Here is a 45,716-nt window from a genome sequence, read left to right as displayed (position 1 = left end):
GAGTTCACCCAGGAGGGGGTCTATGACGCCGACGAGCACGCGCACCTGTCGTTTATCCAGGGCGGGGGCCACGGCGGATCCCACCCGCACCTGGCCCACGAGTTTGTGGACTCGATTGCCAACGACCGCGAGCCCTACCCGAACGCGCGGCAGTCGGCCAACTGGACCTGCGTGGGCCTGCTGGCCCACGAGTCGGCGATGGCTGGCGGAGAGATCAAAAAACTCCCAGAGTTTACGCTGTCAAGTAGACGGGCATGATTACAAATGTAATAGACTGAATGAGTTATATTTCCCTAAGCAGCCCAGCCGTTAAGCCATTGAAATGGCTTAACGGCTCTTTTTGGGATTGGTTTTTCGATTTTTTTAATCGTTAGAAAGGGTGTTGCTAACCCGGATTATTCACGAATATATGTGAAATAATTGGTTAAGCAATTAGCTAATAGTACAGCTCGATTTGTTTATCTGTAAGCTCAATTTTGGTAATGAAAGCTGAAAATTTGATCGTGGTCTGCTTGACCCACCAATAATACTTACTACTGCTTCGCCTTGCTCACCACCAAAATTTCCTGGTGAATAATCAGGATTAAGGTTGCCTGAATTAAATGAAAAACGAATATTGAAATTAGGAATTACACACGATGCCTTTTATTCCATATGAAAACTGCATAAATCGTATGCATGCTCAAATAAAAAGAGGAGAAACCTATTATTGGTGCCGGGGCGGGTACCGGTATTTCAGCTAAATTTGCCGAACGGGGCGGTGTGGATATCATTATTATTTATAATTCCGGGCGTTATCGGATGGCGGGCCGTGGAAGCCTGGCAGGATTAATGCCCTATGGTGATGCCAACGAAATTGTGGTGGATATGGCCGGAGAAGTGTTGCCGGTGGTAGAAGATACACCGGTGCTGGCCGGTGTTTGTGGTACGGATCCATTTCGACTAATGCCGGCGTTCTTGAAAAGATTAAAGGAAATGGGCTTTGATGGCATTCAAAATTTTCCCACGGTCGGGGTTATTGATGGAAACTTCAGGCAGGCCCTTGAAGAAACGGGTATGGGTTTTGAAAAGGAAGTTGAGATGGTGCGGCTCGCTCACCAGATGGATATGCTGACATGTCCCTATGTATTTGACGAGGAGCAATCTGTTATAATGACTGAAGCGGGTGCAGACGTCATTGTTGCTCATATGAATACAACGGTCAAAGGTTCGATAGGAGTAAGTTCAGAACTGGCGTTGTCATTGGAAGACGCCGCTGATCGGGTACAAAAAATTCATGATGCTGCCGTGGAAGTCAGGGACGATGTGATTGTCCTTTGTCATGGCGGGCCCATTGCCGAGCCGGAGGATGCCCAGTATATCTTTAATCATACCGAGGGCGTCGCCGGTTTTTTTGGTGCGTCAAGTATTGAGCGACTGGCGACGGAACCGGCGATAGAAAAGCAGGCACGAACGTTTAAAGAGCTGACTATATAGTTCCGGAAAGAGTGGGATATGTTTCCCTATGGTTATTTAGAAGGATATTAATGAGACTCTTCACACTTTCAATTATTTCGGTTCTTTTCCTTTTTCAGGCTGGTTTTTGCCAGTCAAAACAGGAAACTATTGAATGGATCAACACCAGTGGTATCGAGTATTTAAAAGAGATCGCCGGCAATTCATCCCTCCATTGGGATCTGGATGAGTATGGCTCGTTCAGAATTACAGATTATAATCCAAAATACAACAACGGAAGTGAGAAAGAAATTGCCAGGAGGTATACCTATCTGAATCTATATGAATTAGATCCGAAAGAGACTGCAATAAAACAAGATTCCAGCGATGTAAATACCTACAGGTTACTTTTGCGATGCAGGGAAAAACGCGGGTTTTGTATTAAAACCAGGAATGATTTTGAGGATTCCAGTCTTAAAACTAGTGAATCCGCCGATTTTCCTATTATGCTTAAAAATGATTTTGATCAAGCAAAAGGGACGAAGCTCTCCGAGGTTCTCAGTCATGCTGTCAGGCTATTCAACGGGAAATCTACGAGTGTAGAATAGGATCAGTTAAAAGTAAAAGCCCTCTAGATAATAAAAGTTGTAACGGGAAATTTGCTATTTCGGGCGTTAATTTCTGGTTCATTTATTAAGCCCCAAAAGACTGATGAATGAGTCTCTTTCAGCCATTGGACAGTAGACGCTGAAACTCGTTTCAGATCAGTACATTCACTTTGCCCCTCAATACAGTAACAGGGCCATTCCCGTTACGATGCAGCCAAACCCGGTGGCGGTGATAAATTTCGTGGGAAAATGTTTCCAGTGGCTGCCCTCGTAATGTTTTATACCGCTGATCATGAGGGTTCCGATGCCAAATCCGATTAAAAAATAAGCCATAGTGTGTTGTTAAAGGGTTCTGACCTTCACTGAAAATGCTGTTGCCGGATTTTTGTGAGTGACCTGGTTAATCTCTTCCTGTGTGAAACCGGCTGCTTTCAGCACAGGGATAAAGGTATTTGAAAGCACATCCAGTGGACGTTTCGCGACTCCCTCAGGCGGGTAGGTCGATCCGTCGTGAGAGAGCAACACCCGGTTGAGCAGTCCTTCGCTCTTAAAAGCGTTCATCAGTTCCAGGTGATGCATAACCGTGCTGGAGCTGTCTCCAAATCCGTTGAGGTAATTTGGGGTACGCAGCCCGTCCAGGGAGATCCAGGCACCTCGTTCGGCCGCTTCCAGCAGTTTGTTCGTATTATCCATATTGTGTGCGTGTACCCAAACCCACGCCGACGGGGCCACGCCCTCCTCTTTTAAAATTTGTAGTTGCTGGTTTGCCGCATCGGGATTGTCGGAAGTGTGAATCTGCAGCAAAAGTCCGGTTTCCAGGTGGGTGAGAGCGGCCGCCCGTACCAGTTTTGCGTCGATATCCGAGAGGGGACCCGGGTCGACCCCGATTTTGACAAATCCGGGCTTTACATCTGTTCCCTGGATACCGTTCTGAAACTCGTCGATCCACCGAAGCGCGAGCTGCTGGGGCGTTTCCTTATGGGCATAACCGGGAATATAATCGTCGCCCGCAGCCCCGTAAATACCGGTATTGGTTAAAACGTGGAGTCCCGTTTGCTCAGAGATGGCCTCAAGCAGCGCAACGTTTCGGCCAAAATAGGCAGCCGTGCAGTCAACAACGGTTTGGCATCCGAGAGATTTAATATAGTCCAGATAGGGCACCACCTCCCGGAGAACCTGCACGCGATCGTATCTACCCGGTTCTTCAGGCGGTGGACCAAAACGGGAGAGAATATGTTCGTGTACCAGCGTCATCCCCATTTCCCGGGCGGGAACAGCGCCGGTGACGGTCATTACTGATTCAGCCGGATGCGCACTGGTGGCTGATCCCAAAACAGGTCCAACTCCTGTTGAAAAAAGAAATGCGGAGGCAGAAGTTGATTTAATAAACTCTTTTCGATCCATGAAGGTAGTTGATTTTAATGGAATAACTAAAGAGGATTTTGAAAAACCCAGGTTTGTAAAACTTTCGCAATAAATTAACAGAGATATCCGGAAATTCCATCCCGGAATTAAAGTGAATAGTTGTTTTGAATATGTAAGCTTGTTACAATAGTTGACATAGCGTTACGTATAAAGTTAAAGAGGACTTTATAAAACCGTTGTTTTGCCCAATTACGGCATTTGCGCGTATTCAACATCCTCATTTATGAGGTATAAACTGCGGTTTCGAATGTGTTCAGGCTTTGGCCTTGGACAAAACCCCCGGTTTTCAAAGCCCTCTTAAGGGATCTAAAAAGGGAGAAGCATGAGAAAGTATACGACGGTATTGATTGTTATTTTCATGGGTGCACTCTCGTTTGACGGGATGGCACAGCGGGTAATGGATCAGCATTTAAGACATGATTATGTGCCATTTGGGCTGATTCAGAAAGATTCGCTGGCTTTATTGCCTAAAATCGTATATCCTGATACGATTGAACTGCAAAAGCCTTGTATAAGATTGAACATGCGCTATTTCAAACCCGAAAAGGAGCTTGTCGATAACATGCCGAATATGGAACCTGGGGAAAACATTCATTTCAATATGCCAATCGTGGGGCAGGATTCCAGCTGTTGGAAAGCAACAAAACCGGGAAAATAGTCTTCAAAAAAAGAGGTGTCGCCTTGTGGATAAAGCGACACCTAAAAGGATGGGAAAATATGTAAAGTCTAAACGCTCACAAGTTCTTTGAGAGTAACGCCGATTTCAGCGGGACTGTCAACGACAGTGACACCGGCATCACGAAGCGCTTTTTTCTTGTCTTCCGCCGTGCCCTGTCCACCGGAAATGATAGCACCAGCATGTCCCATTCGCCGGCCGGGAGGAGCCGTACTTCCCGCGATAAATGCTACAACCGGCTTGTTTACATTATCCCGGATGTAAGCGGCGGCTTCTTCTTCGGCGCTTCCCCCGATCTCCCCGATCAGCACAATCGCCTCGGTGTCGGTGTCGGCCTGGAAAAGCCTGACTGCATCGGTGTGGGTGGTGCCGATAACCGGGTCTCCGCCAATACCGATCGCCGTACTTTGTCCGAGGTCGGCTTTTGTAAGCTGGTCGACCGCCTCGTAGGTGAGCGTACCGGAGCGCGAGATGAGTCCCACATTGCCGGGCATAAAGATGTCGCCGGGCATAATGCCCACTTTTGCTTCTCCGGGAGTGATAACTCCGGGGCAATTGGGTCCGATGAGCGTAGCTCCGTGACTGGTAACAATCTGCTTGGCCGTAATCATATCCTTGACCGGAATGCCTTCGGTAATACAAATAATAACCTCAATACCGGCAAAAGCGGCTTCCGAGATGGCATCGCCGGCGAAGGGGGGAGGGACAAAAATAACAGAAGTGTTTGCCCCCTCTTTTTCCACAGCATCGGCAACGGTATTAAAAACAGGTCGATCCAAATGTTTTTGACCGCCTTTGCCGGGCGTTACTCCGGCGACGACGTTGGTTCCGTATTCTATCATCTGCTCGGCATGAAAGCTGCCTTCGCTTCCGGTGATGCCCTGTACAACCAGTCGTGTATCATTTCCTACTAGTACGCTCATGAATCAAAATTTGTGGGTTGGATTATTGTTTGATTTAATCGGTGTGAATATACCGACTAACGGGTGATTTGCCAAAAGTGGCGGTGACCCGTCTTGTCGAAAGACAGAATTGTGAAAAGGCAGGCAGAAGCACGATAAAAACTACTTTTGGACTCTCCGAATTGTAACATATTGTTGATTCCTGAGAAGACACGCCTCCACCCCCAGGGCTTAAAAGTGGAACGGGTGGCTCCACTTCATTTCAGCGGCAGTACCCGGAGCTGTTATTCTTCGTTTCCCTGGATCTCGGCAAGCTTGTTCATCGCGCGCTCCTGCAGGTTGTCAAACAGCTCCTTGCCGATATCACCGACAGTATACTTCAGGTGGAGCCACACGATGTAGGTCGCCATGACATCCTCGTAGCAGTAGTGCTCAATCTGGTCCATCTCATCGCGGTTAAACATTTCGAGCACTTCATTGCCTTCCCCTGTCTGCTTGAAGGGAATGCCGATAAGATAACCGAGGTGCTTGAGCTTGGGCCAGGAGCTGGCACCGTAGTTGCTGAATTCATCCAGCAGATCCACATTCGAGTTGCTGTAGCGGTATTTAATATCGCGGTGATTTAACCTGAGCGGCATCTGCAGGCCATGTTTCATGGCACGATAGGTTAGCAGGGGAAGGTCAAAACCGCGGCCGTTGTGGTGAATCAGACCAAAATCTTTATATGTGGAAAGCGAATTGAACAGGGATTTGAGTCCCTCCACCTCGTCGGTGCCACTCCAGGATACCTTCTGCTTGGGAACGCCGTTGTTTTCAATCCATAACCCTACCCAGGCGATCATCTTGTGATACATGGGCGGCAGGAAACCGGACTGATTTCGCGCAAGTTCTTCCCCTGCTTGTATAAGCAGGGCGTCCCGGTCTTCTTCGGGCTCTTCCAGCACCGAACGCACAAATTCAAAATCTGGAATTGTTTCGACATCAAATACAAAAAACATAACTGTTGACCTATAATTTGAATACCCAAAATCGTTGTTTGTTGATGGTCTTTCCCACGGCACCAAGGGGACAGCGATTTTATACAGAGATTTTAACCCCACCTTCTCAGGAGATGGATCTTTAATTTGACACAATATGATATTATGGCGCCAATGATCCAAAATAAAACCTGCCGATTGATTGCCATTGCAATGTCCCTTCCGCCTGTATTAGCAGTACTCGTTTCATACAAACAACCAGCTGTGTTGGGACCTTTGCAGAACCTGCTATTTTGTTGGGAGTTAGTTGTACTACCAACCTTGGTGACTTTTAACGGGAGTACCACTCCCTCAGAACGAGGAATTGAGGGAGTTGCAAAGCCCTCTATGATATAATCTTACGTACTGAAAGAATACCAGCAAGAGCTGGAAAAATAAGCTTTCACAGTTGAAGTTGTGATGGTTTAAAACAGCATTTATTTAAACATCTACCCCGTTTACTGTAAGATTTTGAATAATTTTTTGGGTTCATTCCGTTTTTTGTATTACTTGTCAAAAACCACATATCTGGCGGAAGTCAGAACGTTGCAAAACAGAGAGTTCAGTACGTATCGGGAATGTGTGAACGCTCCGGCTGCCGCCGAATATATAGCCTGTCAAAAAAAGGAGGTAGCTATGAATGTGTACCAGCCATCACGAATTCGCAATGTCGTATTACTGGGGCATTCGGGATCGGGAAAGACCACGCTAGCCGAGACGATGCTGTACGAATCGGGAACTACCCGCCGCCGGGGGACCATTGAGGATAAAAATACGGTTTCCGACTACCATGAAATTGAACATGAGAAAGGAAAATCTGTCTTTTCTTCTTTTCTGAATCTGGACTGGCGGGGCAGCAAGATCAACTTGATTGACACGCCGGGCACCTCCGATTATGTGGGAGAAGTGGTTGGTGCGCTGCGCGTGGCAGACACCGCCATATTCACATTGAACGCCGAGTATGGCGTTGAAGTTGGCACGGAGTCGCTTTGGCGGTACACCCAAAATTATCGCATCCCGTCACTCTTTATCGTCAACAAGCCGGATTCCGAACAGTCCGATTTCCAGAAGACGGTGGACATGGCGAAGGAACGATTTGGCCGGGGGATAGTGGTGGTACAGTATCCGTTCAGCGAGGGCGATGATTTTCACGCCATCATTGACGTGCTCAAGATGACGATGTATGAATTTCCCAAAAAGGGAGGAAAGCCCGATAAACTGCCGATCCCCGATTCTCAAAAGTCGCAGGCGGAACTGCTGCATAATGAGCTGGTTGAAGCGGTGGCAGAAAATGATGAGACGTTGATGGATCTCTATTTTGAGCAGGGGGAGCTGACCGAAAGCCAGATGCGGGAGGGCCTGCAAAAATCGCTGCTGAATCAGGACCTGTACCCGTTGTTTTGCTGTTGTGCCACCCGCAACATGGGTACCGGGCGCGTTATGGGATTCCTGGGCAACGTGGCACCGAATCCGCTTGAGGCCAATCCGCCTGCAACAACTGACGGGGATCTGCTCCAGCTCAATCCTGAAGGTCCGCCGATTATGTTCACGTTTAAAGACAGTGCCGCCTCTCATGTCGGCGACCTGATCTATTTTAAAGTGTATGGCGGATCTGTGACTTCCGGGCTTGATCTGGTCAGCAGTCGTACCGGCAATTCGGTGCGCCTCTCGAACCTGTATCTGACGAACGGGGAAAAGCGGGTGGATATCCCTGAAGTTAAAACAGGAGATATTGCCGCGGCCGTCCGGCTGAAGGATATCGGTGTGAATGAGACCCTCCATAAAAAAGGACAAGAGATAACCATTGAACCGATCGAATTTCCGAAGACGACGATCCGCACGGCGATCAAACTCAACCGGCAGGGAGAGGAGGATAAACTCGGTACGGCACTGCATCAGCTGCAGCATGAGGATCCCTCGATGGAGGTAGAGCATAGCCAGGAACTCAATCAGGTGATACTGCACGGGCAGGGCGAAGAACACCTGAACGTAATTAAATATGAGCTGAAAAACCGGTTTAACCTCGATTTTGAGTTTGTCCAGCCGCGTATTCCATACCGCGAGACGATTACCAGTAGCGTCAGAACGCATTATAAGCATAAAAAACAGTCGGGTGGTGCGGGCCAGTATGCCGAGGTTTACATGCTGATGGAACCTCTTAAAGAGAGTATGCCGGAGCATGACGACCTGAAAGTGCGCGATGTGCAGGAAATTGACCTGGAGTGGGGCGGAAAGCTGGTTTTCAGGAACTGCATTGTGGGTGGGGTAATCGACAACCGGTTCATGCCGGCGATCCTGAAAGGGATCATGGAAAAAATGGAAAATGGGCCGATGAGCGGGTGCAGGGTACGGGATCTTCGGATTTCGGTTTACGACGGTTCGATGCATTCGGTGGACTCAAATGAAGCGGCATTCAAGACGGCGGCCCTGATGGCGTTCCGGGATGGCTTTATGAAGGCAGATCCACAGTTGCTGGAGCCGATTTATGAGTTAGAGATTACCGTTCCCGCCCAGTATATGGGAGATGTGATGAGTGACCTCAGTACCCGGCGCGGCCAGATCCAGGGGATGGATGCCGAGGGCTCCATTCAAAAGATAAAAGCACAGGTTCCACTTGAGGAGCTGGACCACTACGCCACCCGCCTCAAGTCGATGACCCAGGGCAGTGCCAGCTATACGCGGGCTTTTTCACACTATGCGAAGGTGCCCTATGAGAAGCAGGAACAGATAATCGAGGAAAATATGAAGCTGGAAGAGGTGAATTGATGATTTACATAGCCTGAATATGGGAATCCCGGTTTCCTTTACTCAGGCATGTGAGCCTGCCGATACCGGGCCGGCAGTTCAAATGGCGGGTCTTCCGGGATCGGGGGGAGCCGCCGTTTCATCGGTTCACGGGGACGTTGGGGACGCAGTTCGGGGGTCCAGGTAAACCCGTCGAGGCGGCGTTCGGCCGTTTTTTGACTTTCCGGCAGGTACATGCCGTCTACCGGTCCCAGTGCCTTCATAGAGTCGAGGGCTCCCGCCTCAAACAGGAGCGTGATCGAGGGGGCTGTCATTTCAACAGCTCCGTCCGGTTCATCATTTTCGTTTTTGGTGAAGCGTAACAACTGTCCATTCGGTGCGACATGAATTCTCGATATTTCTCCCTGGATAAAATTTACCCGCAGCGTGTCTCCCGTGATCTGATTCAGCCGGTCAATGGCGGTATCCTGTTGCACGACAAACGGGACGGGGAAAGAGACCAGCTGGTCGATCTCTCCATTTTCCAGACGCACGCGTATATATGGACCGGTCAGCTGGACTTGCTTATGCCAGGCAGTGGGATTGGACCGCAAAACGAAATTTTCGGTTTGATCATCGTAGCGGGCCGTATCCGCAACAGCAGAAAATTTCGGGGACCATATACGCACATTTTGATAGGCGTTGATGACCGAAATGGTATCCGTATCGGTAGTTTCCTGGATGGAGTAGATGGTCCGGGCCCTGATGTGGGTTGTGTCGGAAGCGGCGGTGTCGGGCGGTGCGGAAGCGGGCGTTCCTGAGGTGGTAATGCTGTCGGAGGGGGCGATCCGGGCTCTCTTTTGTCGGACATAAGGCGATAATGAATCGTCCCGGATGCTGTCTGGCGTGGTGGATGAGTCCGCGGGCCCGGGGTTGATCCCGGAAGAACGGTCGGTTAATGAAGGGTCGCTGGACCCTGCAGAGGTATCCGGTTCAGCTCCGAATTTTTTTAGCCATGCATCTCCTTCCAGCTTGCGGTGTCCCACGGTGTCTGCTTTCAGGGAGTCGCCTTTGAGCATGACGTTATTTTCGCGGTCGTCAACAAAGATGTTGCCATACAGGCGGTAGGTTTCTTTCTGCCGGTTGATAAAAAGGCTGTCTCCCTCTACATACTGCAGGCTGTCGGCAATCTGCACATCACCCCGGAACACGGCACTGTCGGGCTCCCGGTAGTAGAAGCCGCTGTTGGCTGTCAAGACGCCCTCCTGGTCTTCCAGGCGAACGTACTCCAGGAAGTGACCGACCTTGGTTGAAAACCGGTAGTCTACTGCCTGGCTGAACAGGGTGGCGCTGTCTGCTTCAATAATAACACGGCCGCGAAGCTGACTGAAATCCACATCCGTAAAGTAGACGAGGGTGTCTGCGTAGATCTGCTCTTCCGGGGTATCAATTTCGATGTTGCCAAATGCGCGCACCTCATTTTTTTCGAGATACTGGTAGGCGCTGTCGCAATACATCACCATATCGTCGGTTCGGAGGCTTACTTCGCCGATGAGTTTGCGTACCCGCTCTCCCTGTACCGTGGCCCCGATTACCTCCTCAGCCTGGTTGATTGTCACCTGGTTTTGAGCCTCCACCGGTTTCGGGATGGTGAGGGCGACAATGCAGAGTGCGGAGAGCAGTATTTTTTGCGGTCTCCGGATCGCCCAAAGGGCCTGCAGTTTTTGAAAAACAGCTGAAGAATTTGCCATGTCAGTTGATCGTAAACTGGCCGGTGACCTCTCGGATAGTGTATTCCGAAAGGTCGGTTGTGCCTTCGAAACCGTTGCCGGCGATGCTGTCCGAGGGCGTTGTGATGATCACAAATTTTGGGGTTGAAACCTCGTTCGATCCCGAATCCCATTTCAGAAATTCCGATCGCAACCGGCGTTCGGTGTTCGTTCGGACGCGCACATCCCCGTGGAGGTTGAATATCGATTCATTGGGCTGATACACCGCCCGGTTGGCCGTAACCCGGGTTTCCACGGTGCCGGTCGAATCGTAAACTTCTACATGTACCGGTCCTGCAATGCGCGTTTCATTGACCTCTTCCATTGAGTAGGAGGCGGCATAGGTACCCCTGATGCGTACTTTTTTCTGGCCTTCCTTGATCAGCTCCATATCCACCCCCCAGGATTCCGTGCTCGAAAGAAGAGTGTCATTCAGTGCTTCCCTGACACGCTGGGACTGGGAGTCGGATAGCTCACCGCAGGAAGAGAGGGCGAGCCCCGGCACGGTTAACAGCGAAATCACAAAAGCGAGATATGTACTATTGAGTTCCAAAATAGCGGTCACCTGCATCACCTAGGCCGGGAACGATAAATGCGTCATCGTTCAGCCGTTCATCGATTGCTGCTGTAATAAGATGTATATCCGGATGTTCCTGTTGGAGGAATTCGATGCCCTCCGGTGCCGATATTAACGAAACAAAGCGGATTTGTTGTGCTCCTTTGTTTTTAAGATAGGTGAGGGCGTCGTTAGCGCTTCCGCCGGTGGCCAGCATGGGATCCACGAGTAAAACAAACGCCTCATCAAGGCCGTCGGGTAAATTTGAATAATAGTCCACCGGCTCGTGGGTCTCCTCATCGCGATACATGCCCAGATGACCCACTTTGGCATCGGGGATAAATTCAATGATTCCATTCACCAGGCCAAGGCCGGCACGCAAGATCGGTACAACGATCACCTCTGCATCAATATCGTATCCTTCTGTCTGCGTAATGGGAGTATCCACCGTTTTCGGGCGCAGTGGCAGCTCCCGCAGGGCATGATAGGCCAGGATGGTAGCCACTCGTTTGAGAGCAGCCCTGAAGTCGGTAATGCTCGAAGTGCGGCTGCGCAGAATGGTGAGATCACGGGAAATTACCGGGTGCCGGATCAGGGTGACATTTTTTTTGTTTTCCATATAACGAGACAGTATACAAGTTACGGATTTACGTCTGACCGGTCGTTGCTCAAACGTTTATTGCCTGTTACAGAGGTATTTGGGGCTGAATTCCATAAAGTGTTGTATCGTATCCTCCCCATATGTACAGCCCAAACAGCTGACTTTGCAGCGCATGCAGACATGTACGTCAAACCTCCGTATTCTCAAAATATTTCTTTGTGATTCTGTAGGCGACTCCGGAAAGTGCAAACAGGGCAATGATATTAAAGAAAGCCATAAGTCCGAGCATGACATCTCCAAAATTCCAGATGGTAGTGAGGGTGACGACGGCCCCGAAGAAATGCATGCCCACGAACATGACGCGGTACCAGAAGATCGACTTGAACCCAAACAGGTACTGGGCGGCACGGTCTCCGTAATAACTCCAGCTGATGGAGGTCGAGATGGCAAAGAGAAGAACGGCAAATGTTACAAGATAGCCCCCTCCCGGGAATATGGGAGCCAAGCCTTTTTCAAAAGCGGCGGAGGTTAGCGGGGCCCCGTTTTGGACCACGCCGCCGTACAGACTTGTCAGCTGATCGCCATTGTCGGTATAGACAGAAACTCCGCTTTCGTTTAGTTCAATTCTCCCGTTGAAAGGTGCGGTGTAGGCCGGGTCGGTGAACATGGTGTCGACTGGCACGTCGTAGTAGTTCATGGTTCCGTTTTCGGGGAGACCACCAGAAAAGTATAGCACGTTGGTCCCGTTATCACTTTGCGCGTTTTGGGTGTTCAACTCATATGTTACCACCTCGTCAGCCGGATCAACGGCGGACTTGTGGCGCATGTCCCATGCCCCGGTGGAAACGATGACGAGCCCCGTCATGGTGCAGATGACCAGCGTATCGATGAACGGTTCCAGCAGGGCAACAACTCCCTCCCGAACCGGCTGATCGGTTTTGGCTGCAGAATGGGCAATCGGGGCGGAACCCTGGCCCGCTTCATTAGAAAATAATCCGCGCTGCACGCCGTAGCTAAGGGTAAATATCAGGGCTCCGGAACCGACTCCCAGGGCTCCGGCCTGTGGATTAAAAGCATTGCTGAAGATAAGGCCAAGAGCTGGGACAACATCCTGGTAGTTTATGAAGAGAATGACAAGGGCGCCCAGCACGTAAAGGATACCCATAAAAGGCACCAGGCGGGAGGTCACTCGTCCAATACGCTTGATGCCGCCCAAAATCACCGCAGCTACCAAGCTTGCGGTAATGAACCCTGTGACGCCAACCGGTATCATAAAATCTGTTTTCATAACGTCAGCCACGGTGTTTGCCTGTACGGCATTACCCGTTAAAAAGGCGCAGATGGCAGCCGAAATGGCAAACGCCACGGCCAGCCATTTCCAGTTGGATCCCAGTCCCCGTTCAATATAGTACATGGGGCCGCCGGAAACAGTGCCGTCCGGGTTGGTGCTCCGGTATTCCTGGGCCAGCGTCACCTCGGTGAATTTTATCGCCATGCCCAGCAGTGCGGTAATCCACATCCAAAATAGGGCGCCGGGCCCGCCGTAGTGGATGGCCAGCGCCACACCGGCAATATTCCCGATCCCCACAGTGGCCGAAAGCGCGGTAGTCAACGCCTGGAAATGGTTGATGTCTCCTTCATCCTCCGGGTCGTCATAAAAGCCGGTAACCACTTTTAACCCGTGTTTGAACCGCGTGAATTGGACAAATCCCAACCGTATCGTAATATATATTCCGAACGCAAGCAGAATAACCACCATTGCTGGAAACGATTCCGGTGTATTCCAAATAAGGTCTACTAACCAGCTAATGATGAAGTCAAATGTTTCCATGCGTATTTGCTACCGTTTAAAATTTCGGTTTAATTTAAGCAAATGTGAAAGTATAAAAGATTTAGCACTTTTTTAGGTGAAAATAAGTGTATGGAATTCAATGCATCTTAAAAAAGTTAAGATGGTCGGTAATGTGCAAACATTCCGCTTTTTTGAGTTGAAACTCACAGTGATTTAACAAAAAGAACAATTATTCAGGGTGACCAATTATGACTAAAGCTGATATAGTTGATGTAATTTCATCTTCAACCGGATTAACCAAAGTGGAAACCGAAGCGGTGGTTAACGGATTTATGGAGACGGTCATAGACGCTATGAAACGGGGAGAAAATATTGAACTCAGGGGGTTTGGCAGTTTCAAGGTCGTCAAGCGCGCCGAGCGCGTGGCCAGGAATCCCAAAACTAATGAAGAGGTGATTGTGCCGGAACAGTATGTACCGGTGCTGAAAGTTTCCAAGGACTTCAAGGAAGCGGTAAATGAGTCGATGATGGAGGAGGAAGACAGTGAATAACCTGCTGATGTTCATTAGACAGGAGGCTGCCGCTTCGTAGTTTTGACCTGTGTTGACTGTTCGTGTATACGGAGTCTCTTTCTGCAGGATGGAATCTCATAGAGCCAATAAACCCCACTTTTAATGGCTCAGCCACCTGACGCTCTCCTGGAACACGGGGGGTTGGAGTTAACGAAATAAACCTCTTTTTTACAGGTAAACGCGTTACAATATCGAACACGCAGTATAGCAGACGCAGGGGGGTAAAGTCTCCTTATAGGAATGAACCCATAAATTGCTATATTTGGGCCACATTTATCTAAAATCTGCAACAGACATGTAGCACGATATAAACAAGAATAAAAAATGGGTGAGCAATCATGCCAAGTGGAAAAAAGAGAAAGCGTTCAAAAATAGCCAAGCACAAGCGTAAAAAACGGTTGCGGAAGAACCGGCACAAGAAAAACAAGTAGCAGCTTCGACGCGCTGTACAAGTAAAGGCCTTCGCTTTCTCGAAGGCCTTTCGTGTTAAGGGGTTGGAATTTCATGACTGCACCGCCGGTGCCGGTGGTCAGGCTGCAGCTACCGTATGCAGGACCCGGTCAGAGATTTTCATTACTTTTTGAGATTTAAGCAGCAGTTCTTTCAGGCGTTCGGTGACGAACTGGTGCACGCTGTTCAGACTGGTAAGGTCCGCCAGCGTATATTGGAAATAGGAGATAAGATTGATAGCCGACAAGTATTTTCCATACTCATCGCCCTCCACTTCAATGTGCCAGCGGGTGATAATGTCATCATCGTCGAGCAGGCTGTTTACCTCCTCGCTGATTCGCTCCATCCATTCACTGGCGGTTTCCAGCCGCCGGTTGCCGTTTTGCCCGGAGACGCCGGTCTGCGATCGTTCCTCGTCGAATCTCCAGGTAACTTCAATGTCGATAACCGGGGCAATGCGGGTGCTCACCATGTTGTCCTCGAGCAGGAACGGGTGCTCTTCCATGCCCTCCAGCTGTTTGGCCAGTACGGTTTCACGGAAGCGATCCCAGTCAAAGTTAAAGGACAGCTCTTTGATAAATTCGGTCCGCTCTTCCAGGTCAATAACGATTTCGAGTCCCGTGGCGTTAATTCGGTCTTCGTTCCACGTCTTGAAAGTTTTTATCTTGACACTCCTGCTTTCGAGATCACTCTTGATTTGATTGACAACTGAATTAAAAATAGGGTACGTCATTTCGCCTTAATCTTTAACTTTTTTACAACCATTGTTCTAAAGAAAGATAATGAACAACTATTTTGAGTTAATATATTTAAATGAGGAATTAAATGAAAAGTTGGAAGGCACCTATTTTGACGTTGCAATATCTCCCCACAAAGATGTAGTGGAAATATTTCTTGACACATTATCTGAACCGCTGCGATTAATATTTAGTGCAAATCCAACTGAAACGGCACTATTTGTTGACTCGTACCGTCCTCCTAAAAAGAGCAATGTTATTGAATTTTTCAAGGGGGTGGAGGGCAAAAAAATCGTCAATGTGGAACTGGCCCATTACGATCGGCTTGTCTACCTCAATTTTGAGGACCAGGATCACCTGTTGTTTAAGCTGTTCAGCAGTAAACCCAATATCTTCCTGGTTCGGGATGGCGAAATCGTCGAATCGTTTAAAAATCCCGGCGAAAAGGTCGGGCAGCCTCCCCCTGAACCGTATGCGCCGACGTTTTCGAATGAGGTCAATCCGAAGGCAAAGCCGAAAAACCAGATCACAAGGCTGAATCCGCTGCTCCCGAGAAATCTGATTCCCGCGCTGGTTGAGCAGCATGATGTGGCGGATATGGCACCGGAGGAGGTAAAGTCGTTTGTGAGCTGGATTACCGAAGAGTTGAAAAGCAACCCACACCCGCGCGTGCTGGTCACCGGTGAAACCTGCTTGTGGTCAAAAGCGGTGCTGGACATTGAGACGGAGGAGGCGTTTGATACCGTCAATAACATGATTCGCCATGCCTACCGGAATGCCGTGCACACCCGCCGGCTGCACCAGGCCCGGCATAAGGTGCAGCAGATGCTGGAACGGGCGCTGAACAAACGGGAAAGCCAGCTGGAACAGCTGAAACAGGCGGATAAAAGCCTGGAGCGGGCCGATGAATATGAGAAATACGGTCATTTGTTGATGGCACATGCCCATGAAAACAGGGCGCCCGATCAGCAACAGATCGAAGTTGAGGATCTGTATAACCAGTCTCAGACGGTGACGATACCGCTGAAAGATCAGAAGGATCTGGCGGAAAACGCGCAGCATTATTACGAAAAGGCCAAGGAGTCGCGCACCTCCTATGAAAAAGCGATGGAGCGGATCAGCGGCGTGGAGCAGGAGATTGGGGAGCTGAAAAAACTTCTGGATGAAATGGAAGAGTTTGAACGGCTGTATGAGCTGGAAAAGTGGATCAAGGATCGCGACGAGACGCTCGAAAAATATGGGTACGGCACCGGCGACCAGGACCAGGCGCAGTCACCTTTTCGAAAGTTCAAGGTGGGTAAGTACGAGGTGTGGATTGGTAAAAGCGCCAAGAGCAACGACAAGCTCACCAGCCTGGCCCACAAAGAGGATGTGTGGCTGCACGCGCGAGGTGTGCCGGGCTCCCATACCGTTATACGCATGGGAAACCAGAAAGAGTTTCCTCCCAAAAACATCATCTTGCAGGCGGCCAGCTACGCGGCCTACTATTCCAAGGCGCGTGGAATGAAGACGGCGCCAGTCATGTACACAAAAGTGAAATATGTTCGAAGTCCGAAAGGTTCGCCTCCGGGCGCCGTGGTCGTCGAACGGGAAGAAGTAGAAATGGTACCACCACAAAAACCGAATCACTGATGGAATCGATCAAGAATCTGCCCGGAATACTTTTTTTATGTGGATTTATGGGCACTGGAAAATCGACGCTTGGCAGGACACTGGCTGAAAAGCTGGAACTTCCTTTTGCCGATCTGGATACAAGAATAGAGAAACAGGCCGGCAAGCCGATCCCGAAAATTTTTGAGGAGGAGGGCGAACAACGGTTCCGCTCCCTGGAGCGCAAACAACTACTGGATACAATAAGAAACTATGAGGGAGTTTTGGCACTGGGTGGAGGAGCGCTCCACAACCAGCACCTGGTCGACCATATTAAAATAAACGGGCTGCTGATATTTATAGAGACCCCATTTTCTGTTATCTTGGACCGCATAATGCAGCACGACAACAGGCCACTCCTGTTAAATGAGGACGGTACCCTGAAGGACAGGGCTGTCCTGGAGGAAGAACTCAGCGAACTATATAACCAACGGCTCAAATATTACCGCCAGGCGGAGATCACCATACGCAACGATAACGAGACCTCAATCGAGGATACCGCCGCCGCACTCGTCAAAAAAATACGCAATCATGTCGCACACAATTGATGTACCAATCAGTTACCAGCAGGATTACAGGATCCATATTGGCAACAATTTGTGGGATCAAATCACAGAATTTTGTGCAGGAAGGTATTCTCCGCGCAGAGCGTTTGCGGTGGTGGATGAGAAGGTCTACCGCCTGCATGCAGATCGAATATCGGCGGGACTGAACAGCTATTTTGATCAGGTTGGAACATACGTGGTACCCGAAGGTGAAAAGAGTAAAAGCAGCACTCAGTGGCAGCAGGTCGTTGATTTTGTCCTGGAGCAGGGCGCCGAGCGGGGAACACCCCTGTTTGCTGTTGGCGGTGGTGTGACGGGAGACCTGGCCGGGTTCGCAGCCTCTTCAGCCCTCAGGGGGCTCCCGCTGGTTCACCTGCCCACCTCTCTGCTGGCCATGGTAGACAGCTCCATCGGGGGAAAAACCGGCATCAACCACAAGGTCGGCAAAAACCTGGTCGGTGCGTTTTACCAGCCGGATGCCGTATTTGCCGATACCCGCTTCCTTGAAACCCTTGAGAAGCAGGAGTGGATCAACGGCTTGTCGGAGATACTGAAATACGGGGCCATTCATTCGCCGGAAATCTTTGAAACTGCTTCTGAACTGGTATCAGGTGCCGGTTTTCAACCGACAGAAAAGTGGACTGACTTGATAGCCCAAAGTGCCTCCATAAAGGTCGAAATCGTGGAAGAGGATACCCTGGAAGCGGGTGTGCGGGCATTCCTTAATTTTGGTCATACGTTTGCCCATGCAATTGAAAAAGAGGCCGGTTACGGAAAGATATCGCACGGACAGGCCGTCTTTGCAGGAATGATTGCCGCCGTATACGCCTCAACACAGCTGGGAGCCCACATTAATAGTACACGTTTTGAAACGTTCAAGCCGTTGTACCCGATAAAGCTGTACGAGCTGGTGCCTCAAATGGATAAGCTGATCCGGGCTATGAAAACAGATAAAAAAGTGAAGGATGGGAACATCCGCCTTATTCTGTTAGATGAGTGGGGAAGTCCATACATTTACCCGTGTGAGGATACCGGTCTTATAGAGGCTGCGTGGTCGTTCGCCTACAAACAATTTAGTTGACACTGAGCGTGGTTTTACGCTGGATACATACCGTATGGAAATATTTTTGGAGAATCATCCTGGTTCTCCTTGTGGGAGGGCTGCTGCTCTGCGGGAGCCTGTTTGGGCTGCTCCAGCTGAATACCTCAAAAAACTATATTGCCAACCAGATCGAAGAGAGTTTTAACAGTCGTTATTACGGGGAGCTCTCCATTGGCGAGCTGGAAGGATTGATGCCTTTCCGTTTTGAGTTGACCGACGTAACCCTGGAGGCCCCCCGCTCCGAAGATTCCCTGATGACTCAAGACAGCCGGGACAGCGTGATTTCCATTTCAAAACTACATACGCAAATCGATCTCTGGAGCCTGCTGCAAAATAAAATCAGTATTGTAGCCTTTCAGCTGCAGGGGCCCGAGCTACGTTTCATGAATAACGGAGAGGGCGAATATACCATGAACCAAGCCTTCCGGCGGCGTTCCATACTGCCCGAACGTCAACAGCAACTGGGCAGCTCCTGGATTCAGCAAGTGGAGATTATTGCACCTCTGTTGACTATCCGGAACGGCTCATTGTTCGTGGAAGAGTTTCACAATGAACAGAATAACGTGATCCTGCCGGAACCTTTTCGTGCCGATTCCATCAGCACCGCCATGTTCCTGGAGCTGAGTGAAGTGCAGCGTTTCCTCGATTTTGAGCATTTTTCGGCCAATCTTCATGGCATGGATTTTGACAACCTCCGGTTTTCGGGACAAATTTATAACGACAGCCGATTTCTGGAGTTTAACGCCTTTAATATAACGACGCCACTCTCTGAGCTGACCGTCAGCGGCCAGATTGACGGCGTTAACCTGGAATCGGACTCGGTCCGCCGGCAGCTGCCCGGGGCCAGCTACGATCTTGACTTCCACTCGGAGAAAATGGTCTTTGCCGAATTTTCCGGGCTCATTCCCTCCGTTCCGTCAATCAGTGATCCGCTTGATTTCCATGTCGTTGCCGACGGGGATCTCGATTCGCTCCACATTGAGCGATTTGATTTCGGGATCGGTGAAAGTTACGTGAGCATCGACGGACGTATTAATAAATTAAATGAGAGAAGCGAGCTGAATTACCTGTTCAACGTGGAAGACCTGTTTCTCAGAAAGCAGGATCTGGAAGTGGTCACCGGTCCGCTTAATCAGGCCCAGTTCAGCCTGTTTGAAGACCTTCAGGTCAGTGGTGCCACGTCAGGGACGCCGGATTCCCTGAACCTTGATCTTAATCTGCAGGGGCCGGCCGGCTCCATTGCGGCAAAAGGGTTCACGCAGTTGCGCACTCCATTCAAGTATTCTGGCTCGCTATCCGCCAACAACATCGACCTGGCGCCCTTTTTGGCACACAGGGTCGATACTACTAATCTGAATTTCGATATATCCCTGAACGGTATCGGGTACGATTTTTCAAAAGATCTGCACAACTTTTCGGCCTCTCTATATAACAGTACTGTCGATGAAATTGCTATCGACAACCTTTCGTTTGAAGCAATGCTGGTTGACGGATTTTTTGAGCACTCATACAACTACCGGACGGGCGATGAACAGATGGCCGGGCAGGGATGGATCGATTTCAAGAAAGAGGAGACCCAGTTTGCCTTGAAGGGGGAGGCGGGTAACATTAATCTTTCCCGCTATTTCGGCTACGAGCCGGTTCCGGAGACACAGCTCAACCTGGATTATAACGTCGAGCTGCAGGGCTTGCAGGCAGATCGCATTCAGGGCCGCGCCAACCTCGATGTCAAAGCATCTGTCATTGGCGGCGACACGGTACAGGCCCACCAGGTTTACATGGACCTGGATTCGCCCGATTTGAGCAGCCGCACGTTCCGGTTGACCAGTTCCCTTTTTGACCTGAATATCCGCGGGGATATAAAACCCACTAACATCGTGCGCCAGGGACGTTACTGGGCCCGCTATCTGGATGAACGGATACGCCATGAAATTATGCTGGATTCATTATCCAGCGGCGAAGCAGCCGAAACAACGCCGCCGGCACCGTTGAACCTCGAGGGGGAACTGGTGACCAAGGACCTGGGGCTGATCCGCCATTACTGGCAGAATTTCCCGCGGGTTGTATCAAATTCGACCCTGAATTTTGATTTCAGGGCCGATGCCAACCGGTTTCTGCTAACTGCCGATACCCGAACTGACACGCTTATCTATAATCTGAATGAAGCGCGCGGGGCAACCACCCGGCTGACGGCTAGTTTTCGGCACGACCGGACGTTAAAAGAGTTCTCGAATATCGATTTCCAGGCCAGTGCAGACTCCCTGCATACCGAATTTGTGAATGTAGATTCAGCCCGCTTCGATCTGTCACTTGAACAGGATTCGCTGTTTATTTCAAGCAGTATTGCCAATATCTCTGATGAGGCCCGCTCGCAATTTATTGTGAGCAGCAAGCTTTCTCCTTCTTCAGTTACGATGAAAATCGATCGTTTTTTCCTCGGAAACAGCCGGTATTCCTGGCAAAACGAGGCCATCCCAACAGTTATCCTGCAGCGGAGCGGAGAGATCGGGTTCCGGGATTTCCGGTTCAGAAACAATAACGAGTTACTGGAGGTGCGGGGTGAGATAACCGAAAGCCGACAGGATTCACTGCTGTTTGTCATGCGCGATGTGAACCTGGAACGGATTTCTGAGCTGATCAACGGAAAATTCCGGTTCAGCGGTACGATGGACGGCACGCTTACCACCCGCTCACTGCTGGCCCGCCCCTCCATCCAGGGAGATATGCAGGTCGAACGGCTGCAACTGGACAACAGGATGATTGGTGATGCCCGTTTTTCAAGCCGGTTCGATCCGGCCCGGAACCGGTTTAACACCAGTATTGATATCGTCACCGATACCACGAAATACAGCGATTATCTGGACCGAAATGACGGAGTAGGCCAGCGGCTTCACCTGGATGGGTATTTTGTGCCCCCCAATCCCGAAGCCCCGCGCGACACCACTTACTATTTTGATGCCAATTTTGAGGAGATCGATCTCTGGATTGTCCCCTACATCGCTCCCAAGGTATTCCAGGAAGTAGAAGGGCTGGCTTCCGGCGAAGGATATATCACGGGTAACATGGAGGATTACGATTTCAACCTGGATTTCCAGGTCCAGAATGCGTTTGCCAAACCGGAATTTTTGAATACCAACTATTTTTTGAATGGCCACCTGGAATTTAACCGGCAGGACTGGCTAACCCTCGATTCGCTGAATGTGACCGATACCAAGGGAGGAACCGGCCTGGTGTACGGCAACGTGGATATCAATAATTTTGAGCCGATTACCTACCTGGACCTGACCATGGAGATGAACCGCCTGCATTTCCTGAACAACACGTATGATCCCGATGTCCCGTTTTATGGCAGCCTTTCCGGTACGGGATCGGTTCGGGTGACAGGACCGAACAACGATCTGTATCTCCGGACTCAATCTCCCGTGGAGGTAACGACCGACTCGCGGCTGTCGATACCGCTGCTTGAAGAAACAGAATTGAATGAAAACACGAAATTTATCCAGTTCGTGGAGGAGTTCAGGCCAGCCCGGAAAAAGGGATCGGAGACCGGGGGGGGAGGCTCGGTCGACGTTGAAGAGTCGATTAACCGGATGCTGGAAAACCTCACCTTTTCGGAGCGGTTTAACCTCGACCTGCAGTTCAATGCCAACAACCCGATGACGGTGGAGCTCATCTTTGACCGGGTGACCGGTGAGGTGCTGACCGCTCAGGGAACGGGACAGATCCGCCTGACGATGGAGGAGGAGAATACCCAGATTTTTGGCCGGTACAATATTACCAGCGGAAGATACCTGTTTGTGGGGGGCGAAATATTTACCCGCCCGCTGCAACTCGAAAGAGGAGGGACCATCATCTGGGAGGGAGATCCACAAAACGCCCGGCTAAATATAAATGCGATATATAATGCGAGGCCGAGCATTGCCCCGCTTGTTGGTACGGCAGAGAGCGGCCAGAACGATTTTGAGGGTCAGCGGGTGCCGATTGACCTGGTGGTTGAAATTACCGGGACGATCACCAGCGTTGAAAATGATTACTATTTCAGAATTCCAAATACGTTCGATATCTCCTCCAACAGCACATTGACAGCCCAGATCAACGAGCTGAACCGCGACGAGCAGCAGAAACTGATTCAGGCTACCAGCATATTGTTAACGGGCAACTTTATCTCCTACCAGAGCACGAACGAGGCCTACAGCAATATCGGGCAGAGTTTTACCCGCCGCTCCACCTACTTGAACCCGCTGCTTTCCAGCCAGGTCATAAGCCCGCTGCTCTCCAGCCAGATCAATGCCCTGCTCAACAGCGATGTAAGCCGGTTTGATATTGATTTCAGCCTGAACGCCTATAACGAAATTGATCTGGGCGTGGCATTGCGTTTGTACAACGATAGGCTTATTCTACGACGCGAAGGTATGATTACAGGTTCCGACAATCAGGCTACTCTCACAGAGCGTATTGGTGATCTAAATGCCACCTACCGGATTAATCGCAGCCTATCTGTTATGGCGTTCCACCGACAGGATCAAACACTTGGAAATGTGACACCCACACCCGGATCCGGAAGTACCGTTGACGGAATCGGCCTGGAGGCCCAGGTGAAGTTTAATACCTGGAAAGAGTTCGCCCGGCGCATTAAAAGAACCATTCTTGGAATATTTGGCGCGGGCAGGAAACAGGACGAAGATGAAACACTGGCTTCGGGTTCAGCGATAAAAGCAACGAAAGAAGATTGAAGATTAATTAATTTAATAAAGCAAAGTTAGAAACATATTTAATGGCTAAGACAACCAAAGAACATACATTCGAGGAGATCATCCTCAACATTTTGAAAAACAATCCTGACTCTGTACTACAGTTTGATATGCTGCAGGATGTGTTGCAAGTAGAATCCAAAAAAGACAATAACAGGCTGAAGAATGCAATTAACAGCCTGTATGACAAGAATTTGATTGTAAAGCGTAAAGGCGGGGCCATTCAACTGGCTCCCGGCGAAGGCGATACAAGGAAGAAAAGATCCCGCAGCGACAACACAGTTGTAGGAAAAATCGATATCAGCCGGCGCGGGACGGGATATCTTATTTGTGACGAATACAAGGAGGATATCCGGGTCTCCTCGCGTCACCTGGGGGTTGCATTGCCCGATGATAAGGTGCGCGTGGAGGTTTTCCCGAGCAAGGGAAGAGATGGCCGCGTTGAGGGCAAAATAGTTGAAATTATTGAACGGGGCCGCGAGATATTCGTGGGCACGCTCATCCAGCAGTCGGATAACAGCTATCTGATTACCTCGGATGAGAATTCAGCTCATATCGACTTTTTTGTACTGCCCAAAAATATTGGAGAGGCCAAGCAGGGAGACAAGGTTATTTTTGAACTTGTTGACTGGGTTCATCCCCGCTCGTTGCCGGAAGCAAGAATAACCCAGGTGCTGGGCGACGGCAGCACCAACGAAGCGATGATGCTGTCGATCCTGGCGGAAAATCAGCTGAAAGCCCCGTTCCCCGAAGAGGTGGAACAGTATGCTGAAGAGATCCCGACCGAGATCCCGCAGGAAGAGATCGAACGGCGGAATGATATCCGTGACAAGCAGATTTTTACCATCGACCCGGAGGATGCCAAGGACTTTGACGATGCACTTAGTATCGAGGTGCTCGACAACGGGAATTATCTGCTCGGCGTGCATATTGCCGACGTTACCTATTACATGCCTCAACAGTCGATTTTGGATGAAGAGGCCTACGAACGAGCGACCAGTGTTTACCTGGTAGACCGTGTGATTTCGATGCTGCCGGAAAAACTGAGCAACGGCGTGTGCAGCCTGCGGCCTGAAGAGGACAAGCTGGCCTACAGCTGCTTCATGGAGTTGACGCCCAAAGGAAAATTGGTGGATCATTCTATTGAAGAAACGGTGATACACTCAAACCGCCGGTTTACCTACGAGGAAGCCCAGGAAATACTGGATGGCAAAGAGAGTGAATTTTCAGCCCCCCTGAAAACGGCGGAAAAACTCGCGCATATCCTGCTGGAAAAACGGTTCAAGGAGGGAAGTATCGACTTTGACACCCCCGAACCGAAGTTTGTGCTGGATGAAAATGGCAAACCGCTTGATATCGAACTGAAAGAACGAGTGTTTGCCCATCGCCTGATCGAGGAGTGTATGCTGATGGCCAACCGAACGGTTGCGCGCCATATCGACGAGCTCAGGGAAAAATCCAGCAAAAAGAAGAGCGACAAGGATCTGTATCCCTTTTTGTATCGCATTCACGATCAGCCGGACTTTGAAAAACTGGAAAATATTCAGGAAACGGTAAAGCCGGTCGGCATCGATTTTCGTCTGGACAGCAGAACCGTGAGCTCAAAGGCGATCAATACGCTGCTGGACCAGGTGGAGGACACCCCGCTGGAGTTGACAGTCAATGACCTGATGCTGCGGGCGATGGCAAAAGCGGAGTACAGCCCGGATAATGTCGGCCACTTTGGACTGGGTTTTGAGCACTATGCCCATTTTACCAGCCCCATTCGTCGCTATCCGGATGTGATTGTCCACCGCTTGTTGAAAAAATACAGCCAGGACAAGCCCGGATACAAGTACAGGGAACTCAAGAAGATGGGAGAGCACTGTAGTGAACGCGAACGGATGGCGGTTGAGGCGGAACGAGAATCGATCAAACTGAAACAGGTTGAGTACCTCAGCCAGCATGTCGGCGATGTGTTTGACGGGGTCGTCAGCGGCGTAATGGAGAAAGGGATCTTCGTAGACCTGAAAAATATCCACTGCGAGGGGATGCTCAAGGTAAGTGAGCTGAATGACGACTATTACGTGTATGATCAAAAACAACATTGCCTTGTGGGGAGAAATCAGGGGAAAAAATATCAACTCGGGAAAGAAATGAAGGTTAGAGTCGTTAGAACAGATATAGAGCAGCGTCACATCGATTTGGCATTGGTCGAGGGATGACCAGGCCAGGCCGCTGTCTTTTTATAAATCCGTGATTTTGACAAAAGGTCGCTTATGAAAATTGCAGATACCCACTCCTGGTTTTCTAAATCGATTGTCTTGCTGGCCCTGATCCTCTTCGGGGGGGCTGAGGTGAGTATGGCCCAGTATTTTTCTTTCGGGAAAAACAGGGTACAATACAACACTTTTGACTGGCGATATATCCAGTCGGAACATTTTGATGTTCACTACTACGGGTCACTCAACTATGAACTGGCCGACTTTACGGTCCGCACGCTGGAGTCTTCCCTCAAGCAGTTTACGGAAGACTACAATCACCAGATTGCAGACCGTATAAAGGTTATCATTTATGACTCTCACAACGATTTTTCCCAGACCAACGTGGTCAACCTGCCCACCAACGCCGAGGGGATCGGCGGGGTGACCGACGCGTATAAGAACCGGATAACGATGCCCTTCAGCGGCAACTATACCGAGTTCCGGAGCACGCTGCACCATGAGCTCTCCCACGCTGTTTTCAACGACATGTTTTATGGGGGCAGCGTACAATCCATTGTCAACAACAACATCCAGCTCACATTTCCCAACTGGTTCGACGAGGGACTGGCCGAATACGTTTCGGTGGGATGGGATAGCAATACCGACATGTGGATTCGGGATGCCGTCATCAACAATTACCTGCCTGACCTCCCCCAGCTGAGTGGCTATTTCGCCTACCGGGGCGGCCAGTCGCTGTGGAACTTTATTGTTGAGGAATACGGGCGCGAAAAGATCGGGGAGATTCTCCAGACGATTAAAACACAGCGCAGTGTGGAAGTGGGGTTCCAGCGTGCGCTGGGGTTGTCGATTCCCGAGCTTTCCGAACGGTGGAAAGATTACTACCGCAAGCGGTACCTGCCGGAAGTGGCGGAACGGGAGGATATTGACAACTTTGCAACGCTGGTGACGGATGACGATCGAAGCGGCACGTACAATACAAGCCCCGCGCTCTCCCCGCAGGGTGATAAAATTGCGATGATTACCAACAAGCGGGGCTATTTTGATGTCGTGGTGATCAGCGCCATTACGGGAGAAAAGCTCAAAACGCTGATCAAGGGCAACGACAATGTGAACTTCGAGGAGCTCAATATCTTAAACCCGAATCTCAGCTGGTCGCCTGACGGCGAGAAATTGACGCTCTCTGCGAAATCGAAAGGCTCGGATGACCTGGCGATTGTTGACTATAGAACGGGTGAAATACAGAAAGTGAAATTCCCCCGCCTCGATGCGATCGGCTCGGTTGCCTGGTCGCCGGACGGGGCCAAAATCGCTTTTGACGGCAACATCGGTCCGTACCAGGATATTTTTGTATACAACCTGGAAACGCAGGAATTCCTGAATATCACCAATGATATTATTTCTGATTTCGAACCGGCGTGGAGTGCCGATTCAAAATCAGTCTATTTTGTTTCGGCGCGGGGCAGCAGGGTTGAGCTAAACCGCTACAAGGAGAATGCCTCGCTTTTGCTGAGTGACGATCTCTACTCAACCGATATCTACGAAGTGGAACTGGGAAGCTCCCGGGCAACGCGGCTGACCAAAACGCCCAACTGGTCTGAGCGGCAGCCGATGACCACGCGCGAGGGAGAAATGGTGTTTATTTCGGATCAAAACGGGATTCCCAATGTGTACCAGTTGAATTTGGAAGATCGCACAAGCGCGCCCCTCACCAACCTGCAGTCGGGCGTAATGCAGATTTCGCTAAGCAGCGACGGGAGCCGCATGGCCGTGAACTCCGTAAATGAAGGGAATCTGGATATCTACCTGATCCGTTCGCCGTTTTTACGCAAAAAAGATGGTCCGCTGGCTCCCAACGAGTGGGCCGAGCGACGCCAGCGTGAACCGGTAACTCAACGGGTGCCGGCGACCTTGTATGTTCGGCAGATGTTCGGGGCATCTGTTGATGCCACAGCAGCAGGAAGGGAGGGCGCACTGCCGTCGGATATCAATGAAACAACAGCAGAACAGCAAAGACAGGCGGGAACAGAAACAGGGGAAGAAGAAGCTGCCCGCGATACGCTCACTGCTGAGACTGCCGAAAATATTGAACCGGGAGAGGCACGGCAGGATACCACTGAAGATGAGGAGATCGATTTCCGTAATTATGTCTTTGCCACCGAGGTGGAGCAGGACACGGCATTTGCCAATGAATACCTGAATGCCCAGCTTTTTAACCCGGAAAACAACACCACCCGCGACGGCCGTTATCAGCCACGGGAGTATCGCCTCCGCTTCACCACCGATTTTGCCTACGCCGGAGGAAGTTTCTCAACCTACTACGGCTCTTACGGGTTAACCCAGGTCGTATTCAGCGACCTGCTGGGCGATCACCAGATCACCTTTGGCAGCAACCTGGTCTTTGACCTGCGCAACAGCGATTATTTCCTGTCGTACGGCTACTATAAACAGCGCACAAATTGGCTGGTCAGCTTTTCTCACTCGGCCACGAGCTACCAGACCTATTCAGGGCAACTGTACCGCTTCCGTACAATGGGCGGGGGAATTACGGCCCAGTATCCGATTGACAAATTCCGGCGGCTGGACCTGAGCCTGTCCGGGATCTCCATTGCCCGGGATTATACTGTCGTGGGATATGACTTCTCGCAAAACGAGGGCTCTTCATTCCTCTACCCCCAGGCGACATACACGGTCGACCGTACGCTGCCCGGATTTATTACCCCGGTGGGTGGTCACCGGTACGCGTTCAGTCTTTCCGGGAGTCCGCCGGCGGGTAGTCTTGAATTTGTTTCTTTGATGGGCGATTACAGGAAATATTTCAATCTCGGGTACGGTTACTCGGTTGCCCTGCGGGGATCCGGGGCTCTATCGTACGGACCCGACTCGCAGACCTATTTTATGGGTGGAATGCTCGGGTGGATCAACCAGCGCTGGTCAGGCAATTCCATCCCCACCGACAAACTGGCCGATACCTTCTTCACCATTCCTGCACTGCCTCTGCGTGGTCATGAATACAACAGCCTGTATGGCGACCGGTTCAGCCTGATAAATGCGGAGTTCCGGTTCCCGCTCTTTGCAGCCATACTGCCCGGACCCATCCCGATTTTGCCCCTTTATAATATGACCGGGGCCGCCTTTATTGATGCCGGGGCCGCATGGGGACAGGATATTCCGCTTGAATTGCAAAATCAGCAGGGGGGGAGCTCCCAGCGAGTGTTAAATGATGCGGATCTTGATTTTGCGGTGAGCGAACCCATCCAGTATTACCTGAACCGCTCGACCGGTGATCTTACTACAGAACCGCCAAGCGAGGGAGGGAACTACTCAACTTTTGAATCTTTGCAAGGAGATGTACTGATAGGGGCCGGGTTTGGCATCCGGACGATTCTGCTGGGTCTCCCGTTCCGCTATGATATTGGCTGGCCATACTATCGCGATGGATTTGGCGGGGACCCGATTCACTATTTTTCAATTGGCATCGATTTTTAATACATATTTTTAGTACCATCTCAACCATGGACATTTAGGTTTACTGGAACGCACATAACACTGATGCTGCAGGGCAACGCAGTTCTTACAGCATCTTTCTTTTCAGGCTGCCTGTGTAGATCGGCATGATCGATACTTATCCGTGTTCGGTCAGGAAGAGTCCGAAATCCAGGGTTTGATGTGACGCTAGTCTAGTATTGATGTCTTGCCAAAGGACAGGTCGCCCATACTCAGTCGAACCAAGGTTTACAGGCAATCAACATAGCGGTTGTTTTATATTAACGCCGATATAAACGTGGAGACGATATGAGCAGCAAAAATAAAATAATGTCCCGGGAAAAGCGCGAATCACTCCTCGGAACGCTAAAATCCCGGTTTGAGAAGCATATGGACCGCCACGATAATATTGAATGGGATGAGCTGAAGGTAAAGCTGGAGGAGTATCCTGAAAAGTTGTGGTCGCTCAATGAGATGGAAAGGACAGGAGGTGAGCCGGATGTGGTGGATCAGGACAAAAAGACGGGAGAATACATCTTTTATGACTGCTCGGCCGAAAGTCCCAAAGGTCGCCGAAGTGTCTGTTACGACCGCGATGGGCTGGAGTCCAGGAAAAAGCACAAACCAGATAACAATGCGGTTGATATGGCAGCAGCGATGGGCATTGAACTTTTAACAGAAGAACAGTATCGACAGCTTCAGCAGCTTGGAAAATTTGATGCCAAAACCTCAAGCTGGTTGAAAACACCTGCTGATATCAGGAAACAGGGCGGGGCTATTTTCGGTGATTTTCGCTATGGACATGTCTTTATATATCATAACGGTGCACAATCCTATTATGCAGCCAGGGGTTTCCGCGGCTGCCTGCGGATCTGATTATATAATCCTAAACTAAAGTGAATATCCCGGAAGATGGGACATGGCATCTTTTGCGCGTACCCACGGAGACGAAGAGAGCTGCCCGTGAACTTTACGCGGTTGTCAAACTAATGTTAGGAGTCTGTCGGGAGACGGACAAAACTGATTTTTTGTGCTCACGAGAAACTATTCCACTGTTGCTTGTTGATAACGCGGGGGAAAGATTGTGGTCTTGGAAGGCTCCCGAAGAGTACAGCAGCCGGATAAGATAGGCGTGATAAAACAATATCTCCTCATTTTTAATTCTCGGCTTTGTTGAACACCGGTAAAAACTCTCTAAGCGGCATGCGGCTGGTTGATGTATCCATGTCTGGTTCCCGTTCGGCCGTCAGTTCATATACGATGCGGTCGCTCCGGTAATACCGTTTTTGATAATAAATAGGCTTGTCCCCAACCGTCAGCGAGAGGCGGTCGATCAGCAGCAGGGCGGCCCCGGTATTCACATTGAGATGTTCGGCAATCTCCTCGGATGCATTTTCCGCTTCCATTCGGAAATAGCCCTTCTCCACCGGGATATCAAAATCATTTTCGAGGATATCGTAAATGGTTTTGCCCTGCAGGTCGTAGCCTTCCACAAGCTGACCGTAGAACATGGGCAGCCACGTAATGTCAAAAGCGATCGGTTGCCCGTCGCCGAGCCGAAGCCGATCCAGCCGAACAACGGTGCTGTCGGGATCGATTTTTAGAATACCGGCAATACGGTCTGTGGCGGGTACTGGCTTAAACTGAAGGACTTCTGAGGAGGGCTTCAATCCCGCGCGATGCATATCCTCCTCAAAGTCGGTAAGCTGGATAAACGACTGGCGCGGGCGGTCGTCACAGACAAAAGACCCCAGGCCCTGGGACCGATAAATCTGGCCTTCGTTTTCGAGTGTCTGCAGGGCTTTTCGCACGGTAACACGACTGACATCAAACTTCTGGCAAAGCTCATTTTCCGACGGCAATTTTTCATCGGCCTGGTAATAGCCCTTTTCTATCTGTGTTCGAAGCCATTCGGTGATCTGTTTATGGCGCGGAATACCTTCTTTAAGCATCATTGGGTGGTGAGAAATAAAATTACGTTTATATGATAATACATCGATTTACAGAATATATCAAGACTTGTTATTACATGTAGTACTAATAGTACATTCAGGGTGTGAAAAGTATGATTATCTTGCCATTATAAATAGTGTAACTATACACCGGTCATAAGGTTACAGGAATGTATCTGAAAACGCTTATGTGGAACCCGGGCAAACCCTATTTAAAGGTTGAACCGATAGAGAATTCCTATGAGGTGGATAAATAATTAAATTACAACTTGTTATTACAAGTATTGATATGTTTGGCAGAATCATCTATATTCTTGACAGAAACTAAGGACAGGCCGGCAGCTAAAGGCCTATAAACTTAAAAAAGCGTGTCAACTATGATTGATCTATTATATGAGCCGTGGCCGTGGTATGTGGCCGGACCTATTATCGGCTTAACAGTTCCCATTTTATTGCTGATGGGCGGGAAGATGTTTGGAGTTTCCGCCAATCTGCGTCACACCTGCGCGGCTTGCAATTTTGGTAATGTGGAGTTTTTCAATTATGACTGGAAATCCGCCGGCAAGTGGAACCTGACCTTCCTGTTGGGGTCTGTTATCGGTGGTTTCCTGGGGGGCTATGTCTTTGCCAATCCCGAACCTATAGAACTTGCCTCTTCAACCGTAGCAGAGCTGCAGGCACTGGGAATACAGGACTTTAACGGGCTCGTTCCCGACGACCTGTTTTCATGGAGCTCTCTGGGTTCAGCAACGGGGGTAACGGTATTGGCACTGGGTGGTTTTCTGGTCGGTTTTGGCGCCCGATACGCCGGGGGATGCACCTCCGGCCATGCAATTTCCGGGTTGTCGGATCTGCAGCTGGCTTCGCTGTTGGCCGTCATAGGTTTCTTTATAGGCGGACTTCTGATGACATACCTCATCTATCCACTGATTTTATAACGATAAAAAACTACCAGCATCATGAAATTCACAGAATATCTGAAGTATCTAGCAATCGGAATCGGCTTTGGCTTTGCGTTGGTTAAATCCGAAGTCGTATCGTGGTTTCGGATCCAGGAAATGTTCCGGTTCGATTCCATACACATGTACGGAATCATCGGCCTTGCTGTAGTAGTCGGCATCATCTCCGTACAGCTTATCAAACGATACAACATGAAGGATGCGAACGGTAATCCTATTTCGATCCCCCCCAAAGATTCCTCGCAGGTAACGCGCTATTTGGTGGGTGGCAGCATCTTTGGGCTGGGCTGGGCCCTGCTTGGAGCCTGCCCGGGACCGATGTTTGCCCTGCTCGGCAGTGGTCTTACAATTATGATTGTGCCTATAGTGGCCGCAGTGCTTGGAACGTATGTGTATGGCGTGCTGCGCCCCAAACTTCCCCATTAACAAGAGTATCCAATAACCTAAAAGAGCAAAATTATGTACTTCAAACAATTCTTCGACGACAAGTTAGCACAGTATGCCTACCTCATCGGTTGCCAGGCCAACGGCACAGCCGTGGTGATAGATCCGATGCGAGACATTGACCAGTATATCAATGCAGCGGCAAAGGAAAACCTGACCATTGTAGCGGCAGCCGATACCCATATCCACGCGGACTATATTTCCGGCCTGCGGGAGTTCGCCGAGCGCGGCGTCAAGGTTTACGCATCCGACGAGGGCGACAAAGACTGGAAGTATGAGTGGCTTACAGGCAGTAATTATGACTATGAGCTGCTTAACAACGGCGATACATTCAATATCGGGAATATCACCTTCAGGGCATGGCATACGCCGGGACACACGCCTGAGCACCTCAGCTATTTTATCACCGACGGGGCCGCAGCGGATGAACCGATGGGTATCGCCACCGGCGACTTTGTGTTTGTCGGGGATGTGGGGCGTCCCGACCTGCTGGAGTCGGCAGCCGGACAAAAAGACGTGATGGAGCCCTCGGCACGGACGTTATTCAAGTCTGTGGAGTCATTTAAGGAGGTTCCGGAATACCTGCAGATTTGGCCGGGGCACGGCGCGGGAAGTGCCTGCGGGAAAGCGCTGGGGGCTATCCCGGAAAGTACGGTCGGCTATGAATTGCGGTACAACAATTCGCTGAAGTCGGCCACATCTGAGGACAACTTCGTGGAGTTTATCCTCGAAGGGCAGCCCGAGCCCCCGATGTATTTTGCCCGCATGAAGCGCGATAACAAAATGGGACCCAAATTGCTTGATGGAATTCCCCAGCCGGATCGACTTACACTTGGTCAACTAAAACATATCGTGGCAGAGGGCAGCAGTACTTTGCTTGATACGAGATCTAAGGAGGCGTTTGCAGACGGGCACTTGCCGGGTTCCCTGCTTTCCACGCTTAACAAGCAGTTCAATACGGCCGCGGGCTCCTATATTACCGAAGAGGAGACCATCTACCTGGTAGTTGAAGAGCATAACGTGCGGGAAGCGGTAATTGACCTGATCCGCATCGGCCTCGACAATTTAGAAGGGTACGTAACTCCGGCTGACCTGCAGATGTACGCCAACCAGGGCGGCGAACTCAACAAGCTGGAAGTGGGAACTTTTGAGACGGTCGAAGAAAAGAAAGACGACCCGCAGTTCAAGGTGCTGGACGTACGAAAGGCTTCAGAATTTGAGGAACGTCATGTGGAGGGAGCGTTGAACTTTGCCCACACCCGGTTGATGGAAACCAGGTCCGAAATTCCCAGCGACAAGACGCTGCTCGTGCATTGCCAGTCGGGCGGTCGTTCGTCCGTGGCTTCGGCATTCCTGGCTAAACACGGTCACGATGTGGTATTGATTGACGATAACTTTGACACCTACAAGCAAAAAGTAAAAACAGTGTAAGTGTCACCTCAGCCGTCGGGTGCTGACCCGCCCGGTGGTTTTGTTGACTATTATATGTTTACGCGGGAGAAATTAGCCGGCAGCTGTACTCGCGCGTTTGCCAAATTAACTACAGAATTATGAAAAATTCATCCAAGCTATCTCGTTTTATACCGATGATCGACTGGATAAAGAACTATTCCTCCGGTCACTTTAAGGGAGACCTGAACGCCGGGATCACCGTAGGCATCATGCTGATTCCACAGGGTATGGCATATGCCGTGCTGGCCGGACTACCCCCGATATACGGGTTATACGCATCCATCGTGCCACTCATTTTGTATGCCATTTTTGGAACTTCGCGTCAACTTGCCGTCGGCCCCGTGGCGATGGTATCGCTGCTGGTGGTGGCGGGCGTGGGCGAAATTGCCGAAGTGGGCAGCGACCGGTTTATCCAGCTGGCCATCATGACCGCCATGGGGGTGGGGGTATTCCAGCTGCTGATGGGCCTGTTTCGGATGGGCTTTTTGGTCAACTTCCTTTCACACCCGGTACTCAGCGGGTTTACTTCCGCCGCCGCCCTAATAATCGGTGCCAGCCAGTTTAAAAACCTGCTTGGCATCGATCTGCCGCGGACCAATTATGTGCATGAGATTTTGATGGGCGTTTTTGAAAAAGCCGCAATTATCGATCCCTATACGTCTGCCATCGGCATCGGTGCTATTGTCCTTATTATCATGATCCGAAAGTGGAAACCCACTTTTCCCTCGGCGCTGGTTGTTGTTGTGCTGGGAACGCTGGTTACCGCCGGTTTCGGGCTGGACCAGCAAGGGGTCGCCATTGTGGGTGAAATCCCCCGGGGGCTGCCATCACTTGAGATATTCTCATTTAACCTGGGTGACTTTCAGCAACTGCTTCCCACGATTTTGGTCATTTCGCTGGTCGGGTATATGGAATCTATCGCCGTGGCCAAAGCTATTGCCAATAAACACGGCTACAAAGTGGATCCCAACCAGGAGCTGGTCGGCTTGGGAGTAGCCAATATCGGGGGCGCCTTTTTCCAGTCCTATCCCACAACCGGCGGGTTTTCACGGACGGCGGTAAACGACCAGGCGGGAGCACAAACGGGAATGGCCTCCATAATCAGTGCGGCTATCATCGGACTCACCGTGCTGTTGTTGACCCCGCTGTTTTATTATCTGCCGATGGCAGTACTGGCTTCGATCATTATTGTGGCAGTGGCCGGCCTGTTTGATGCTGCAGAGATGAAATACCTGTGGAAAACCGATCGAAAAGACCTGGCGATGTTGGCTACGACGTTTGTCGCCACGCTAGCCCTTGGCATTGAAGAGGGCATTTTGGTGGGTGTGGTTCTTTCGCTGATCGTCGTGATCTACAGCTCTTCAAAACCGCACAGTACTGAATTGGGTCGACTTGGCGAGACCAGAAATTTCCGCAACATACAGCGATACCCCAAAGCGAAAACGGATCGGAAAGTGCTTATCTATCGATTTGATTCGGCACTCTTTTTTGCAAACGTGACCCATTTTCAGGATCAACTGGATGAGCTTATTGCCGCGCGGGGGGATGATTTGGAACTGGTTATCCTGGACGCCTCGTCGATCCACGATATCGACTCTACCGGTATTCATGTACTCCGTGATTTTATTGAAGATCTGCAAGACAAAGGCATTGAATTGTATATCGCCGGTGCTATCGGGCCGGTGCGTGATAAGCTTAAAACATGCGATATCATCCAGGAAATGGGCATCAAAAATTTCTTTTTCGATGTGCATGATGCGGTAACCACATTCTACTCCGAAAAGAACCAGCATCCCGACTATGAATATTCACCCCTGCAGACCAACAGTTAGCACCGGCGGATAACTCAACATGTTTATGCGAGAATTAGGACTTAAAGCCATTTGGAAACAGTTTTCGCTGTCGGCGCTGGTCAAAACGCTTGAAAGCGGTGGTGCGTTCAGGATCTGGCGTGACCTGGGATACGCTATTGGTGCACTTCTGGCGGGCGCCATTGCGGATATGCAGTTTATCGGCTGCGATTTTATTTGTAGAGATGCTGACGTTATTATCAACACTTTATATTTTAAAGGAACCTTTGCAGAACCTGCTATTTTGTTGGGAGGGAGTTGTACTACCGACCTTGGTGACCTTTTAACGGGAGTACAACTCCCTCAGAACGAGGAATTGAGGGTTTTGCAAAGCCCTCTAAAAGAACATAATTAGCTGTAGCGTCCAGTTTTCAATCATCAACAAGTTAATATAAAAAGTGAGATATCATGAATAAGCCCATCCTGATCATAGCATTAATCGGTATTGCAGTAGTTATGGCGATAACCCTGTTCTCAAACACCGAATCAACACAAGAATCCAATCAAGTTATGGACATAAGCCCAACAGAATTTCTGCAGAAAAAAGATCAACAACCCGGCATTGTCATAGATGTGCGCACCCAGAAAGAATACGATGCGGGGCATCTGGCCGAAGCCGACCGGCATTACGATCTGCTCAACGGCGATTTTGAAGCCCAACTCAACACACTCGACAAAAATGAAACGTACTATCTCTACTGCCGTTCAGGAAACCGCAGTGGAAAAGCAGCCCAGTTGATGGTCGAAAACGGGTTTGAAAATGTGTATAACATCGGAGGATTCGAAGACCTGGTAAGTGCAGGACTCGAAAGTAATTGAGGTAGTTACTGGTTGATTCGTATAATCGTTATTTGAGGGAGTAGAGCCTTGTTTTCTGTAATCTCCATTTATAGAAAGACCTGTAAGAGGGTGAAAGGCCATACCTCATTAGCAATTAGATCGATTAACTATTTGGCGGGTGTTATATGGAACTGAAAATACCCCCGGCTCTGGTAACCTTTTTCTTCTTGGCTGTGATGTGGGGCATAAATTATTTTGCCCATCCCGATATCGTAATATTTTCAGGTATGCGGTGGGTCGTGGTTTTTCTGTTGGGATGCGGCGGACTGCTGGGCACGGCGGCCCTGGTACAGTTCTACAGGAATGCTACTACCGTAAATCCCCATAGCCCGGAAAATGCCAATATACTGGTTACCGGTGGAGTCTACCGGATATCCCGAAACCCGATGTATTTGGCCCTGTTGTTGCTGTTAATTGGTTATGGATTTTTTCTGGGCAATAGCCTGACTTTTTTCGTGCCCCCGTTTTTTGTGGCATATATGAATCGCTATCAGCTCATCCCGGAAGAGGTCGTCATGGAAGAGAGATTCGGGGCGGAGTATTCCCGGTATAAGTCACAAGTGCGACGCTGGCTGTAGGGTCGAACATCGGGGAAGCCGGGTTAATATTCCGTGCTGGCGACGTTCAACAGGCGGTCGTAGTGGCGCACCGGATCCCGGTAGTACACCAGTGTGATATATTCCTGCCTGCGGTAGGTAAAGCTCCTGTCCAGCTCCAGGTCGTTTATACGGTTTTCTTCAAGAGTAACATATTTGTAGGCGTATTCCCCCTGCTTGATAAATGCGCTGCCTTCCCAAAGTCCCGATCCGGGGTTGAACTTCATTCGGTTTAGCGGGTTGATCGTCCAACCGTTAAAATCACCGACCAGGTAGATCTGCTGAAGGGCATCGGCCTCAGCCGCCGTTTCCAGCCGGAAATGAACATTGGCGTATTCTGCGCTGCGATCGTCATCGGGACGTCCCAAACGGGGTCCACCCCAAAAAGCGGGTGCGGGCGTGAACTGTTGTACATCCCGCCGGAGAATTATATTTGGAGGCGTAAACTCCGGTTCATAGGAGAGAATGTGAGTGCCATCGGGAGTGAAAGAACGGATATCCAGGGTGTTAAACTCATAATCACCCAGAAACGCTTCCTGCTGTGACAGGTGAAAGTGTACGGACCCGGGCGTCGAGGTATCAAAATGTTTGACCGGTCGTGCCCGTCCCCAGAACTGATTTTGCACGTATTGGAATGACAGGTCGAACTGCGGCATCTCCACGAAGGGGGGATACCGGTACTCACTGAATGGACGATCCTGTTCTCGCAGGTCCTCGCGGCGGGCATATTCGGTTTTGATACTGGTCTGAAGTTCTCCTTCCTGTTCGGAAACAAAAAAAGGAAGGCTGAAAAGCAGGTTTCCTGAATCGGGCTCGCGTACCGTGAGCAAATAATTGCCGCTGACCGTCATGGATAGGCGATCGTTTGGCAGGACGTACTCGTAATGCCGGTAGGCGGGGCGCTGAACATAACTTTTGCTTCCCGCCCCGAAATAGTCCTCATAAAACCCATCCAGGTAGTAATTGAGTGCAAGGGGACTTTCCTGCCAGTCGGCGGAATAGTGACGCACTTCAATTTTAAACTGCCTGGCGTCCGAACCCAGGTGATCGAATTTCAGCACCAGCTGCTGACGGCTGCCAAGCTCGATAACAGGGGGAGAGGAGGGCTGATCCAGGCGATACAGCTGCAGGCTTTGTATTTGCCGCGGGGGAGCAGACTGGGGAGCGACTGTAAAAGTGTTTTTCAGGTGTTTTGTACTGTTGCTCGGTTCTTCCCGATTGTTTGACAGTGGCACGCACTGAGCCAGAAGCAACGCAAGCAACAGAACACCGGTACGCTTAAAGATAATATTCTCCGGTAAAAACAAATTCTACTTTGCCCTTTAGCTTTATATTCGAATATGTTCGGGTAGAGGGATCGAATGAAAATTCGACAGATAGTTTGCCCCCTTTGACATTGACGGTATATTCGGTTTTGGTCTCCCGGTGACTGTTTTGGATATGATGCCATACCAGTGCAGAGGCGATCGCCCCGGTACCACAAGCCAGGGTCAGATCTTCGACGCCGCGTTCATATGTCTGGATGTTCAGTTCCTTCTCTCCGCTGCCATGCATGAAGTTTACGTTCGTCCCAATGGGTTGAAAATGTTCGTGCATCCTGAAACGGCGCCCGATCCTGCGGAGTTCATCCTCCCGGCGCAGTGTATTTTTATCCAGCTCCTGCCTGACCACGTGCTCGGTTCCCGTATACACCTCAAAAAGAGGCTGGTCATCCAGGGTGATTTCAGTGATTTGAGTTTTTACCGGGAATGAGATTTCCACCTCATCGTTGGAGCGAACCTTTGCGCGGTAGATGTTGTCATGCACGTTGAACCGTTGCTCGGTGTCGAAACCCGACTTCCTTGCAAAAAGGGCCAGGCAGCGGGCGCCGTTGCCGCACATCCCGGCATCGCTGCCATCGGCATTTCGGTAGATCATGGTATAATCCAGCCCGTCGATCTGGGGATTGCTCAAAACCAGCAAGCCGTCAGCTCCTATGCCGAACTTGCGGTTGCACAGGCGGGGAGCCCACTGGATGAGATCTTTCATCCTGAACTGGTATTTCCGGTTGTCAATGACCACAAAGTCATTACCGGCTCCCTGCATTTTGGTAAATTCAATTTTATCGATATCCATATATGTCATAGTGTTAATTTCCTGCGAATGCGGGTAGGTGTTTCCAGGAGTCCTGCTCCGAAATGGCCGGATCCCGACCTCTCATAAGATTTGAAAGGCGGAGTGACAGCGTGGTATAGATCAACTTGGGCTGCACGTTTTGATAAATCATCGGCTTGCAGAGGTTGACATGTTCAATCATCTCTTCAAGCCTGGCCTCGCTCAGTTGCGAGCAAAATTTCTCAATAACGTCGAGCTGATCATAGTGAGTGAGCAGCGAGCGTTCTCGCGTATCGCGGTAAACCATGATGTCGCGGATAAAGACCTCCAGTATATTCAAAATGGCAATTTGGCCCTCAATATTGTTCTCACTCTGCCAACGTTGAGCCGTATCAATAATTTCAACCGCTTCCTGCATGTATGAATTTCGCAGGAATTCGATAATGGCTTTGCGGGTTGACTTGAGCGCATCCGCGTCAAAAAAGCGGGTCATGGCGTAGTTGCCGCCGGAAATACGGGCCAGGTAGCCGGCCTGCTCCTCGGGCACACGATCATACTCGACCAACGCCTGTTCAATTTCATTTGTCTTCAACGGCGACATGCGGATGTGCTGACACCGGGAGATGATAGTCGGGAGCAGGTGTTCCATATTTTCCGTCGTCAGCACGAAAACAAGCTCTTCGGAGGGCTCTTCCAGCAGCTTCAGGAATGCGTTGGCTGCTTCCGCGCGCATCTCCTCAATATTGGTCAGGATGATAACGGTTTTTTGTCCCTCGTTGGGTTTCAAAAACGCCTTTGGCCTGATATGATCCCGGAAATAATCAATGGGATAAAAAGCGCGCAAGTTTTTTGAGCTCTCATCATCGGTCAGAGAAGGGCGCACCCGGAAGTTTACAATTTCATAGGGGTCTTCACTGAGCAGTTGCAGCCGCGGGCGGAGCTCGGCGGAGACGTTATTACCGCTTACTGCGCTTGTGGGAAGCGGGAGAAACAGGTGAACGTCCGGGTGCGGGAACCAGGATGATTTTTTGGAGAAGGCCTGTTCCCCCAAGTCGGTCAGGTTGTCGATACCGTTTAGGATTTCCGCAAATGCGAGGGCGAAGGCGGTTTTACCGATGCCGGAGGGTCCGGAAAAAAGATAGGCGTGGCTGATTCTCCCGGAATGCACGATTCGTTCCAGGTGCTCGCGCGCAAACTGTTGGCCCACCAGTCGCCGGTCGCCAAACGAAAATTTGAGATCTTTATAACTGCTGTTCATTCTTCCCAGATATAGTCAAAAAGTAGAATTCCCGCTGAAATAGTAACACCGGCATAGCCGACAAGGGCTGCCAGATCGTCGGCAAAAGAGCCGCCTGCGCCCTCAAAAAGAGCGGCCTTGGTAGCTCGTATAAGCACCAAAAGTAAGGGAAAAAAAAGTGGAATGCTGAGTACCGAAAAAATTGCCCCTTTGCGATCTGCCTGCGAAACAATGGCTGCCAGCATTGTAGCGACGCCCGAGAGACCGGCTGTGCCCAAAATAAGAGTCAATAATAACGCACCATAATTTGAAACAGGTATGCCCAGCAGAAAAATATAGAGCGCGAACGTCACGATGTTCACAAAAAGAGTGAAGAAAAAGTTGAAGGATAATTTGCCCAGGAACACCTCCGAGGCCTGCCCGTGGAGCCGCAGCAGGTCATAGGTCAGGCGCTCGGTTTCCATCACAAATGAACGGGAGAGGCTGGAGAGTGCGGCGAACAGGATCACAATCCACACGATGCCGCTTTTGGGGGTCGGGGGCAGCTGTTCGGCACGCAGGGAGAACAGAATAAGGAGCATTGCCGCCCCCACAAAGGCAAAAACAGTATTTATGACATATCGAGAGCGGAATTCGGTTTTGAGATCTTTCCCGAAAACGGCCCATATACCTTTTAGTTTATCCATGCTGGAGGATAAGAATTTTACCTAGATTCAAAAAGCTTGCTGCTAAAGGTTTAATAATTGTATCAAAAGATAAACGATGAGTATATTTTACCCCGAACAGAAAACCTAATGTTGTAACAACAGATCTGCATGAATATCGTCAGCTTGCTGCATACCGAAAATGTAATTCCCAACCTGGAAGCCGAAGATAAAATCGAAGTTTTGAACAAGCTGGTCGACTCGCTGCAGTCGCAGGTGGGAGCGGAGGAGCTTGAGGCGATACGGGAGGCGGTCCTGGAACGCGAAAAAATTATGTCTACCGGCGTGGGCAAAGGGCTCGCCATTCCGCACGGCAAGGCGGAGGGAATTGACGATAATTACGCCGCATTTGCGATTCTCAAAGACCAGATCGATTATGAAGCGGTAGACGGGCAGCCGGTAAAACTGGTTTTTATGCTCGTGGGACCCCAATCGAGCAACAGCCTGCATATCAAAATGTTGAGCAAGATTTCACGTTTAATGAATAATACCGATTTCAGGAACCGGCTGACCAGCTGCACTACGGCTGATGAGATTATCGGGGTGTTCGAGGAGGAAGAAAAAGCGCATTTCGGGGGCTGAATAACGGGGGACATGGTTATCACTAAAATTGACATGGATATAAAAAGAATGTTCAAACAAACGGCGGGATTGGCCGTCTTGGCACTTCTGGTTGCCATCGGCCCGCTCTTTGCCCAGCCCCGGACGCCGGATCTTGTATCCATTGTTGAGCAGAGCAGTGCGGGCGATGCTTTTTGGTCGGTTACGGTCAAGGACAGTACCGGCCGGCTGCTGGTGGGGCATAACCACGACAAACTCGTGCGCCCGGCTTCCAACCTCAAGTTGCTGACTTCGGCAGCCATCCTCGACCAGCTGGGATCCGATTTTCGGTATCAGACGTATATTTATGGAATGGGAGAGCAGCGGGGAGAAGTCTGGAAAGGGGATCTCATCGTTCGCGGTTCGGGTGATCCGTCCATTTCGGGCCGTTTTTACCACGAACACCGCTTCCACGTATTCGAAGAGATCGCCAACCAGCTGGACTCGCTCGGGATCCGCCGGGTGGAAGGAAATCTGATCGGGAATGACTCCTATTTTGATCAGCAGCCGTATCCAAAAGGGTGGAGCTGGGAGGATCTTTCCTTCTACTACGGGGTGGAGATCAGCGCACTTTCGTTCAACAACAACGCCGTGGATCTCCAGGTGTTTGCCGATGACGAAGTGGGGGAGACGCCCCGAATTCAGTGGTTCCCCTTCGACACCGATTATGTTGACTTTATAAACGAGCAGACGATCGCTCCGCCCAATACCGAATATGATGAGTTCTACCGCCGCATGCTGGGAACCAACACTATTGTGCTGGGCAGCAAGCTGCCGAAGGGCTACTACGAGGAGGAGTCTCTCTCGATCATGAATGCACCGCTCTTTTTTATGGATACCTTTAACAAGTACCTGGAAGACAGCGGCATCGACATTACCGGCCAGATCATCATTGACAGCCAGCCGAGGAACTGGAGCAGCGATCGGTTTCGGGTGTTGGCCCGGCACGATTCGCCGCCGCTTTCGGAACTGCTGGTGGAAGTGAACACCGAAAGCAGCAACTTTTATACAGAGATGATGCTGAAGACGGCTGCTGCCGAAAAGTACGGCGTCCAGGGCTCCACTGACCTGGGAATCGGCCTGGTGGAGGAGTTCGCCCACACCGCGGGCATGGATACCACGGATGTTGAGTTGAGCGACGGGTCGGGGATGTCCTCCTCCACGCTGTTGAAGCCCGACGATTTAACGAATTTTCTTTCTGTTATGCAGGAGCATCCTGAATTCCCGGCATATGAAAAGAGCCTGGCTGTTGCCGGTTTCAACGGAACGCTGGAACATCGGTTTCGGGGGACACCGCTGGAGCGCAATGTAAGCGGGAAGACGGGGTATGTCTCCGGGGTGCGGGCAATCAGCGGGTATATGCGGGCGCGCTCCGGGAAAAAGCTGGTTTTCAGCATATATACCAATAATTACACAAACAAAACTTCTTATATTGACTGGCTTCACCAGCAACTGTTGATGCAAATATATGAGTCCTACTAGAATCGAAGATGGCAGATAACTCCGGCATACATATCCTGGTAACCGACGACGAGAAGAGCATTCGAAACTCGCTTAGGGATATCCTGGAGTTTGAGGGATATACCGTTTCGGAGGCGGAAAGCGGCCCCGATACGCTCGAACGAATCGAACGACAGCAGCCCGACCTGTTGCTGCTGGATATAAAGATGCAGGGAATGGATGGCATGGAGGTGCTGCAGGGCATCCGGGATGAAGGCCATGAATTTCCCGTTATAATGATCTCGGGACATGGCAACATCGAAATCGCTGTGAAGGCGACCAAGCTGGGGGCCTTCGACTTTATTGAGAAGCCACCCGACTTGAATCGCCTGCTGGTGAGCGTGCGAAACGCTATTGAACGGCACAACCTGCAGCAGGAAAACAGGAATATGCGTTCCAGGCTGCCGCAGGTCCCTCCAATTATCGGGGAAAGTGAGGCTATATGCCAGATCAAGCAAACCATTGACAAGGTGGCCCCCACAAATTCCAGGGTTCTCATCACCGGCGAAAACGGTACGGGTAAAGAGCTGGTAGCCCGCTGGATTCACGAAAAAAGCAGGCGATGCGGGGGGACTTTTGTGGATGTTAACTGTGCGGCGATTCCCGGTGAACTCCTCGAAAGCGAGCTTTTTGGTCATGAAGAAGGGGCGTTTACGGGGGCAACGAGTCGGCGAATCGGAAAATTTGAACAGGCCGACGGCGGCACGCTTTTCCTGGATGAGATTGGCGATATGAGCATGGATGCGCAGGCCAAAGTACTGCGTGCCCTCCAGGAAAATACGGTCACCCGGGTAGGGGGCACCGAAAAGATTCAAGTGGATGTGCGGGTGATTGCGGCAACTAACAAGGAACTGGTCGAAGAAATTGAAGAGGGCAACTTCCGGGAGGATCTGTATCACCGGATCAATGTGCTGCCGATCCATGTGCCGCCACTCAGAAAAAGAAGAAAGGATATCCCGATGCTCGCTCAACATTACCTCCGGCAGCTGGCCGACGAGGATATCGTATTTTCCGGAATTGAATTCACCGGGGAGGCCCTGGAAGAACTGGCAACGCTTCCGTGGTCCGGCAATGTTCGTGAACTTCAAAATGCGGTGGAGCGGCTGGGATTGCTGGTTAATGATTCTGCGATTACGAAGGATGACGTGGCTCAGATGGCCTCTGCACGGCATACCACCACGAACCGCCGGGAGGAGAATCTCATCCGGGAAAACCAGACATTTCAGGATTTCAAAGAAGCTGCAGAACGATTATTTTTGGTCCGAAAATTGGAAGAAAACGACTGGAACATCTCCCAGACAGCCGAAGCGATCGACATTCAGCGAAGCCACATGTATACCAAAATGAAAAAATATGATATCGAACGGTAAAACTATTTTCACCTCTGCGAAAGGTGCGCCGGTATTATAGAATAGGCTAATGGTGGGAAAAGCTGAATTTCTGGTTGAATCCGTATTTCGCACAAACGTGCGATAGAGCTAAATCAGCAATATAATCCAGTTTTTATCAGTAGAGGGCTTTGAAAAACCAGGGGTTTTGGTCAAGTCAACGCTTGAGCGAATTTGACCCCGGAGCTTATTTGCTATATGTGAGGATTTCAAATTCGCGAAAATACAGAGGTTCGCCAAAACAACGGTTTTGTAAAGGTCTCTAGTACCCATAATCAAAACAATTAACAGAGGTTTAATGTCAGCAAAAATTATTGACGGCAGCAAGGTTGCATCAGAACTCCGGGATGAAGTCCGCCAGGATGTAAAAGACTGGGTTGACGAGGGCCATCGCCCGCCATTTTTACAAGCTATTCTTATCGGAAATAATCCGGCCTCCAACACTTACATCGGGGCGAAAACGAAAGCCTGCAAGGAAGTGGGTATTGAAACCGACACCCTGCGACTCCCCGACACGGTCTCTGCCAAAGAGCTTAAGAAAACGGTCCGCCAGTGCAATCAAAATGATGATGTGGATGGTATTCTGGTGCAGCTTCCCCTTCCCAGCCACCTGTCGTCGCACGATGTCATCGAGTCGATCGACTACCGCAAGGATGTGGACGGATTCCACCCGATGAATGTGGGACGGCTGGCCGTGGGACAACCCACGTTTCGGTCGTGTACCCCGGCCGGTATTTTTGAGCTGTTGAAATATTACAGCATACCTACCAAGAGCAAGCATGCAGTGGTGGTGGGGGCCAGCAATATCGTGGGAACCCCCGTTTCGATTATGCTTTCCCGCGAGCATTCCGAGGGAAAAGCCACTACTACCATCTGCCATAAATATACCAAGGATCTTACCCAGCATACGATTGCGGCCGATATCATTATTGTTGCGGCCGGCCAGCCCAACCTGATCAAGGGAGAGATGGTTAAGGAGGGCGTTGTGGTGATTGATGTGGGGATAAACCGCGTGGCGGACGAAACCCGTGAAAAAGGCTACAAGTTGGTGGGCGACTGCCACTTCGAGAGCGTCAGGGAAAAAGCCAGCTGGATAACCCCCG

The 45,716-nt window shown here is 50.3% G+C and carries 37 protein-coding genes and 1 pseudogene (1 of these 38 only partly in view); 24 read left to right on the top strand and 14 right to left on the bottom strand.

Going from position 1 to position 45,716, the window contains the following annotated elements; translation table 11 throughout:
* From ACG2F4_RS12340 to ACG2F4_RS12330, 3 genes and pseudogenes are all read left to right on the top strand, one after another.
* A pseudogene (locus ACG2F4_RS12340) lies at nt 1-258 on the top strand (gfo/Idh/MocA family oxidoreductase); the annotation flags it as partial.
* A gap of 447 nt (nt 259-705) precedes the next feature.
* Entirely contained in the window at nt 706-1,476 is a 771-nt protein-coding gene (locus tag ACG2F4_RS12335) for a phosphoenolpyruvate hydrolase family protein (RefSeq protein WP_395261131.1), read from the top strand.
* Nucleotides 1,477-1,487: 11 nt separating this feature from the next.
* Entirely contained in the window at nt 1,488-2,042 is a 555-nt protein-coding gene (locus ACG2F4_RS12330) for a hypothetical protein (protein WP_395261129.1), read from the top strand.
* Nucleotides 2,043-2,219: 177 nt separating this feature from the next.
* On the opposite strand, the gene ACG2F4_RS12325 is transcribed toward ACG2F4_RS12330, so the two are convergent.
* Nucleotides 2,220-2,375, bottom strand: a complete 156-nt coding sequence (locus tag ACG2F4_RS12325; protein WP_395261127.1) for a hypothetical protein — start codon at nt 2,373-2,375, stop codon at nt 2,220-2,222.
* Nucleotides 2,376-2,384: 9 nt separating this feature from the next.
* Nucleotides 2,385-3,446 carry a phosphotriesterase gene (locus tag ACG2F4_RS12320; protein WP_395261125.1) on the bottom strand — a complete coding sequence of 354 codons (1,062 nt, stop codon included), beginning with the start codon at nt 3,444-3,446 and terminating at the stop codon, nt 2,385-2,387.
* A gap of 343 nt (nt 3,447-3,789) precedes the next feature.
* On the opposite strand from ACG2F4_RS12320, the gene ACG2F4_RS12315 reads away from it, so the two are divergent.
* Nucleotides 3,790-4,125: a hypothetical protein gene (locus ACG2F4_RS12315; RefSeq protein WP_395261123.1), complete on the top strand. Its 336-nt coding sequence runs from the start codon at nt 3,790-3,792 to the stop codon at nt 4,123-4,125.
* 68 nt (nt 4,126-4,193) lie between these two features.
* Here the strand turns inward: ACG2F4_RS12315 and sucD are convergent, their stop codons facing one another.
* Together sucD and ACG2F4_RS12305 are read right to left on the bottom strand one after the other, a co-directional pair.
* On the bottom strand, nt 4,194-5,066 hold the full coding sequence (gene sucD, locus ACG2F4_RS12310; RefSeq protein ID WP_395261121.1) for a succinate--CoA ligase subunit alpha: 873 nt from the start codon (nt 5,064-5,066) through the stop codon (nt 4,194-4,196).
* A 263-nt stretch (nt 5,067-5,329) separates the two neighbouring features.
* Entirely contained in the window at nt 5,330-6,043 is a 714-nt protein-coding gene (locus tag ACG2F4_RS12305) for a hypothetical protein (RefSeq protein WP_395261119.1), read from the bottom strand.
* Between the two features lie 654 nt (nt 6,044-6,697).
* Between ACG2F4_RS12305 and ACG2F4_RS12300 the strand changes: the two genes are divergently transcribed.
* On the top strand, nt 6,698-8,827 hold the full coding sequence (locus ACG2F4_RS12300; protein WP_395261118.1) for an elongation factor G: 2,130 nt from the start codon (nt 6,698-6,700) through the stop codon (nt 8,825-8,827).
* A gap of 38 nt (nt 8,828-8,865) precedes the next feature.
* Here ACG2F4_RS12300 and ACG2F4_RS12295 read toward each other — a convergent pair whose 3' ends face one another.
* From ACG2F4_RS12295 to ACG2F4_RS12280, 4 genes are all read right to left on the bottom strand, one after another.
* Complete coding sequence (locus ACG2F4_RS12295) at nt 8,866-10,536, bottom strand: OstA-like protein (protein WP_395261116.1); 1,671 nt, start codon at nt 10,534-10,536, stop codon at nt 8,866-8,868.
* Between the two features lies 1 nt (nt 10,537).
* On the bottom strand, nt 10,538-11,107 hold the full coding sequence (gene lptC, locus ACG2F4_RS12290) for an LPS export ABC transporter periplasmic protein LptC (RefSeq protein WP_395261114.1): 570 nt from the start codon (nt 11,105-11,107) through the stop codon (nt 10,538-10,540).
* Nucleotides 11,094-11,729: a uracil phosphoribosyltransferase gene (gene upp / locus ACG2F4_RS12285; protein ID WP_395261113.1), complete on the bottom strand. Its 636-nt coding sequence runs from the start codon at nt 11,727-11,729 to the stop codon at nt 11,094-11,096. Before upp ends, lptC begins: the two co-directional genes overlap by 14 nt.
* A gap of 169 nt (nt 11,730-11,898) precedes the next feature.
* Nucleotides 11,899-13,542, bottom strand: coding sequence for an alanine/glycine:cation symporter family protein (locus ACG2F4_RS12280; RefSeq protein ID WP_395261112.1), 1,644 nt, complete (start codon nt 13,540-13,542; stop codon nt 11,899-11,901).
* 209 nt (nt 13,543-13,751) lie between these two features.
* Between ACG2F4_RS12280 and ACG2F4_RS12275 the strand changes: the two genes are divergently transcribed.
* Nucleotides 13,752-14,054, top strand: a complete 303-nt coding sequence (locus ACG2F4_RS12275; RefSeq protein ID WP_395261110.1) for an HU family DNA-binding protein — start codon at nt 13,752-13,754, stop codon at nt 14,052-14,054.
* A gap of 550 nt (nt 14,055-14,604) precedes the next feature.
* On the opposite strand, the gene ACG2F4_RS12270 is transcribed toward ACG2F4_RS12275, so the two are convergent.
* The gene (locus ACG2F4_RS12270; protein WP_395261109.1) at nt 14,605-15,258 is read right to left on the bottom strand and encodes a hypothetical protein; all 654 of its coding nucleotides are present in this window, start codon (nt 15,256-15,258) and stop codon (nt 14,605-14,607) included.
* A gap of 49 nt (nt 15,259-15,307) precedes the next feature.
* Between ACG2F4_RS12270 and ACG2F4_RS12265 the strand changes: the two genes are divergently transcribed.
* From ACG2F4_RS12265 to ACG2F4_RS12235, 7 genes are all read left to right on the top strand, one after another.
* The gene (locus ACG2F4_RS12265; protein WP_395261108.1) at nt 15,308-16,894 is read left to right on the top strand and encodes an NFACT RNA binding domain-containing protein; all 1,587 of its coding nucleotides are present in this window, start codon (nt 15,308-15,310) and stop codon (nt 16,892-16,894) included.
* Nucleotides 16,894-17,460: a shikimate kinase gene (locus tag ACG2F4_RS12260; RefSeq protein WP_395261106.1), complete on the top strand. Its 567-nt coding sequence runs from the start codon at nt 16,894-16,896 to the stop codon at nt 17,458-17,460. Before ACG2F4_RS12265 ends, ACG2F4_RS12260 begins: the two co-directional genes overlap by 1 nt.
* Nucleotides 17,444-18,538, top strand: coding sequence for a 3-dehydroquinate synthase (gene aroB, locus ACG2F4_RS12255; protein ID WP_395261104.1), 1,095 nt, complete (start codon nt 17,444-17,446; stop codon nt 18,536-18,538). The genes ACG2F4_RS12260 and aroB overlap by 17 nt, the downstream gene beginning before the upstream one ends.
* Nucleotides 18,535-23,292, top strand: a complete 4,758-nt coding sequence (locus ACG2F4_RS12250) for a hypothetical protein (protein ID WP_395261103.1) — start codon at nt 18,535-18,537, stop codon at nt 23,290-23,292. The genes aroB and ACG2F4_RS12250 overlap by 4 nt, the downstream gene beginning before the upstream one ends.
* A 41-nt stretch (nt 23,293-23,333) precedes the next feature.
* The gene (gene rnr, locus ACG2F4_RS12245; RefSeq protein WP_395261102.1) at nt 23,334-25,514 is read left to right on the top strand and encodes a ribonuclease R; all 2,181 of its coding nucleotides are present in this window, start codon (nt 23,334-23,336) and stop codon (nt 25,512-25,514) included.
* 54 nt (nt 25,515-25,568) lie between these two features.
* Nucleotides 25,569-29,000 carry a peptidase MA family metallohydrolase gene (locus tag ACG2F4_RS12240; RefSeq protein ID WP_395261100.1) on the top strand — a complete coding sequence of 1,144 codons (3,432 nt, stop codon included), beginning with the start codon at nt 25,569-25,571 and terminating at the stop codon, nt 28,998-29,000.
* A gap of 306 nt (nt 29,001-29,306) precedes the next feature.
* On the top strand, nt 29,307-29,873 hold the full coding sequence (locus ACG2F4_RS12235) for a DUF4256 domain-containing protein (RefSeq protein ID WP_395261099.1): 567 nt from the start codon (nt 29,307-29,309) through the stop codon (nt 29,871-29,873).
* A gap of 281 nt (nt 29,874-30,154) precedes the next feature.
* Here the strand turns inward: ACG2F4_RS12235 and ACG2F4_RS12230 are convergent, their stop codons facing one another.
* The gene (locus ACG2F4_RS12230) at nt 30,155-30,952 is read right to left on the bottom strand and encodes a GntR family transcriptional regulator (RefSeq protein ID WP_395261098.1); all 798 of its coding nucleotides are present in this window, start codon (nt 30,950-30,952) and stop codon (nt 30,155-30,157) included.
* A 374-nt stretch (nt 30,953-31,326) separates the two neighbouring features.
* Here ACG2F4_RS12230 and ACG2F4_RS12225 point away from each other — a divergent pair, with 374 nt between their 5' ends.
* The 7 genes from ACG2F4_RS12225 (at nt 31,327) to ACG2F4_RS12195 (ending at nt 37,072) form a co-directional block, all read left to right on the top strand.
* A complete protein-coding gene (locus ACG2F4_RS12225; protein WP_395261096.1) occupies nt 31,327-31,887 on the top strand; it encodes a YeeE/YedE family protein in 561 nt (186 codons plus the stop codon).
* A 21-nt stretch (nt 31,888-31,908) separates the two neighbouring features.
* Nucleotides 31,909-32,334 (top strand): DUF6691 family protein, encoded by a 426-nt coding sequence (locus ACG2F4_RS12220; RefSeq protein ID WP_395261094.1) that lies wholly within the window; start codon nt 31,909-31,911, stop codon nt 32,332-32,334.
* A gap of 33 nt (nt 32,335-32,367) precedes the next feature.
* Nucleotides 32,368-33,783 (top strand): rhodanese-like domain-containing protein, encoded by a 1,416-nt coding sequence (locus ACG2F4_RS12215; RefSeq protein ID WP_395261092.1) that lies wholly within the window; start codon nt 32,368-32,370, stop codon nt 33,781-33,783.
* Nucleotides 33,784-33,902: 119 nt separating this feature from the next.
* Entirely contained in the window at nt 33,903-35,636 is a 1,734-nt protein-coding gene (locus ACG2F4_RS12210) for a SulP family inorganic anion transporter (RefSeq protein WP_395261090.1), read from the top strand.
* Nucleotides 35,637-35,661: 25 nt separating this feature from the next.
* Complete coding sequence (locus tag ACG2F4_RS12205) at nt 35,662-36,009, top strand: hypothetical protein (protein WP_395261088.1); 348 nt, start codon at nt 35,662-35,664, stop codon at nt 36,007-36,009.
* A 53-nt stretch (nt 36,010-36,062) separates the two neighbouring features.
* The gene (locus ACG2F4_RS12200; protein ID WP_395261087.1) at nt 36,063-36,473 is read left to right on the top strand and encodes a rhodanese-like domain-containing protein; all 411 of its coding nucleotides are present in this window, start codon (nt 36,063-36,065) and stop codon (nt 36,471-36,473) included.
* A 146-nt stretch (nt 36,474-36,619) separates the two neighbouring features.
* Nucleotides 36,620-37,072 (top strand): methyltransferase family protein, encoded by a 453-nt coding sequence (locus ACG2F4_RS12195; RefSeq protein ID WP_395261086.1) that lies wholly within the window; start codon nt 36,620-36,622, stop codon nt 37,070-37,072.
* A 23-nt stretch (nt 37,073-37,095) separates the two neighbouring features.
* On the opposite strand, the gene ACG2F4_RS12190 is transcribed toward ACG2F4_RS12195, so the two are convergent.
* Genes ACG2F4_RS12190 through ACG2F4_RS12175 form a run of 4 tightly spaced genes read right to left on the bottom strand, consistent with a single transcriptional unit; the run spans nt 37,096 to nt 41,107 of the window.
* Nucleotides 37,096-38,325 carry a type IX secretion system plug protein domain-containing protein gene (locus ACG2F4_RS12190; RefSeq protein WP_395261085.1) on the bottom strand — a complete coding sequence of 410 codons (1,230 nt, stop codon included), beginning with the start codon at nt 38,323-38,325 and terminating at the stop codon, nt 37,096-37,098.
* 43 nt (nt 38,326-38,368) lie between these two features.
* Complete coding sequence (gene dapF / locus ACG2F4_RS12185) at nt 38,369-39,205, bottom strand: diaminopimelate epimerase (protein ID WP_395261083.1); 837 nt, start codon at nt 39,203-39,205, stop codon at nt 38,369-38,371.
* A 13-nt stretch (nt 39,206-39,218) separates the two neighbouring features.
* Complete coding sequence (locus ACG2F4_RS12180; protein WP_395261082.1) at nt 39,219-40,442, bottom strand: ATP-binding protein; 1,224 nt, start codon at nt 40,440-40,442, stop codon at nt 39,219-39,221.
* A complete protein-coding gene (locus ACG2F4_RS12175) occupies nt 40,439-41,107 on the bottom strand; it encodes a heme exporter protein CcmB (protein WP_395261080.1) in 669 nt (222 codons plus the stop codon). The genes ACG2F4_RS12180 and ACG2F4_RS12175 overlap by 4 nt, the downstream gene beginning before the upstream one ends.
* Nucleotides 41,108-41,236: 129 nt before the next feature.
* Here ACG2F4_RS12175 and ACG2F4_RS12170 point away from each other — a divergent pair, with 129 nt between their 5' ends.
* The 4 genes from ACG2F4_RS12170 to folD form a co-directional block, all read left to right on the top strand.
* Nucleotides 41,237-41,707 (top strand): PTS sugar transporter subunit IIA, encoded by a 471-nt coding sequence (locus ACG2F4_RS12170; protein WP_395261078.1) that lies wholly within the window; start codon nt 41,237-41,239, stop codon nt 41,705-41,707.
* A gap of 12 nt (nt 41,708-41,719) precedes the next feature.
* Nucleotides 41,720-43,207: a D-alanyl-D-alanine carboxypeptidase/D-alanyl-D-alanine-endopeptidase gene (gene dacB, locus ACG2F4_RS12165; protein WP_395261076.1), complete on the top strand. Its 1,488-nt coding sequence runs from the start codon at nt 41,720-41,722 to the stop codon at nt 43,205-43,207.
* A gap of 8 nt (nt 43,208-43,215) precedes the next feature.
* Entirely contained in the window at nt 43,216-44,595 is a 1,380-nt protein-coding gene (locus tag ACG2F4_RS12160; RefSeq protein WP_395261074.1) for a sigma-54-dependent transcriptional regulator, read from the top strand.
* Between the two features lie 316 nt (nt 44,596-44,911).
* On the top strand, nt 44,912-45,716 hold the 5' portion of the coding sequence (gene folD, locus ACG2F4_RS12155; protein WP_395261072.1) for a bifunctional methylenetetrahydrofolate dehydrogenase/methenyltetrahydrofolate cyclohydrolase FolD. It continues 86 nt past the right edge of the window; 805 of the gene's 891 nt are visible here — the first part of the coding sequence; its start codon is at nt 44,912-44,914; the stop codon falls past the right edge of the window.

The organism is Halalkalibaculum sp. DA3122, from assembly GCF_043951865.1.
Lineage (GTDB): Bacteria > Bacteroidota > Rhodothermia > Balneolales > Balneolaceae > JAMQKA01.
The sequence above is the reverse complement of the archived record's forward strand: the minus strand, read 5'-3'. Positions and strand labels throughout refer to the sequence as shown.

Coding starts and splice junctions, on each gene's coding strand:
- ACG2F4_RS12325 (WP_395261127.1), bottom strand. CDS start 2,375: ATGGCTTATTTTTTAATCGGATTTGGCATCGGAACCCTCATGATCAGC.
- ACG2F4_RS12320 (WP_395261125.1), bottom strand. CDS start 3,446: ATGGATCGAAAAGAGTTTATTAAATCAACTTCTGCCTCCGCATTTCTT.
- ACG2F4_RS12315 (WP_395261123.1), top strand. CDS start 3,790: ATGAGAAAGTATACGACGGTATTGATTGTTATTTTCATGGGTGCACTC.
- sucD (WP_395261121.1), bottom strand. CDS start 5,066: ATGAGCGTACTAGTAGGAAATGATACACGACTGGTTGTACAGGGCATC.
- ACG2F4_RS12305 (WP_395261119.1), bottom strand. CDS start 6,043: ATGTTTTTTGTATTTGATGTCGAAACAATTCCAGATTTTGAATTTGTG.
- ACG2F4_RS12300 (WP_395261118.1), top strand. CDS start 6,698: ATGAATGTGTACCAGCCATCACGAATTCGCAATGTCGTATTACTGGGG.
- ACG2F4_RS12295 (WP_395261116.1), bottom strand. CDS start 10,536: ATGGCAAATTCTTCAGCTGTTTTTCAAAAACTGCAGGCCCTTTGGGCG.
- upp (WP_395261113.1), bottom strand. CDS start 11,729: ATGGAAAACAAAAAAAATGTCACCCTGATCCGGCACCCGGTAATTTCC.
- ACG2F4_RS12280 (WP_395261112.1), bottom strand. CDS start 13,542: ATGGAAACATTTGACTTCATCATTAGCTGGTTAGTAGACCTTATTTGG.
- ACG2F4_RS12275 (WP_395261110.1), top strand. CDS start 13,752: ATGACTAAAGCTGATATAGTTGATGTAATTTCATCTTCAACCGGATTA.
- ACG2F4_RS12270 (WP_395261109.1), bottom strand. CDS start 15,258: ATGACGTACCCTATTTTTAATTCAGTTGTCAATCAAATCAAGAGTGAT.
- ACG2F4_RS12265 (WP_395261108.1), top strand. CDS start 15,308: ATGAACAACTATTTTGAGTTAATATATTTAAATGAGGAATTAAATGAA.
- ACG2F4_RS12260 (WP_395261106.1), top strand. CDS start 16,894: ATGGAATCGATCAAGAATCTGCCCGGAATACTTTTTTTATGTGGATTT.
- aroB (WP_395261104.1), top strand. CDS start 17,444: ATGTCGCACACAATTGATGTACCAATCAGTTACCAGCAGGATTACAGG.
- rnr (WP_395261102.1), top strand. CDS start 23,334: ATGGCTAAGACAACCAAAGAACATACATTCGAGGAGATCATCCTCAAC.
- ACG2F4_RS12240 (WP_395261100.1), top strand. CDS start 25,569: ATGAAAATTGCAGATACCCACTCCTGGTTTTCTAAATCGATTGTCTTG.
- ACG2F4_RS12235 (WP_395261099.1), top strand. CDS start 29,307: ATGAGCAGCAAAAATAAAATAATGTCCCGGGAAAAGCGCGAATCACTC.
- ACG2F4_RS12230 (WP_395261098.1), bottom strand. CDS start 30,952: ATGATGCTTAAAGAAGGTATTCCGCGCCATAAACAGATCACCGAATGG.
- ACG2F4_RS12225 (WP_395261096.1), top strand. CDS start 31,327: ATGATTGATCTATTATATGAGCCGTGGCCGTGGTATGTGGCCGGACCT.
- ACG2F4_RS12220 (WP_395261094.1), top strand. CDS start 31,909: ATGAAATTCACAGAATATCTGAAGTATCTAGCAATCGGAATCGGCTTT.
- ACG2F4_RS12215 (WP_395261092.1), top strand. CDS start 32,368: ATGTACTTCAAACAATTCTTCGACGACAAGTTAGCACAGTATGCCTAC.
- ACG2F4_RS12210 (WP_395261090.1), top strand. CDS start 33,903: ATGAAAAATTCATCCAAGCTATCTCGTTTTATACCGATGATCGACTGG.
- ACG2F4_RS12205 (WP_395261088.1), top strand. CDS start 35,662: ATGCGAGAATTAGGACTTAAAGCCATTTGGAAACAGTTTTCGCTGTCG.
- ACG2F4_RS12200 (WP_395261087.1), top strand. CDS start 36,063: ATGAATAAGCCCATCCTGATCATAGCATTAATCGGTATTGCAGTAGTT.
- ACG2F4_RS12195 (WP_395261086.1), top strand. CDS start 36,620: ATGGAACTGAAAATACCCCCGGCTCTGGTAACCTTTTTCTTCTTGGCT.
- dapF (WP_395261083.1), bottom strand. CDS start 39,205: ATGGATATCGATAAAATTGAATTTACCAAAATGCAGGGAGCCGGTAAT.
- ACG2F4_RS12180 (WP_395261082.1), bottom strand. CDS start 40,442: ATGAACAGCAGTTATAAAGATCTCAAATTTTCGTTTGGCGACCGGCGA.
- ACG2F4_RS12175 (WP_395261080.1), bottom strand. CDS start 41,107: ATGGATAAACTAAAAGGTATATGGGCCGTTTTCGGGAAAGATCTCAAA.
- ACG2F4_RS12170 (WP_395261078.1), top strand. CDS start 41,237: ATGAATATCGTCAGCTTGCTGCATACCGAAAATGTAATTCCCAACCTG.
- dacB (WP_395261076.1), top strand. CDS start 41,720: ATGGTTATCACTAAAATTGACATGGATATAAAAAGAATGTTCAAACAA.
- ACG2F4_RS12160 (WP_395261074.1), top strand. CDS start 43,216: ATGGCAGATAACTCCGGCATACATATCCTGGTAACCGACGACGAGAAG.